Origin of the sequence: Sphingobium sp. IP1 (genome assembly GCF_002708645.1) — a bacterium.
GTDB lineage: Bacteria > Pseudomonadota > Alphaproteobacteria > Sphingomonadales > Sphingomonadaceae > Sphingobium > Sphingobium yanoikuyae.
In genome coordinates this window covers 56,177-108,637 of record NZ_NOIW01000005.1, presented here as the reverse complement: position 1 = coordinate 108,637, position 52,461 = coordinate 56,177, and the positions used below count along the sequence as shown (strand labels likewise).

The following is a 52,461-nucleotide window of genomic DNA, read 5'->3' as shown; positions in this document are numbered from 1 at the left end:
GACCGCCCTGCTCGAAGGCGGCACTGGCAGCGCCGCCCGCCAAAAGCTGATCGAGAAGCTCATTCGGTATGGCAGGTTCTTTGCGTCGTGACATAGTGGGACTCCTTGTTGCCCATTATGCCCGGCCACACACGGAAATCCTGACAGTCCCCTATCCCTCATTCGTTACAATGTGACTGCCCCGGTCGAACAGGAAGACATGCTTGTCACCCGCGCGCCCGACGCCATCGCGGGCGCTCGCGGATGACTTGCGACGCGCTCGACGAAGCATGGCTTCTACGGCACCCACTGCCGGCCATTGAGCATGGCGCCGATAAGAATGGCCGCGGCCGTGTTCTCGTGGTCGGAGGCGCTGAATTCGTGCCCGGCGCGCTTCGCCTTACTGGCGAAGCCGCCTTGCGCGCCGGCGCAGGAAAGCTCCAACTGGCAACGGTGCAATCCTCCGCACTCTCTCTGGGCGTGTTAGTTCCCGAGGCTGCCATGATTGCCCTGCCTGCCGACAAAAATGGGGAAATCGCGCCAGAGGCCGCAGAAATGCTCGTGACGCGAATGGCAAACTGCGACACTCTTGTTCTGGGACCAGGCATGAGCACCTCAGTAAGCACCCAGGCATTCATCGAAAATATGCTCGCTCGCCTCGACTTTCCTGTTTGTCTCATCCTGGATGCCGCCGCTCTCGTCGCGCTGCGCAAGCTCGATCAGTCTCGATTGCACGGGAAAAATGTCATTCTCACCCCGCATCATGGTGAAATGGCTGCTTTAAGCGGCTTGTCTATAGAAGCGGTTGAAGCGGACCCCGCTTCAGTTGCCATTGAAATGGCTGCTCGCTGGAATGCTGTTATTCTGCTCAAGGGCGGTAGAAGCCACTTGGCATCCCCTGAGGGAGAATGTCTCGCCTACACTGGCGGTTGTGTTGGGCTTGGCACAGGTGGCTCGGGAGATGTACTCGCCGGTCTTGTCGGTGGCCTTGCTGCGCGTGGCGCCTCTCCGCTCACGGCAGCCGCCTGGGGGGTGTGGATTCACGGTCGCGCTGGAACGATCCTGGCGAAGAAGGTTGGACAGATCGGTTTTCTTGCGCGGGAGCTTCTGCCGCTTATTCCTTCGATAATAGATGAACAGGTTGCTACGACGTCCGCAAGGTGATGCCATCCGGTTCGGCTATTCTGCTCCCCTCCTGGGGTGATCGCTCGTGAAAGCGTATGCACCGGCATAGGGGTTTTAGCTGAATAATCGCAGCAAAGGAAAAAGTTCTGGACTGCGGCCGATCCGCAGAAGGCTATTCTCCGGTTTGGTTATGGGGCGCCGCAACAGCCTTGGATTCGGGCGACTCTCGCTGCCGCAGGAAGATCGAGAGAAACACAAGGACGGCCGTCGAGAGAAATTCACTCTGCCAATTCTGGAAGGATTCAAACCATAGTTGTGCGTCGCCAAGATAGGCCAATGTCTCCAGTGGTTTTTCTCCGTGCGCGATGGCCTCTTGCGCCGCGACCTTGGCGCTTTGTGTCCAGTGGATGACGAACGAAGCAATAAAGAGGGCAGCCAGAGTCAAACCGAGCGACTGCGCGTAGAGAGCGCGCCAAATTGGTCCCCATCGCAAGATTCTAGGTGCGCCGGGCTTGCTGGCCTGGAGGTCAAGGTCTGCGTCTCGCGGCGGGCCGTCCGGGTCCTTGGACTCCGCCGAACCGCGCTGGATGAGAAAAGCGGTCAACACTACATAGGCTGACATCTGAAGGAACTCGCTCTCCCAATTTTCAAAGACGCTTGAGAGAAATTCGGGGCTTAAGCTGTAGGCGCTGAGTGCTAGCGCCTGCTCACCATGGCGGCGCGCATCCTCAATCTGAACATGCCAGCCGGCGATCCACTGTCCTATGATGCTTATACCAAACAACAACAGCAAGACGAGCGTCAGTCCGTTGTTTCGCAGCATGACCATTTTCCAATCGGACGAGTTGAGGACGCTCAAGCTAACGGCTCTTGCTAACGTCCGTTCCTAAAGCAGGTGACAGGTATTCGCGCCGGAAGCGCCTTACCAAGCCATTTATCGCGGACCCCGGCACCCGCTGCGGCACCAACACTGATCTCCATCAATAAGATTTATCCCGGCGCTATGGGTCTATTGCTGCGGCAGTCGCGTTGAGTAGCGGCGAGACCAAGGATCGCCCTTGCTGCGCCCTCATGCTGGCGCAGCCTATTTTCCTATGTCCAAGGAGCTATACCCATGAGCCGCGCGACAGACGATGCCCATGCGACCGCTGCAAAGTCGATCGAGCAGAAAAAGGAGGCCGCAACAGCTATCGAGGGGGCGGGCCATGAAAGCTTTAGCGGCAAGTCCGTCACCATCAACCGCCCTCGCGCCGACCTCTTTGCCTATTGGCGCGACTTCACCCAGCTGCCCAGCTTCATGGATAATGTGGAGCGCGTGGAAATTCTTGCCACTGACCGCTCCCACTGGGTCGTCAAGGCGCCGGCGGGAAAGGTCGTAGAATGGGACGCTATTATCACCGAAGAGATTGACGGTGAACTGATCGCCTGGGCTTCTGTCGAAGGCGCTGACGTCACCAATAGCGGTCGCATCGAATTTCGCGACGCGGGCGAACGCGGCACAATCGTCACGGCCACCATCGCCTATGATCCGCCCGCCGGGTTCATCGGCAAAATCGTCGCCAAGATGTTCCAGCGCGAACCGGCCATTCAGGCACGGCGCGATCTGCGGCGGTTCAAACAGCTCATGGAAACCGGCGAGGTCGCCACTGCCGCCCGTACTGCACAGCAATTTGCCGAGGAGAAGAACTGATGCGCGCGCTCACTTGGCACGGCAAGCATGATGTCCGCGTCGATACCGTCGACGACCCTGAAATCCTCAATCCGCGCGATGCCATCATCAAGATTAGTTCGACCGCAATATGCGGTTCGGACCTGCATCTATACGATGGCTACATCCCGACCATGAAAGCCGGCGACATACTCGGCCATGAGTTCATGGGCGAAGTGGTCGAGACCGGTGCAAAATCGACGTTGAAGAAGGGACAGCGGGTCGTGGTGCCTTTCACCATCGCCTGCGGGAACTGCTACCATTGCGGCAAGCATCAATATTCCGCCTGCGATAACGGCAATCCCGCCGACAATCAGGATATCGGCCAGGAAATGTATGGCCAACCAATGTCCGGACTGTTCGGCTACAGCCATCTGACCGGCGGCTATGCAGGTGGGCAGGCCGAATATGTCCGTGTGCCATTTTCCGACGTCGGGCCGATAGTTGTTCCCGATCGGCTGGAAGATGACCAGGTCCTGTTCCTCTCCGATATTCTCCCAACCGGGTGGCAGGCGGCCGAATATGCCGACATCGAGCCGGGCGACACCGTCGCGGTCTGGGGCTGCGGACCGGTCGGCCTTTTCGCGGTCCAGTCCGCCTTCCTGATGGGCGCGCATCGGGTGATCGCGATCGACCATTTTCCTCATCGCCTTGAGCTAGCGAAGCGCTTCGGCGCGGAAACCATCAACTATGAAGAAACGAAGACATATGAGGCGCTGATGGAGATGACTGGCGGCATCGGTCCCGACGCAGTCATCGACGCCGTTGGCCTCGAAGCGCACGGGTTCTTCCTCGACAATGTGGTCGATCAGATTAAGGCATCGATGTTCCTTGGCACCGACAGAACCCATTCGATCCGACAGGCGATCCAGGCCTGCCGCAAGGGTGGACGCGTCTCCATGCCAGCCGTTTATGGCGGCTTTGTCGATAAATTCCCTCTGGGCGCCTTCATGGAGAAGGGGCTGACGCTCAAGACCGGCCAGACCAGCGTCCAGCATTACATGCCCGCGCTTCTGAATGCGATCGTCGAAGGGAAGATCGATACGACCTTCCTCATCTCGCACCGCATGGGGCTGGAGGATGCTCCCAAAGGCTACAAGATGTTCCACGATCAGCAGAATGAGGTGACCAAGATCGTGCTGAAGCCCGCTTTTGATCGCGTTGCGGCGTGAGGAGAAAAGACATGGCTAGTAAATTCGCAATCATCTCCGGCGCGTCCAGCGGGATCGGCGCTGAATTGGCAAAACTGGCGGCCGCAGATGGCTATGATCTCCTCGTCGTTGCCGACACGCCGTTTGCCGGTGCCTCGGCTGGACTCGCAAGTTTTGGCGTCGCGGTCGATACACTCGAGGTCGATCTTTCCACTGTGCAAGGCGTCGATCAGTTGCTTGATCGAGCCGGCGGGCGACAGGTCGATGTGCTCTGCGCAAATGCCGGACATGGCCTGGGACATGCTTTTCTCGACCAAAAACTGCCCGATTGGCGCCATGTCATCGACACCAATATCACCGGCACCATCTACCTTCTGCAAAAGGTGCTCGGACAGATGGTAGCGCGCGATGAGGGGAAGGTCTTGGTCACCGGCTCGATCGCCGGTTTCATCCCCGGCAGTTTTAACGCGGTCTATAACGGCACCAAGGCCTTCATCGACAATTTTACCGAAGCCTTGCGCAACGAATTGAAGGAACATGAGGGCGTTACGCTGACGACGCTGATGCCCGGCGTGACCGACACGGAATTTTTCGACCGGGCTGGCCTGGGCGCCGACACTTCGGTGGGTGCCGACGACAACAAAGCCGATCCGGCCAAGGTTGCAAAGGATGGCTGGGACGCGCTCTTTGCGGGAAAGGGCCATATCGTTTCCGGATTCTCGAACAAGCTGCAGGTCGCGGCAGCGGGGATCATTCCTCAATCCATGTTGGCTGAGCAGCATCGCAAGATGGCTGAGCCCGACACTGCGCAATAGGAGGCTAAGATGTCTAAAGATACCCGCAAGGTAGCGCGAGGGCCGCTTGGCGATGCTCGTCCTGACCATGAGGCTGAGGATGATCGGCCCAAGGGGAAGCCGGTCGAAGAGGTCGAGGACAGACCCAATGTCGGAACGGTAAAGCCGGAGGACTATCCCGTCGAGGATCGCGATCGAGCGCGTCCAGACTGAAATCTTTCACAACCATCGCTGAAGGCCCGCAATCGCGCAACCCCTCTTACAACTGATGTCGAACGGATCGATCAACATGGGGTCGCTCTCCTAAGCGATGCAGACTCGGGCCAGGCATCAGGGGCATATTTTGCTGCTCGGCATTTTCGTTCTCGGCCAATGACAAAATTGTTCGTCGAAATCTTTTCAGTTTCTTGGTCTTTCCGTGCTCACGCTCCGAGAGCGTGCGGGGTACTGCGGGTCGGCTTGAGACGTTCGTCGCAGTTGCCGCCGACATCCTGACGCTGCTTGACCGCAGTCGTATTAGGCTTGGATCGCCCTGTATGAACGGATTCCTTCCGCACGTGACTGCTTGGCAGATGTTGATGCACGCGCCCCGCGGTAGTTCCTTTGGTCTGGAATTCCGGACGGGACGGTTCGGAGAATGTTAATTCCTTTGAGCGCCTGCTGGGCAAGTGGGCGCAGGGGCCGTTCGAAGTTGAGATCGATGGTTTCAGGCGGAAAGTGCAGAATGATGGGCTCAAAGACGTTGCAAGCGAGATCGAAAGTTTGACGGCTATCTTTGCTGTAAGCTCGTTAATTTCCCCGGCCAACACGATTGGAAGCGCAGCCCTTGATCGCTGGCCTCTCGGGAGGCGACCTCCCATATCCCGCCAATTGCAAACCAAGAATGCTGCGGCGCCAGTGGCCCCCCGCCGATGCACCTGCCCAAGCAAGATCCAACTGAGCAGAGCAAAATGCGATCTTATGATCTGTGGGGAGATGCGTTAGTAAATTTGTAGACGTTTTGATAAAAGATTTGACTTCGAGATCGAACCTAAATTATAGTTTTTCGATACTGGTAACATAACTGGTATAGATTAGTTGCTGTAGTGAAATTTGATCGGAAGATTGGAAAGGTTTGTCATGACAAATGCTCCGTCCCCGGGCACCATTTGTTCTTTTTTCCTCATCCAGCAGCATCCAGCACCGTCCAGAAAATGGCGGAAAACGTGGTTTTTTGACTAACCCACCGTCCCCGTACGTCCCCGGGGGTACACTGGCAGCCACCCCTCGGTGATGGTATTTTGATGGTATTCCGAAAAATATCATCACGGAGATACCATCATGACGCTCACCGTCACGGCAATAAATGCTGCAAAACCAAGGGATAAGCCTTATAAATTGGCCGATGGTCTGGGGTTGTATCTCCTCGTTGCGCCAACTGGCGGTCGCCTCTGGCGAATGAACTATCGGTTTCTCGGTCAGCAGAAGACGCTTTCCCTCGGCAGCTACCCAGAAGTGTCTCTCGCGAAGGCTCGCGAGAAGAGAACAACGGCGCGGGAAGCGCTGGCAGATGGACAAGACCCGATTGAAGTTCGGAAGGCCAAGGTTCGTGAGGCGAAGGCCAAATCGGAAGAGACGTTCAAGGCGACAGCCGATGAATGGCTTGCCCGCCTCGAAATCGAGGGGCGCGCGCCCAAGACGCTCCAGAAGATGCGCTGGCTGCTCGACCTCGCCTATCCGCTCATTGGCAGTCGGCCTATCGCAGACCTAACTGCACCCGAACTGCTGGAAGTCCTCCGCACTGTTGAGGTTCGCGGGCGGTATGAGACGGCAAACCGCCTCCGCAGCACCTTCGGCACGATCTTTCGCTACGCGATCGTCACCGGGCGGGCGCAGCGAGATGTAGCCGTGGATCTTCGCGGTGCGCTGATAACGCCGAAGCCGCGACACCGAGCGGCAATCCTAGAGCCCAAGGCGCTTGGTGGCCTCCTTCGCGCGGTCGATGCCCATGACGGCCAACCCACCGTGCGAATCGCGCTGAAGATGCTTCCGCACATGGTTCCTCGACCCGGCGAACTCCGGATGGCCGAATGGAAGGAATTCGATTTCGAGGCGGCCGTCTGGACTATTCCGGCGGCGAAGACGAAAATGCGTCGGCCACATAAGGTGCCGCTCACGCAGCAGGTCCTGGACATGCTGGCCGAACTGGAACCGATCACCGGCGGTGGTAAATTTCTCTGGCAGGCCAGGTGGCGCCAGGCCACAAGCTCTGCTTCAAGCGCGATCCACCGGAGGAACCCCCGTCCGAGGAAAGTTATGGCGCCGAAGGCAGGTCTCCTGGCTCACGGGTCGTCATGGTGGTCCGGCCTTCCCGAGCCTCGTGCAAAGGCTCAGTGACACAAAATGGAACCGCCACTCGCCGCTTACAGTTGCGGGGGCAGCGCCGGAATTTGCCCAGAAAGGCATCACCGGCTTCCCGTCTTAGCCCCGCTGTCATGCCTGAAGCGGGGAACCTCGACACGCTGCTTCAACACCAAGGCGAGCAGGATGTCAAGCTCTATATAAAGATATCTTTATATAGAGCTTATCGGCTGCCGGGAAATACATGTAGAACGAGGCTGTCTCGCGTCCAGCTCAATGGCCAGCAGAGCGATGTCGCCTTTAGTGAGCCCCCGTACGAGCCTCATTCCCCGAATATATGCTGGTGAACTTCAAAGTCGAAGTCAGGCCCAAGCAGGCTGGCTTCCTGTTCGACTGGATCGAGAATCTGGTCGACGAGGATTAGAAGGGGGCGCTTCGCAACACCGGCCGGGCGGCCATGGCGGCGTTCGTGTTCGTTTCTGGTGCGCCTTTGCACCATCCTCCAAGGGCTGTTCGTGGAAGACCTTGGCGGATCCATGCGTCCGCACTTCATCCACTGCGATGCTGAAATGGCAAGCTCATTTCGTGGATCGCGCCGAACTGCGCCCGCCTAGATTTGAAGTTCACCAACTAGCCATTCTTCGAACGCTCGAATGATGGGGCGGTCAGCATGGATCAGAGGATAGACCAGGGAGTGCAGCGTCTCGCGGATGCCGCTGTCAGGTAGCGGGACCGACAAGCGGCCTTGAGCGATTTCGCGTTGGGCGAGTCGGGTGGATTCCAGCGCCACGCCCAATCCATTGGCTGCCGTCGCTATGACCATGAAACTGCGGTCGAACCGCATGGCGTAACTTGGCGGCATCTTGACGCCGTTCTTCTCGCACCATCGCTTCCACGTGACCTGGTTCCTGTCGCCGATGATGATCGGCAGCTTGTACCCGACGGCCGATCGGCAATGAGACTTTCATCCCCGATGACCATTTAACGGACCGCATTTCCGGTTGGTGTTCAGGCTTGAGAAGCCCAGATCTCTGCTGATCAATCGAATGCACGTGCGCCCGAGCCTACCCCGGCTGCTACGTCGCCAGGGTTCCGCAAGGGACAGTCGGCGAGCGACAGGCATCCGCAGCCAATGCAGCTATCCAGTTGATCGCGAAGGCTCGACAACAGCGCAATCCTGCGATCCAGTTCCGCACGCCAGGATTTGGACAGGGCAGACCAGTCATTCATTGCCCGCACATGCCCCGACGGGAGTTGGGCGATGCTGTCCTTGATCTGGGCAAGTGGAATGCCGACGCGCTGGGCAACCTTGATCACCGCGATCAGGCGAAGCACCGAGCGATGATAGCGCCGCTGATTGCCACTGGTCCGCTGGCTCTCGATCAAACCCTGCGCCTCGTAGAAATGAAGCGTCGAGATCGGCACGCCGGCGCGCCGGGCGACTTCACCCACACCAAGACCAGTGGCTGCCAGCGGCATCGATATATCCATTTTTGCAGCGACATCGTCGCGGACGAGATATCGCTTTACCTCAACTATTGTTGAGGTTTTATAGAGGCACTCCCTGATTCGCAAGGGAGGCCAATTTGTTATTCCTGATCTCAATGGTTCGCGCGTCGCATTGGCGCGCTCACAAGCGATTCCTGTTGCAAGCCTCTCGCAACAAGAATAATCGATGTTAGCCGGAAATAGAGTTGCAGGGTGGTGTCTCCTGCGCTTGCCAGGTGGCAAGTTCTTCTCCGCCGCGGCGTCAACCCGAACCTGTTTCGGGGCATGGCGCGCGGTATTTGCGGCTCTTGCCGACGCACGTCCTGTCCCAGCGAAGGATAGCCCGTGCGCGCAGACGATTGTGACCCCTCCCCATTCTCCGATGAGCGACTGTCTTTGACGAAGTCCTGCGTGACTTCGCGGCAGCCATCTCGCCTATATTCCTCTTATCCAACTGGATTTTCGATGAGCATCGATCCTTTCGGCCTTGCGGTTCTCCTCTGGCCCCACTTCGTTCGCCCGAAGCGGGGGGAGGTGAAAGCATGAGCGATCATAATCTGTCCAAACCATCGCGCGTTGCCCCGCGATTGATCCGCCCGACACGCACCATGTTGCTGACGATCGTCCTGCTTTTCGTGCTTCTGGGGACCCTGTATCTTTGGCGTGGATGGCGCGCGAGCCAGGCGCAAGCCTGGCAGCCCCAAGCGGTACCGGTCGCTGCCATGGTCGTGCAGTCGCGCGACATTCCTGCCGCGCTGGAGGCTGTCGGTTCTCTGCGTGCTGTGCGCGAAGTCACTTTGTCGCCCGAAATTGCCGGCAGAGTTTCAGCGATTCATTTCGAAGCGGGGCAACCGGTCGGAGCCGGCGCGCTGCTGGTGCAATTGTTCGACGGGCCGGAACTTGCGGATCGTAGAGCGGCGCAGGCCAAGGCAGCCTTTGCCGGCCTTCAGGTCGCCCGATCACAGGAACTGGCACCAACCGGTGCGGAACCGCGCGAGACGTTGGAGCAGCGCCGTGCCGATCGCGACCAGGCCGCCGCCGCCGTGCAGCAGATCGACGCACGGCTGGTCCAGAAGCAGGTGCGCGCGCCTTTTGCCGGGATATTGGGCATCCGGCAGGTCAATCTCGGCCAATATCTCAATCCCGGCGATGCGGTGGCGACGCTGACCGCGCTTGACAGCCTGTTCGTGGATTTCGCCCTGCCGCAACAGGAACTGAGCCGATTGCAGCCGGGGGCAACGGTCATTGTTACCAGCGACGCCTGGCCCGGCCGTCGCTTCACGGCAAAGGTGAATGCGATCGAGCCGAAGATCGGCGCGGATACCCGCAACGTCACCGTCCAGGCGCTGCTGGGGAATGGCGATCGCGCATTGCGTCCGGGCATGTATGTCACCGCCGCGCTGGAACTGCCGGTGCAGCAGGGCGCGTTGCTCGTGCCCGCCACCGCGATCCAGACGTCCGCACAGGGGGACAGCATCATTGTCATTCGTGGCAGCAATGCGCGCCTTGGCGGCAAGGCGGAGATCGTGCCGGTCCAGACCGGGCGCCGGGTCGGCAATGATGTCGTCGTCACGAGCGGCCTGCGCGCCGGCGACGTGATCGTCACCGAGGGCCAGTTGCGGGTGCAGCCGGGCGCCGAGGTCAAGGTCGTCGGGGCCATCCCTGCCAAGCAGGGAGGACGCTGATATGACGGCCACCCGTTCCTTCACCGATCTCTTCATCCGCCGGCCGATCCTGTCGGTCGTCGTCAGCCTGCTGATCCTGCTGGTCGGCCTCGCCGCCCTGTTCAGCCTGCCGATCCGCCAATATCCCAAGATGGAAAGTGCGACGATCACGATCGACACGGCGCTGCCGGGCGCGACGCAGGACGTGATGCAGGGCTTCGTCACGACGCCGATCGCACAGGCGATCGCGACCGCCAACGGCATCGAATATCTCAGCTCCACCTCCAGCCAGGGCAAGAGCCATATCGCCGCCAAGCTGGTGCTGAACGCCAATGCCGACCGGTCGATGACCGAGATTCTCGCCAAGGTGCAGCAGGTCAAATATCGCCTGCCGACGGGCGTGACCGATCCGGTCATCGCCAAGATCACCGACGGCGCGTCGGCGATCCAATATGTCTCCTTTTCCAGCAAAACCCTCTCACCACCGCAGATCCAGGATTTCGCCACCCGCGTGGCGCAGCCGATGATCACCTCCGTCCCCGGCGTCGCCTCGGCGGAGATGACCGGCGGCGCGCCGCTCGCCATGCGCATCTGGGTCGATCCGGTGAAGCTGACCGCACGCGGCCTGACCGCCAGCGACGTCGCCAATGCGCTGCGCGCCAATAATGTGCAGGCCTCGCCTGGCCAGTTGAAGGGGGCCAGCACGGCGATCAACATCACCGCCGGCACTGACCTGCGCGATGTCGGCGCCTTTCGTGACATGGTCCTCAAGAGCGAGGCGGGCGGTATCGTTCGTCTGGCCGATGTCGCGACGGTGGAAATGGGCGGCCAGAATTATGATGCCGGCGCCCTGTCGTCGGGCGTGCCCGGCATTTCGATCGCCATTTCCCCGACGCCCGATGGCAATCCGCTGGAAATCGTAAAGGCCGTCCAGGCAATGATCCCAGAGATGCAGCGGGTCGCGCCGCCGGGGGTGAAGGTCCATAATGATTTCGACGTCGCCCATTTCGTCAACGCCTCGATCGAGGAGGTCGAACATACGCTGGTCGAGGCGATCCTGATCGTCGTGATCGTCATCTTCCTGTTCCTCGGTTCCTTCCGCGCGGTCATCATCCCGATCGTCACCATCCCGCTCTCGCTGCTCGGCACGGCGGCGCTGATGCTGGCCTTCGGCTTCTCGCTCAATCTCCTGACCCTGCTTGCGATGGTGCTGGCCATCGGTCTGGTGGTCGATGACGCCATCGTCGTGGTTGAAAATATCCACCGTCATATCGAGGAAGGCCTCTCTCCCTTCAACGCGGCCTTGGTCGGTGCGCGGGAAATTGTCGGTCCGGTCATCGCCATGACCATTACCCTGGCAGCAGTCTATGCGCCGATCGGCCTTATGGGTGGCCTCACCGGCGCGCTGTTCCGGGAGTTCGCCTTCACCCTGGCCGGATCAGTGATCGTTTCGGGGGTGATCGCGCTTACCCTGTCACCGATGATGAGCGGCAAGCTGCTCAACGCCAAGCTGGCCGAAGGCAGGCTGAGCCAGGCGATCGAGCATAATATGGCGCGGCTGACCCAGGGCTATGGCCGGCTGCTCGCTCGCACGCTGGCGGCGCGCGCGGCCGTACTGGTGGTCGGTGTGGCGATGCTGGGTACGATCGTCCTGCTCTTCACTGGAAGCCAGCGCGAACTCGCCCCGCAGGAGGATATGGGCTATGTCTTCGTCGCGACCAAGGCGCCGCAATATGCCAATATCGACTATATCTCGCGCTTCAACCGCCAGGTTGATGACATCTTCCGCACCTTCCCGGAATATCGCGGCAGTTGGTTCGACGCAGGCGGCGCCAATGGCACCAATAATGGGTTCGGCGGTATCATCCTGTCCGAATGGGGTGAGCGCAAACGCAATGCCGACGCCATTCAGGGTGAACTGGCCGGCCGCACCAGCGCCGTCACCGGCATCTATGCCATCGCCTTCCAGGACAGCCCCTTGCCGGCGGGCAGCGGCGGCCTGCCGGTGCAGATGGTCATCCGTTCCTCCGATGATTTCTCGCAAATCTACCAGACGCTGGAGGCAGTGAAGGGCGCGGCCTGGGGCAGTGGCCTCTTCGCCTTCGTCGACAGCGACCTCGCCTTCGACAGTCCCGAAGCGCATATCAGCGTCGATAGGGCCAAGGCCGGGCAACTGGGCGTCACCATGGCGGAGATTGCCGATACGCTGGCGGTGCTGGTGGGCGAAAATTACGTCAATCGCTTCAACTGGCATGATCGCAGCTATGACGTGATCGCGCAGGTGCCTCGCGACAAGCGCGTCACGCCTGACAATCTGGGCCAATATTATATCAAGGCCGGGTCGGGCGCGCTGATCCCGCTGTCCACCGTGGCAAAGGTCGAGATGCGCCCGCAGCCCAACAAGCTGCCGCAGTTCAACCAGATGAACTCCGCCACCCTGTCCGCGGTGCTGATGCCGGGTGTCACCATGGGCCAGGCGGTGGACTTCCTGAAGAAACAGCCGATGCCGGCCGGGACCAGCATCGACTGGCTGTCCAACAGCCGCCAATATGTGACCGAGGGCGACCGGCTGACCGTCTCCTTCGCCTTCGCCCTGATCGTCATCTTCCTGGTGCTGGCGGCGCAGTTCGAAAGCTTCCGCGATCCGCTCGTGATCCTGGTGACGGTGCCGCTGGCGGTGTGCGGTGCGCTGGTGCCGCTCTATCTCGGCTTCACCACGCTCAACATCTATACCCAGATCGGGCTGGTGACGCTAATCGGCCTCATCTCCAAGCACGGTATTCTCATGGTGTCCTTCGCCAACGAGATGCAGGAAAAGGAAGGGCTGAGCCGCATGGAGGCGATCCGCCATGCCGCCGCCGTCCGGATGCGGCCGGTGCTGATGACCACGGCGGCGATGGTAGCGGGGCTGGTTCCGCTGCTCTTCGCTGGCGGCGCCGGCGCAGCCAGCCGCTTCGCCATCGGCATCGTCGTCGTCATGGGCATGCTGATCGGCACGCTCTTCACCCTGTTCGTCCTGCCCACTTTCTACACGCTGCTGGCCGGCGACCATCGCAAGGCGGCGCCGGGCGATGAAGGCGCCCAGCCGGCGGGAGATCTTGCCCATGCATAAGAGCCTGTTGCCGCTGGTCGCGGCGCTGCTGGCCGGCGGATGCGCCGCCGGCCCCGATTATCACCGTCCCGAACCAAAGGCCGCCGCCAATGGCGCTTTCGTGACGCAGGCCAATGCCTTCGATCCGACCGCGCCACTGCCGGACCAATGGTGGAAACTCTATAATGATCCGGCGCTCGATGCGCTGGTGGCGCAGGCGCTGGTCGCCAACACCGACCTGCGCGTCGCCGCCGCCAATCTCGCCAAGGCCCGCGCCACGCTGAGCGAGGCCAAGGCGGGACGCCTGCCGGCCACCGACATCAATGGCGGGGTCAGCTATGGCGACGGAATGCAGGGCGCGGGCGGCGCCTTCACCCAGGATCAGGCGCAATGGTCGCAAAATGGCAGCCTGGCGCTGAGCTGGGAGGTTGACCTGTTCGGCCGCGTCAGCCGCGCGGTCGAGGCGGCCCGTGCCGATGCGCAGGCTGTGGAGGCTGCCCGTGACGCCGTGCGCGTGACGGTCGCGGCGGAAACGACACGGGCCTATCTCGATGCCTGTTCCTATGCTCATGCGCTTGGCGTGGCGCAGGATAGCTGGCGGGTCAGCACCGACAGTCTGCGGCTGGTGACCGCGCAGGAAAAAGCCGGATCGGTCGGCAAGTTCGATGTCGAGCGTGCCGCCGCCGCTGCCGCAAGCGCGCGTGCAGCGATCCCGGCGCTGGAAGCGCAGCATCAGGTCGCCCTGTTCGAGCTTGCGGCCCTGCTGGGCGCCACGCCCGCCGACATTCCCCCTGCTGCCCGGCAATGCACGACGCCGCCTGCCCCCGTGGCGGCATTGCCGGTGGGCGACGGCGCATCCCTGTTGCGCCGTCGCCCCGATCTGCGCCAGGCGGAACGGCAACTGGCGGCCGACACCGCACGGATCGGCGTCGCGACCGCCGCGCTCTATCCGAAGATCAGCCTGGGCGGGTCGGGCAATGTCTTCCGCAACGACAGCGTCCGCGGCAATGACAGTCTCAGCTTTTCGGTGGGACCGCTGCTCAGTTGGAGTTTCCCCAATATCAGCGTCGCGCGTGCCCGCATCCGTCAGGCCGAAGCGCAGGGGGACGCCTCTCTGGCAGCCTTCGAAGGTACCGTCATCACGGCGCTCAAGCAGGTCGAACAGGCACTGACCAATGTCGGGCGTGAACAGGAAAGGCTGGCCGCTCTTGACGAGGCTGAGATTCGCTCGGCCCGCGCTTTTGATTTCGCCAGCCAGCGCTATCGGGCCGGGTCTGTCAGCCTGCTGGATGTGCTTGTTGCACAATCGGCCTTGCTGGACGCCCGAACGGCGCAGGCGACGGCGCTCCAGCGCCTATCCACCGCGCGCGTCGATCTGTTCAAGGCGCTTGGCGGTGGCTGGCAATCGGCCAACGCAAGCGCGCCCATTACTGGCGTCAGATAGAAGGACAAGCTGCAGCCGGCCTCCTGGAACAAATGCTCATCCACGGGAGGTCGGCTGCAGGGGGAGCGCCGCTGACGTCGCTTTCACCGTTGATGGTCAGTTCCGATCCAACATCCAGGAGCGTTGCGATGGCGATCCCCTTGAGCCGGGACCAATTGTGGAAATCGACCTTGTCGGCCAGCCCGGCATATCCAGCCGTATCCGTCGCTGGAAAATTGTCGAGCCGCAGCGAACTGCCGTCCGTGAGAAGGAGGCGCTGCCAGATAACCAGCGCGCGCCGCTGGCCGAAAGCATCGATGCGTTGACTTCACAGTAATTCAGCATCCTGATGCTCCAATTCGATGTCGTCTCCGCACCATTTCTCGAAGTATCGCAAATTCCGTTCCTTCAAGAGAGCAACGTTAATTCTGTCATCAATCGCTACAGGACTCCCTTCCCCCCAATCAATCCAGCAATCAGAAACTGAAGCTGAGCGAAAGCGAGGCGACATTGTCGTTGCTGTCATCGGCATCGGGCCGGAAGCCATGCTGGTGGAGATAGCCGATCTCCGCATTCACATTCTTGGCCAGCGGCGTGGTGATCGCGATCAGGTTGCGCATCCGCTCCTCGCCCTGGACACGCTGGAAATTGGTCTTGTTGAGATCGATGAAGCTTTCATGGCTGAGGATCAGCGCGGTCTTGCCGCCTTCCTTGAAGGGCATGGTCAGCTTCACATAGGGCCGCAGGCGCCAGGCGGTGCCGTCAATCCCTTCGCGCCAGCGCTGCTCCATCCGCATCCGCGCGCTCACCGACACCGGGCCGAGCTTGAGGATATTGTCGACCGTCACCTGTTCGCGGACGCGATGCTCCATCACGGTGAAATCGCCGCTATTATATTGCGGGTCATGGGTATAGCCCGCCCAGACCGTCACCTGCTTGTCGAGCTTGTAGCCGACCAGCGTGTTGCTCTCGATCTCGTACAGGCCATTCCGATCATTGCTGAAGCGGGCGACGATCTCCTGCTGGAGGCGCCAATGGTCGGACAGCTTCACCGTCGCGCTGGTGGTGGTCCAGAGTTGCTCATCCTCGCTGGCATGGGCGGTCGCGGGCAGCGCCATCAGGGCGAAAAGACAGAGGGACAGGCGGCGCATCGGGCATTGCTCTCCAACAGGGTTGGCGGGCCTCTATGACGATTCGATTACATCCCAGCGTCAGTTTGATTGCCATTTTGTGACAATGGCAGTCCGGATGATTGCTGATACGCGCATCCTCCGTCAGGCATTCGGCAGGCCGGAACATGTCGCGCCAAATCAGCCCGTTACATATTGCAATATAGTCGCAATATCATTAGCCGAGCGACATTGGGGAGAGGCCAGAAGGAGCGAACCGGCTCCATTCCTTATCCATTTCAACGGGATCGCCGCCTTGCCCAGCCTCCGCCTCGCGCGCCTTTGCGCCCTCCCCTTCCTGTTTGCACCGCTGCCCGTGCTGGCGCAGGCCCCGCTCGATGCGGCCGCCGGCGACAGCGACATCCTGGTCACCGCCCGCGCACAGAAACTCTATCGCGTCGAGGATAGCGAGATCGGCAAGATCCCGGCTGATCCTATGGACATTCCCCAGTCGGTGCAGGTCATCACCAGCGAGTTGATCCGTGACCAGGGCGCACGCGACATCACCGACCTTTATCGCAATGTCGCCGGCGTCAGCGCCAACCAATATGCCACCGTTACCTATCGCGGTTTCCGGCAGGAATCGATGTTCTATGACGGGCTGCGCGGCGACCCGTTCCAGGGCTTCGCCGTGCCGAACCTGTTCAGCATCGACCGGGTCGAGTTTCTCAAAGGACCGGTCGGCATGCTCTATGGCGCCAGTTCGCCGGGCGGTATGGTCAATTATGTCACCAAGAAGCCGCAGGACAAGTTCGCCGCATCGGTGCGCGCGGTGGTCGGCAATTATGACCGCTATGGCGCATCGGGCGAAGTGACCGGGCCGATCGACGCCAATGGCGTGGTCGCCGGGCGGGCCGGCCTGTTCTACGAAAGCTTCGACACGGTGCAGCGCTTTTCCGGCAGTCGCAGCCTGGTCGCGGACGGCGGGCTGAAGTTCAAGCTGGCGCCCGACACCAGCCTGACGGTGCAGGCGACCCGTTATGACCAGGATCTGCCGGGCAACCGGCTGCGCGGCGTGGCGATCGATGCGGACGGGCATTTCCTGGCCGACCGGAGCTGGACCCATAATGAAAAGAACGACAAGCTGGACCTGAAGGGCACGGTGCTGCAGGTACGGCTCGACAGCCGGCTGTCGGATGCGGTCAGCATCAATGCATCGGGTCGCTGGTTCCGTTATACCGAATATCAGCGCTATCATGAACCGCTGGGGCCGATCGACACCGACGGCGATGGCGTGGTCGATACCCAGCCGCGCGAATTCCGCTCTCAACATCGCACGATCGAGGGCGCGAGCCTGGCGAGCAACATGATCGCCAGGCTGGAAACCGGCGGGATCAAGCACACATTGCTGGTGGGCGCCGACTGGTATCGCGAAACGCAGCATTTCAGCGGCGTGACGATCAAGGGCGTGCCGCGCCTGTCGCTGAGCAATCCCGTCTATGGCTTGAGCAATCCGACCGAGGCGGACCTGGCCGGCCTGACCCCGGAAGTGAATGCGCCGCGCGCCCATCGCTATGGCGTCTATGCGCAGGAACAGGCCGATATCGGCGAGCATGTCATCCTGGTCGGCGGCGTGCGCCATGACTGGTTCGACGACAAGGACGAGATTGGCGGCGCCTATGCCGATGGCGGTCGCTGGAGCTGGCGTGTCGGCGGCATCTACAAACCGGTGCAGTCGGTGTCCCTCTATGGCAGCTATGCCCAGAGTTTCGAGCCGCAAAACCCCGGCAACCAGAATCCGGCCGTTGGCGGCCCCTTCGCCCCGATCGCCAGCCGCCAGTTCGAGGTCGGCGCCAAGGGCGAACTGATGCAGGGCAAGCTGCAACCGACCATCGCGCTCTATCATATCGTGCGCAACGGCATCGTGCAGGTCGATCCCGATCTGGAACCGGTCAATGGCCTGGATCAGCTGTCGCCGGTCGGCGAAGTCACCAGCAAGGGGATCGAGCTGACGCTGGCGGCCGACATCAGCAAGAACTGGGTGCTGACCGCCAATTACGCCTATAATGATGCGCGCATCACCGACAGTGCGGAAGGCGCCACGATCGACAATGCGGTCGGCGGCCGCTTCCCCAACGCCCCGCATCATCAGGCCGGGCTATGGTCCCGCTATCAGATCTCCGCCTGGGGCACGGCGCTGGCGCTGGGCGGCCAATATGTGTCGGGGCAGATCGACCGGCGCGGCGCGCATATCCCCGGCTTTACCGTGTTCGACGGCAGCATCACCCAGGATCTGGGCTTTGCCGAAGCGATGATCCGGGTCGAGAATATCTTCGACAAGACCTATGCCGTCGCCACCTTCGACGCGCGCAAGGGCGCATTTGTCGGCCGGCCGCGCACCGTCTTCCTGGAATTGCGGCGCGACTTCTGACGGTCGCGCCGCGCCTCGCTCAGGCGGGGTTATGCGCTTTCAGAAAGGCTTCGAGCTGCTGGAGGAATTCCAGCCGGTCGGCCTGGCGCGAGAAGAAATGGTCGGCCAGCGGCTGTTCGACATAGATATAGTCGCGGCCATCCACCTTGCCGGCAGCCTTGAGCTTTTCCGCCATCTCGCGGGACTGGCCGACCGGCACGCGCCGATCCTTCTTGCCATGCATCAGCAGGATCGGCGTCGAGAAGCCGGCGGCATAGTTGATCGGCGATACGACAGCGAAATCCGGCGCCTGCTCCTTCAGCCAGTCGCCACTGGCACCGGAATTCAGGAAGCGCGGTCATAGCGCATCATCGCGCCCAGATCCGACACGCCGGCATAGGAGACGGCGCAGCGATATTTGCCGCCGTCGCGCTGGGCCGCGCGCATCGCGGCATAGCCGCCATAGGAGGCGCCGACGACGCAGACCCGCTTGGCGTCGGCAATGCCCTGCTTCACCGCCCAATCGACCGCATCATTTAGGTCATCCTGCATGGCAAGGCCCCATTGCCCCTCGCCCTTGGCCGCGAATTCCGTGCCATAGCCCGACGAACCACGATAATTGGGCTGGATCACCGCATAGCCGCGATTGGCCAGGAACTGCACCCACCAATCCCAGGTCTCCGCATCGCGCGCGAAGGGCCCGCCATGGGGCATGAGGATGAGCGGGAGATCCTTCGCCTCCTTGCCATAAGGCAGGGTCAGCACCGCCGCGATTTCCAGACCGTCACGCGCCTTGTAGCGGATCGTCTTGACCGGCGAGAGTTGAGGCCGGACGCCCAGCGTCTCGCTGACCTTCGACAGCAGCGACATGGCGCCATAGTCGGTGTCGTAATAATAATAGGCGCCCGGCTGACTGGCCGCGCCGACATGGACGATCAGTTTCTTCAAGTCCTGGCTGGTCGAGATGATGCGCGCGCGGCGATCACCCACGGCCATGTCGGTGCCGGCAGCGTCGACTTCCAGCCCGCCAAGGTCGAAGCCAGGTGCTTCATAGAGCTTCTTGCCCAGTTCCAGCGTGCCGAGGTCCAGTTCATAGAAGGCATCGGTGCCGTCGCGATCGTCACTGGCGATCGCCTTGCCCGGATCGGCCGTGAACAGCATCGGCACGATCAGCGATTCATGGCGACGCCGATTGGCCTTGTCGACCACGCGAAAACTGCCGCGACCATCGGGGCGGTAGAGCAGTTTCGAGGAACGGGCCGTGTCATTATAGCCGACCCCCATGCGCACCGCGCCAGTCGCATCGGCATACCAGCTGCGCACATATTGGCGCGAGGGCACGACGGTGCGCATCTTGCCGGTGCTGACGTCCACCTCGCTGACCTGCGGCCAGAAACCAAGATCATCATAATAAATGGAAGTCTGGTAAGAGAGCAGGATGCGCGGACTGCCATCTCGCGCAACCCAGATGACATCGTCGCCATTTTGCGCGGCGACAGCCTTGGCAAGGATGCTGGCCTTGGTGCCGTCCGCCTTGATGCTGGCGACGCGGCTGATCGACCAGGTATCGCCCTGCACATTGGTTTCCGCGCCGATGCCGACGATCAGCCAGTCATTATTGACCCAGCGCCACCAGTTGAGGTCATTTTCGCCCAAACCCATGGTGCGAACATTGCCGCCCTTCACTTCGGCGATCACCAATTGCTGCACGCCCTTGATCGCGATCCGCGCGGCGACGCGCGCGCCATCGGGCGAGAGTTCGGGTGAATCCATTGCCGGCAGTTCGGCAAAGGCCTCGACCGGCCAGGTCTTGGCGGCGGTCGCCGGCACCTTGGCAGCGTCGGCCTTGGTCGCATAGGCTTGCGCAGAGACAGCAGGTGCGAAAGCCGCGAGCGCGCAGGCTGCGGCGGACAGAAACAGTTTCAAACATACCCCCCAGTCAAACATGACCCCGCCCGTTGCCGGGCGGGGTCATCGTCAGTCCGGCGATTTAAAACCGGGTTAAGTGCCGTGCGCAAGCGCCGCGAGCAACAAGAGCGCCACGATATTGGTGATCTTGATCATCGGATTGACCGCCGGGCCGGCGGTGTCCTTGTAGGGATCCCCCACCGTGTCGCCGGTCACCGCGGCCTTGTGCGCCTCGCTGCCCTTGCCGCCATGATGGCCGTCCTCGATATATTTCTTCGCATTGTCCCAGGCGCCACCACCCGACGTCATCGACAGGGCGACGAACAAGCCCGAGACGATGACGCCCAGCAGCAACGCGCCCAGCGCGGCAAAGCCGTTGGGCACGCCCGCGACCGCCGCGATGATGAAATAGACCGCAATGGGCGCCAGCACCGGCAGCAGCGAGGGGATGATCATCTCCTTGATCGCGGCGCGGGTGACGAGGTCGACGGTGCGGGCATAATTGGGGCGCGACGTCCCTTCCATGATGCCCTTATTGGTGGCGAACTGGTCACGCACATCCTTGACCACGTCGCCGGCCGCCCGGCCGACCGCCGTCATCCCCATCGCACCGAACAAATAGGGCAGCAGCGCGCCCAGCAGCAGGCCGACGATGACATAGGGGTTGGACAGGCTGAAATCGACCGGCTCGGTAAGGCCGAGCGCGGAATTGTAGAATTTGAGATCCTCCGTATAGGCACCGAACAGCACCAGCGCCGCCAGGCCGGCCGAGCCGATGGCATAGCCCTTGGTCACCGCCTTGGTGGTGTTGCCGACCGCGTCGAGCGCATCGGTCTTCACCCGAACGCTGTCGTCGAGATGGGCCATTTCGGCGATGCCGCCGGCATTGTCGGTGACCGGCCCATAGGCGTCCAATGCGACGACCATGCCGGCCAGCGCCAGCATGGCGGTGGCGGCAAAGGCGATGCCGATCAGGCCCGCCAGCTGATAGGCGACGATGATGCCGATCACGATCACGATCGTCGGCAGCGCGGTCGATTCCAGGCTGATGGCGAGGCCCTGAATGACATTGGTGCCATGGCCGGTTTCCGATGCCTTGGCGATCGAGCGGACCGGGCGGTAATTGGTGCCGGTGTAATATTCAGTGATGACGACCAGCAGGCCGGTGACGGCAAGCCCCACCATCATCGACCAGAAGAGCGCCATGCCGGTATAGCCGCCGACGCCATCCAGATCGGTGCCGAACGGGGTATTGAGATCACCCAGCGTATAATGGGTGACGAACCAGAGCGCCGGGATCGACAGGATCGCGGTGGTCCAGAAGCCCTTGTAAAGCGCGCCCATGATCGACTGGCTGGCGCCGAGGCGGACCATATAGGTGCCGATGATCGAGGTGATGATGCACACCCCGCCGACAATCAGCGGCAAGGCCATCAAGCGCATCAGGAAGGTGTTGTCGACGCCGGTTACCAGCAATGCGGTCAGCACCATGGTGGCGCCGACGGTAACGACATAGGTTTCGAACAGGTCGGCCGCCATGCCGGCGCAGTCGCCGACATTGTCGCCGACATTGTCCGCGATCACGGCCGGGTTGCGCGGGTCATCCTCCGGGATGCCGGCCTCCACCTTGCCGACCAGATCGGCACCGACATCGGCCGCCTTGGTGAAGATGCCGCCGCCCAGCCGGGCGAAAATCGAAATGAGGCTGGCACCGAAGGCCAGCGCGACCAGGCTGTCGATCACCAGACGGTCATCGGGGGCATGGCCGGCCGGGCCGGTCAGATACCAGAAGAAAACACTGATCGCGAGCAGGGCAAGGCCCGCCACCAGCATGCCGGTGATCGCGCCGGCGCGGAAGGCGACGGTAAGGCCGCTCTGCAGCGTGCCGCGCGAGGCTTCCGCCGTACGCACATTGGCGCGGACCGAAATGTTCATGCCGATGAAGCCGGCCGCGCCCGACAGGATCGCGCCGATCAGGAAGCCGACGGCAGAAGTTATCCCCAAGAAAAGGAAGACAAGGACGGCGACGACGATGCCGACTACCGCGATGGTGGTATATTGACGGCCAAGATAGGCCTTCGCCCCCTCCTGGATCGCCCCCGCGATCGCCTGCATCGTATCGTTGCCCGCCGGTGCGGCAAGCACCTGGCGACTGGTGAAAAGCCCGTAGAGCACGGCCAGCAGGCCGCACCCTATGGCAATATGGACTATCTGCATGCTTGTTCCTCTCCCGCTATTGTTGCTGTCATCGATCGCTCCGCAGGGAATGACGGGCGGGCGAAGGGCGCAACAGCGGGCGGCCGGACGGGGGAACGCCGGCATCGGGCACCGCGTCAATCAGCAAGAGGACGATGCGCATCGGGCGCTCCAACCGGCTGAGAATAGGGTGATAGGAAGCTACAGGTCAGGCAGCGCGCGTCAAGCCGGTAGCGCAATGATCGAGATCAGCCATGTTCCCAGCCAAGCCGGTCGGGCAGCGGCATGACCGCGCCGTCGATCAGCAGGGTCAGGCCCGCCCCTTCTGCGAAACGGCCGATCGGGATTGCGCGCACCGGCGGCGACACACCGGGCGGCAGCGCGAAGAGCAGTTCATAATCGTCGCCGGCGCGCGCCGCGGCGAGCTGGATCGCGGTGCTGGCGCCGCGCACGCTTTCGAGCGCCGGGGATAGCGGGATATGGTCGATGGTGACGGCGAGGTTGCTGGCCGCGCCCATGCGCGCCGCATCGATCAACAGACCGTCGGACAGGTCCATCATCGCGGTTACGAGGCGGGCGAGCAAGGTGCCCTCAGCCAGCCGCGGGCGCGGTCGGCGATAGGCGGCGACCAGCGGGCCTGATGCGGCGGGATCGGCGCGGGCAAGGTCGAGACCGATGCCGGCATCGCCGACCGGCCCGGTGACATAGAGGCGATCGCCCGCCTGCGCGCCGGCGCGGCTGGGGACCGACGTGCTGGTCGCCTCACCAATCGCAGTCAGGCTGTAGCTGCGCGGTGCGCCGGCCGGCATGCTGACCGTGTCGCCACCGAGCAGCGGCATGGCGTGGCGTTCCAGCGCCTCGCCCAGACCTTCGAGGAAGGCCGCGTCCCAGCCGTCGTCGCCCGACAGGCTGTAGTTGAGCAGGCAGCCCACCGGTTTCGCGCCCTTGGCGGCAAGGTCGGACAGATTCACCGCCGCCAGTTTCCAGCCGATATCGGCCGGCGGATCGGTAGGGAGATAATGGACGCCCTCCACCATCGTATCGCTGGTGAGGATGAGACGCGTGTCGCCGACCGGCAGCACCGCGACATCGTCCTGCAAGCCCTGCGCGGCAGGATCATGGGCGAGCAGGCGCAGCAGGGTCAGGAAGCGGGATTCGGCGGACATGATGTAATCTCTATCCCAGCACCCGCTTCTACAGAAATCATCCGTCATCCCCGCGGACGCAGGCATCCATTGCGCGCTATGTTGGCGAGGAAGCGCTGAATGGATCCCGGATCAAGTCCGGGATGACGTCCATTACAGAACGCGTCCGTGCAACCTTATTTCCGCACGTCCTTCGACACGCCGTCGAGCAGGCCGTTGACGAAGCCGGCTTCGCGCTTGTCGTAGAAGGCGTGGGCGACGTCGACATATTCGCTGATGACGGTGCCGGTCGCGACATCCTGGCGGGCGAGCAGTTCATAGGTGCCCGCGCGCAGGATCTGGCGCATCGGCTTGTCGAGACGGTCGAGGGTCCAGCCGCTCGACAGGCGGGCAGTGATCAGCCCGTCAATCTCGGCGCGGCGGCGATCGACGCCCGACACGACGTCATCGAAGAAATTCTGTTCTGCCTCGGCATAGGTCACGTCCTCGATCGTCGCGCCCAGGCGATGTTCGTGGAATTCGTGCAGCAGCAGATGGAGCGGCGTGCCCTCCATTTCGAGCTGGTAGAGCGCCTGGACCGCGGCGAGGCGCGCGGCGGAGCGGGATTTGGAGCGGTCGTTCATGCGGCTTTCTAATCCGTGAATATCATGCCTGTCGAGAAGCCCGCATAACCGGTTCTCGACAGGCTCGAACCGAACGGGAAGAAATCAGAGCCGCAGCGCGACCGATGCGGCGTGAGCGGGCAGCCCTTCCGCCTCCGCAAGGGCGACGGCCGCGGGGCCGATCGCCTGGATCGCGTCAGGGGTAAGGCCAAGAAAACTGGTGCGCTTCATGAAATCGAGCACCGAAAGGCCCGAGGAGAAGCGCGCCCGGCGGCCGGTCGGCAGCACATGGTTGGGGCCAGCGACATAATCGCCCACCGCCTCGGGCGTCATACGGCCAAGGAAGACCGAGCCGGCGTGGCGGACCTGCGCGAAATAGCGGTCGGGATCGTCGACAGCGAGTTCAAGATGCTCGGGCGCGAGTCGATCGACCAGCGGCATCGCTTCATCCAGGTCGCGGACCAGGATGATCGCGCCATTGGCGGCCCAGCTGGTGGTGGCGACGGCCTGCGTCGAAAGCAGCGGCAGGCGGCGCATGACGGCTTGTTCGACGGCATCGGCGAAGACGGCATCGTCAGTGAAGAGGATCGACTGGCTGGTCGGGTCATGTTCCGACTGGCTCAGGAGATCGGCGGCGATCCAGTCGGCATCGTTCTGGCCATCCGCGACGACGACGATTTCGGACGGGCCGGCGACCATGTCAATGCCGACCACGCCATAAAGCTGGCGCTTGGCTTCGGCGACCCAGGCATTGCCGGGGCCGGTGATGACGTCGACCGGCTTGATGCGATCGGTGCCATAGGCCAGCGCGGCGACGGCCTGCGCCCCGCCGACGCGCCAGATTTCCTCGATCCCCGCGATCTGGGCAGCGGCCAGCACCAGCGGGTTGATTTCCCCTTTCGGCGTTGGCGTGACCATGGCGATGCGCTGCACGCCCGCGACCTTGGCCGGGATGACGTTCATCAGCAGCGAGCTGGGATAGGCGGCGCGCCCACCCGGCACATAGAGGCCGGCAGCATCCACCGCGGTCCAGCGCGCGCCGAGGCGCGCACCGGCGGCGTCGATACCGTCGCTGTCCACCGGCCGTTGCTTTTCATGATAGGCGGTGATGCGCGCGGCCGCGAGTTCGAGCGCGTCGCGCAGTTCGGTAGACAGGCCATCGAGCGCGGCGCGGCAGTCGGCCGGTTCGACCGCCCAGCCGCTGACGTCCAGATCATGATGGTCGAAGCGGCTGGTATAATCGGCCAGCGCCGTGTCGCCATGGGCGCGCACGGCCTTCAGGATGGCGCCGACGTCGCGGGACACATCCTCATCCGCTTCGCGCCGGGCATCGACCAGGGCAGTGAAATCGGCCGCGAAACCGGCGGTCTTGCTGTCGAGCCTAAGCGGCATCGCGCACCTCCACGGCCTTGCGGAACGCCTCCACCAGCGTGGTGAGATCGGCCGAACGCATCTTGTAGGCGGCGCGATTGACGATCAGCCGCGCCGAGACCGGCATGATGATCGCGGTTTCAACCAGGCCATTGGCCTTGAGCGTGGCGCCCGAGGACACAAGATCGACGATGCGACGCGACAGGCCGAGCGAGGGCGCCAGTTCCATCGCGCCATTCAATTTCACGCATTCGGCCTGAAGCCCGCGCGCCTCATAATATTTGCGGGTGAGATGGGGATATTTGGTGGCGACGCGGACATGGCTCATCGCCGCCTGATCCTCGTCCCCGGCATCCGCCGGTTCGGCGACCGACAGGCGACAATGGCCGATATTGAGGTCCACCGGGGCGTAAAGTTCGGAATAGTCGAACTCATCGACCACGTCGGAACCGACGATGCCGATCTGGGCTGCGCCATGGGCGACGAAGGTCGCCACGTCGAAGGCGCGCACGCGGATGATCGACACATCGGGCCGGTTGGTGGCGAAGCGCAGCGCCCGGCTCTTCTTGTCATGAAATTCCGCCTCCGGTTCGATACCGGCTTTGGCGAGCAGGGGCAGCGCCTCTTCGAGGATGCGGCCCTTGGGGATGGCGAAGGTGATCGGGCGAGTCATGACCGGCGGGCCTTAGCCATCGACGCGCCAAAGCACAAGATTTTCGGGGCAGGAAGGACGGAAGCTCAGCCCCAGAAGCGTCTTGTGTCGAGCAGAGAGGCATAGGCCTTTTCGGCGCGGCGCAGCAGACGGCGCTGCGCCTTGTCATCCGGCGCGGGCAAATCGAAGCCGATACCGGCCGCCGCGAGGGTGGCGGGCGCGGTCGCCAAATCGTTGAGCGCGCCCAGATCATCCTGCAGCTTTTCCAGCATGGCGGAAAAGGCCGCATGGCGCCGCTGCTGCTTGTTCTTGAGGAAAAGCGGCGCAAAGAATTCGCTGGCGTAGCGCAGCTTCTTGGCGGCGATGCGGGTCTGGTGGCGCCGCTCGTCGCTGCGCCTGGCAAGATTCTTCCCCTTGCGCTTCAGCCGCTTGCGTCGATCCGACAGGATTTCTGCAGCAAAGGGCCTGGCAGGCGCATGCAGCAACGCGGCATCGGCCGGCTGGCTACACCAGTCGCCCAGCGCTAGCCATTCGGCGAGGTCCAGCATCAGGATTCGGGTCTCGCGTGCCTGCAGGCGGAGTTCGGCGTCGGCCAGCGCTTCCGCCCGGACAAGCGCGAGGCGCGCAGCGGCATCGTCAGGCAGGCTGGGTAGCAGCACGTCGATATTGCGGACCCGGCCAAGCGTGGCAGCCAGTGCGCGCAGGCCATCCTTGAGCGGCGCGAGTGCCGGATCGCCCGCCAGCACCGGCGCAAAGATCGACAGCGCTGAGCGCAGTCGGCGCAGCCCTACCCGCGCCTGATGCAGCGCGCCGGGCGCGCCGGTGGTGAACAGCAGATCCTCGTTCAGGCGGAATTGGCGGATGCAGCCCTGGGCGATGGCACGAAAGGCCTGCTCGACGGTTGCGTCGGGCGCGATCGCAATGGGTTCGGCCTTAACCGGCTTGCGCCGTTCCTTCGCGAGCAGGGCATAGCCGCGATCCGACTTGGAGCGCATGCCCAGGCGCAACGGCACCAGGTCGTTGAGCTGGCGGGCCATCGAAAAAAGCAGAGCCGGTTCACCCGACAATAATTCCAGTTCCACCTCTGCCAGCGGGGTGGCACGACGACCGACCCGAACCCGGCCAATGTCGATCGCGCATTCGACCCCCTGGCCGTCCCGATCGAGCCGATGCACGGTGCGTTCGATATCGGTGACGAAAATCTTGTCGGCGGTCGCAACGGTCGCGGCGCCGACAGCCTGATCGAGCGGATCGGGAATCGCATCGAACAGCGGGACATTGCCCTCGACCGGCTTTTCCCATTCCGAGCGAGCAAAGAGGCCAGCCGCCCTGCCGCCATCGGCCTTGATCGTCTGGACATGGGCACGCCCCTTGCGCCGGACGCGCAGGGAAAAACCGGCACGGTGCAGATCGAGCGCGGGGGTGTCGAAATAGGTCGCGACCAGGTGGGCCGCCTGCCCCTTCTGCCCCGCGAACAGCGGTGCATCGGCCAGCAGGGCGCGATCGGCCGGGTCAAATTCCAGCTTCAGCTCGACTTCGCGGTTGTCCATCCGTGCGCCCCTTGTTGCGAGCGGTGCCCCCCGGGGCCGGGACGCTAGATCGAATCGGGCACGAAAGGAAATATAATTGTCACAATTGGCCGTGCAGCCGGCTCAAGCCACCTCCGCCAGCGCCGCTTCAGTCGCAGCGATCCAGCCGCCGCCCAGCACCTGATCGCCGGCATAGAGAACCGCCGCCTGCCCCGGCGCGACACCATATTCGGGCGCGTCGAAGAACAGCCGATCGCCTTCGAGGCGTGCCGAAACCGGCTTGGCCATGGAGCGGACCTTGGCGGTCAGAGGCCCGGTAAAATCGCGACCGAGCCAGTTGATATCGCTGAGGCGCGCGCCCGACACGGCCAGCGCGACCTTCGGCCCGACGATCACCCGCCGTCCTTCGGCATCGAGCCGCACGACATAGAGCGGCTCGGCCTGGCCACCAATTTCCAGCCCCTTGCGCTGACCGACCGTATAATGGATCAGCCCCTTGTGCCGGCCCAGCACCCGGCCATCGACATGGACGATGTCGCCGCCCTCGTCCGCATCCGGGCGCAGCTTGCGCACGATCTTGGCATAGTCACCATCGGGCACGAAGCAGATGTCCTGGCTGTCGGGCTTCAATGCCACAGACAGGCCGAGTTCGGCGGCGATCTCGCGCACCTGTGGCTTGGGCAGGCCGCCCAGCGGGAAACGCAGATAGTCGAGCTGCGCCTGAGTCGTGGCGAACAGGAAATAGCTCTGGTCGCGCGCCGGATCGGCGGCGCGGTGCAGTTCGGCGCCCTGCGGCCCTTCGACCCGGCGGACATAATGGCCGGTCGCCAGGCAGTCGGCACCCAGGTCGCGCGCGATCTGGAACAGGTCGGTGAACTTCACCCCCATATTGCATTTGACGCACGGAATGGGGGTGCGCCCGGCCATATATTCATCGGCGAAGTCTGCGATCACCGAATCGCGAAACTGGCTTTCATAATCAAAGACATAATGCGCAATACCAATGCGGTCGGCGACGGCGCGCGCATCGCGGATATCCTGCCCCGCGCAGCAGCTGCCGGTGCGGCCGACGGCGGCGCCATGATCATAGAGCTGGAGCGTCACGCCGATCACTTCCGCTCCGGTCTTGGCGGCCAGCGCAGCGACGACGCTGCTGTCCACGCCTCCGGACATGGCAACGACAATGCGCCGCTGCGAGAGCGGCTCTGGGAGCTGAAATTCGGGCTGCATGGCCGCCCATATAGTCGCAGGCGGCGCTGCGTTCCAGCATCTTCCCCCACAAGCGTATCGTTTCGATGACGAAAATGTGTCCGGCATTTACCGGACCTTATCGATTAGCCCGGTAGAAGCTTGGTCATGGATCTGAGTTTTCTCCGGACAGGCGGGCTGAAACCCGCTCTGACAAGGCCGACAGGCCGGGCACGCGTCCCGGCCTGGCCTTTCCTGCGGGCAGCTTCGGCTGCGGCGCAGGCGGCCAGTCCCACGGCCCTGGCGGTCGCGGGCGTCCTGCGGGGGCAGGATGGGATGGAGGACTGGATTCAGGAACTGGCCGAGCTTTTCGCGCCACGTTCCGACGGCAAGATCGAAGCCGTTCGTCTCGCAGGAAGCTTTAACCCGCTGATCGCGAGCCATTTAGGGGTGGGGCAAGGATGATGAAGCCTGTGTTTACCTTGGGGCTTTAGCCGATCTTCAGGGCTGATGTGACAACGAGGTTTCGCTGCTGAATTCGGCAACGCCAATGCCGCTAATTGAGGGTAAAGATGATAGAGAACCAGAAAATCAGGCCTGCACAGGTCGTAGGACCGCTCGGCGAACCCCTGACGCTGGAAAATCTGCCGCCCGTGAACACCACCCGTTGGGTCGTGCGTCGCAAGGCGGAGGTCGTCGCTGCCGTCAATGGAGGTCTGCTGACGGTGGACGAGGCCTGCGCCCGCTACAGCCTGACGCTGGAAGAATTTGCCAGCTGGCAGCGGGCGGTGGACCGTTCGGGCATGCATGGCCTGCGCGTCACGCGCATCCAATATTATAAGTCGCTCTACGAGCGGCAGCAGAAATATTGAAGGATCGGGTGCCGCCGACGGGCGGACACCGTAGAAAATGATGCGGGGGCCGCCGGACAGACCGTCCGGCGGCCCCTTTCGCGTTGCGGGTCGGGGATGGTTTCCAAGGCGGAATCATTTTGTGCGGGAACGCGAAGCCATGTTCCGGGTTGAATAGCCAGCAAACCCGTTGGGGGTGTGGTCAAGGAGAGTAACATGGGCATCATCTTGTGGCTTATCGTCGGCGGCATCATTGGCTGGCTCGCCAGCATGATCATGCGCACGGACGCGCAGCAGGGCATCTTGCTGAACATCGTCGTCGGCATCGTCGGCGCCTTCATCGGCGGCCTGATCTTCAGTGGCGGCTCGATCAACAATGCCGGACTGACGCTCTACAGCTTCCTCGTTTCGCTGCTGGGTGCTGTCATCCTGCTGGCGATCGTCAACCTGGTACGGCGCGGATCGGTTCGCTAACGACCGGACATGCAATATCAAAGGCCGTGCCCTTCCCAGGAAGGACGCGGCCTTTTTGCGTCAGCGCCGGACGCTGAACCAGCGATAGAGCGCCAGCACCGCAATCGCGCCCAGCACGGCGGCGATGAAGCTGGCACGCTGACCCGGTGCATAAAAGCCCATGATCTGACCGACGAAGGCCGCCAGCAAGGCGCCTGCCATGCCCAGCAGGATGGTCACGACACACCCCCCCGGATCGCGCCCCGGCATGACCAGACGCGCCAATGCCCCCGCGAGCAGGCCCGTGATGATCCATCCCAGCAATTCCATGGCGCGTATCCTCTTGCACTGTCCAACCCGCCCCAAGGCGCGGCATAGCGACATAGTCCGGTCCCTTTGGCAAGAGACGCACGAGGCGCAAGAGCCCGCCAAGCCCTTCGCAAGGGCACAATTGGCTTTGCGAAGCCCCGTCCAAGCGTGATATTGGGGCTTGAGGGCGGTGATATATTCATATAACACAGTTCCGAGTTTGGGCGGAACCCGCCGGAGAGATGGAAACGGCATGAATTACGAAACTACGCTGACGGGCGAATCGTCCGCGATCCTGGTCGATGACGAAGACCGGACTCGCCGTCGCCGGCGTCTGCTGATCATCGGTGGCGTTGTTGCGGTTGCGCTGGTGGCGGCAGCGGCCGCGCTGTCGATGCGTGGCAAGGATGCCGCCGCGCCCGACGCGGCACCGCAGGCGCCGGTCGTGACCGTGCTGACCCCCGGCCAGACGATGGTCGCCCGCACCGTGAGCAGCACCGGATCGCTGGCCGCCCGTGTCGACATGCCGGTCGGCGTGGTCGGCGAAGGCGGCATGGTGACGCGCGTGCTGGTGCAGCCGGGCGACTGGGTCCGTGCCGGCCAGGTGCTGGCCACCGTCGAACGGTCGGTCCAGAGCGAGCAGGTCAATTCGCTGGCCGCCCAGGTCGAGGTTCAGCGCGCCAATGCCAAGCTGGCCCAGGCCCAGTTGGAACGCGCCAAGGCGCTGGTCGGCCGCGGCTTCATCAGCGCCGCCGACATCGACCAGCGCACCGCCACCCGCGATCAGGCCGTCGCCCAGGTCCGCGTGGCCGAAGCGCAACTGGCCGAACAGCGCGCTCGTACCGGCCGCCTGGACATCCGCGCGCCGGCATCCGGCCTGGTGCTGACCCGCACGGTCGAGCCTGGCCAGATCGTCCAGGCCGGTGGCGGCACATTGTTCCGCATGGCCAAGGATGGCGAGATGGAAATGCAGGCGCAGGTGGCCGAAGCCGATCTGGCGACGCTGCGCGCGGGCAATAGTGCGACCGTGACCCCGGTCGGCAGCAACCAGCATTTCAGCGGTCGCGTCTGGCAGGTATCGCCAGTCGTCGATCCGCAGACCCGTCAGGGCATCGCCCGCATCGCGGTCGCCTATAATGACGCTATCCGCCCCGGCGGCTTCGCGTCGGCGACGATCACCAGCGGCTCGGGCAATGCCCCGCTGCTACCGGAATCGGCGGTGCAGAGCGATGCCAAGGGCAGCTATGTCTATATCGTCAACGGCAAGAACCAGGTCGAACGGCGCGACGTGAAGGTGGGCCAGGTGTCCGACAATGGCGTCGCCATCACCAGCGGCATCACCGGCGCCGAACGCATCGTGACGTCGGCCGGCGCCTTCCTGACCGTGGGGCAGAAGGTGAAGCCGGAAGCGCTCAAGGCGCGATGACGCAATGGTCCCGGCCGGGTCATCGTGCCCGGACCGGCAGGACTGACAATATTGGAAGCGGGCGCGGTGGCGTCCGGTGAGGGAAGCCCGTCATGAGTTTTCGCAATATCTCCGCATGGGCGATCCGCAATCCGGTGCCGCCGCTGGTCCTGTTCGCCGCGCTGATGCTGGCCGGTGTCGTCAGCTTCCTGCGGATGGACATCAACCAGAATCCCGACATCAGCTTCCCCATGGTCAGCGTCACCGTGTCCCAGCCGGGCGCCGCGCCGACCGAACTGGAAACCCAGGTGACCCAGCGGGTCGAGGCCGCCGTGCGCGGCATCAGCGGGGTCGAGGACATCACCTCCTTCGCGTCCGAAGGCCAGTCGCTGACCAATGTCCAGTTCAAGATCGGCACGCCGGTCGATCGTGCGGTCAATGACGTCAAGAATGCCGTCGACCAGATTCGCAGCGACCTGCCCGACGGCATCCTGGAACCTCAGGTCCAGCGCATCGACGTGGATGGCGGACCGATCGCCTATTTCAGCGCCGAAGCGACCGACATGACGCTGGAGGAACTGTCCTGGTATGTCGACAATACGGTCGCCAAGCGATTGCTGTCGGTCAGCGGCATGGCAGCGGTCCGGCGCGGCGGCGGCGTCAGCCGCGAAATCCGCGTCATCCTCGATCCCGCCCGCCTGCAGGCCTATGGCGTCACCGCCGCGCAGGTGAATGCACAGTTGAGCCAGGTCAATATCAACGCGGCCGGCGGTCGCACCGAAATTGCCGGTGCCGAACAGTCGATCCGCGTGCTGGGCAATGCGCGCAACGCCCATGATCTGGGCCAGACCCAGATCGCCATTTCCGGCGGTCGCACGGTCAAGCTGGCCGATATTGCCGATGTTCGCGACATGTATGCCGAACAGCGCAGCCTGGCGCTGATGAACGGCCGGCAGGTGACCAGCTTCAGCCTGGAAAAGGCCAAGGGATCGTCCGACGTCACCGTCTATGACGATGCCATGAAGGTGCTGGACAAGCTGAAGAAGGAAAATCCCAAGGTCCAGTTCAAGCAGCTCTATTCAAGCGTCGAATATACACGCGGCCAGTATCACAGTGCCATGTCGGCGATGATCGAGGGCGCGGTGCTGGCGGTCGTCATCGTCTTCCTGTTCCTGCGCGACTGGCGCGCGACGATGATCTCCGCCCTCGCCATCCCGCTGTCGGCGATCCCGTCCTTCTGGTTCATGGACATGCTGGGCTTTACGCTGAACGGCATTTCGCTGCTGGCATTGAGCCTGGTGGCGGGCGTGCTGGTCGATGACGCGATCGTGGAGATCGAGAATATTGTGCGCCACATGCGCATGGGCAAATCGGCCTATCAGGCGTCGATCGACGCAGCCGACGAAATCGGCCTGGCCGTGCTGGCGACCACCATGGCGATCGTCGCGGTGTTCCTGCCGGTCGCGCTGATGCCGGGCATTTCGGGTCAGTTCTTCATCCAGTTCGGCATGACCGTCGTCGTGTCGGTGCTGATGAGCCTGGCCGTGGCGCGCCTCATCACGCCGATGATCGCAGCCTATTTCCTGAAGGCCCATGGCGAGGCGAGCCATGGCGAAGGCTGGCTGATGGACCGCTATATGAGCGTGCTCCACTGGTCGCTGGACCAGCGCAAGGCGAAGGCGCGGCGGGCGCGCGGCGGATTCCGCAATCGCTTCGTCGCCTTCTTCGTCGACCATCGCGTGTGGACGCTGGGCATCGGCATGCTGGCCTTCGTGGCGACCCTGTTCGCCTTCGGCACTTTGCCCATGACCTTCCAGCCGACGATCAACACCGATTTCAGCCAGGTGAAGATTGAGACCGTGCCGGGCAGCACGCTGGAGCAGACCACCGCCATCACCCGCAAGGTCGCCGACATGCTGGCCGCCGACACGGATGTGGTCGAGGCGGCATTTGCCGATATCGAGCCGACCAGCGCCGACATCTTCCTGACGCTCAAGAAGACCCGGCCGATGTCGTCGGTGGATTGGGAACGCAAGATCGCACCCAAGTTCCAGACGATCGCCGACGCACGGGTCAATTTCCAGTCCCAGTCGGGTGGTGGCTTCGGCCGCGACATCATCATGATGTATGGTTCGGACGATCCGGAGCTGCTGGAAAAGACCGCCAATCAGCTGGTGCATGAAATGGCCGGCATCCGCGAACTGCGTGCGCCGCGCGTGCAGGGCGACATGCAGCGGCCCGAAATCATCATCAAGCCGCGCCTGGACCTAGCCGCCAGCATGGGCGTGACGACCGCTGCACTCAGCCAGTCGATCCGCATCGCGACGATCGGCGACATCGACCAGAATGTCGCCAAATTCTCGCTGTCCGATCGTCAGATCCCGATCCGTGTCGCGCTGGCCGAGGATAGCCGCAAGGATATCGCCACGATCGAGAATATGCCGGTGCCGACCGTGTCGGGTGGTTCGGTCCCGCTCAAGGTGGTCGCCGACATCAGCTTTGGCGCAGGTCCAACGCAGATTCGCCGCTATAACCAGATCCGCCGCGTCGTCGTCGGCGCGGATCTGGCGCCCGGCATCGTCACCAGCCAGGCCAACCAGAAGATCAACGAACTGCCGACGATGAAGGCCATCAAGGAAGGCCGCATCCAGGGCGTGCAGAAGATCGAGGCAGGCGACAGCAAGTTCCAGGCGGAAATGCTGACCAACTTCGTGATCGCCGTCTTCTCCGGCATCATGCTGGTGCTGGCGGTGCTGGTGCTGCTCTACAAGCGGATCATGCCGCCCTTCGTGAACCTGGGGTCGCTGCTGCTGGCGCCGCTGGGCGGGGCGATCGCGCTGCACATTGCCGGCCAGCCCATGTCGCTGCCGGTGTTCATCGGCCTGCTGATGCTGCTGGGCATCGTCGCCAAGAACTCGATCCTGGTGATCGACTTCGCGCTGGAGGAGATGGAGAAGGGCGTGCCCAAGCAGAAGGCGATCCTCGATGCCGGGCACAAGCGCGCGCAGCCGATCGTGATGACCACGGTCGCGATGGTCGCGGGCATGGTACCGACCGCCCTGTCGCTGTCGGGTGACGCTGCCTGGCGCGCGCCGATGGGCATCACGGTGATCGGCGGCCTGCTGCTATCGACGGTGTTGACGCTGGTGATCGTGCCGGCCGTGTTCAGCCTGGCGCTGGGTGTCGAGCAATGGGCCGGGCCGCGGCTGAGCCGCCGCTTCCTGACCCACAAGTCGCATGACGGCCATTCGGGCAGCCATGCCCAGCCGGCGGAATAAGGAATCGGGTTCGCGCGGGCAGCCCCATGGCAAAATATGGGGCTTGCCTGAACGAAACGGGCGCGTAACCGTTTCACCGCCATGAAGCTGCTGCGCATGCCCCGCTCGCCCCTCGACGCCGCCGCCTATCCCGCGCGGCGCATGCGGCTGGTGGCGACGGGGATGTTGCTGGCGATGGCGGCGATCTTCATCGCGGCGCGCGCCACCGTCCATCTCCATCCCGCGATCGGCTTCGTCCAGGCCTTTGCCGAGGCGGCGATGGTCGGCGGCCTGGCCGACTGGTTCGCGGTCACCGCCCTGTTCCGCCATCCGCTCGGCCTGCCGATCCCGCATACGGCGATCATTCCGCGCAACAAGGACCGGATCGGCGATACGCTGGCAATATTCCTGCGCGACAATTTCCTGACCCCGGCCGTCGTCGCGCGGCGGATGCGCGGCATGGACGTGGCCGGTGCGGCCGGCCGCTTCCTCGCCAGCCCGTCCGCCGGCGACGGGCGACTGCGCGTCGGCGCATCCCGGTTGCTCGCCGACATGCTGGAGGCGCTGGATCAGGAGCGGTTGGGCGGGATGGTGAAGGGCGCGATCGGCCAGCGGCTGCGCGCGATCAATGTCGGCCCGCTGGTGGGGCAAGCAATTGAGGCGGCGATGCGCGACGGCCGCCATGCGCCGGTGATGGATGGCATCATCCAGTGGGCCGACAGGGCGCTGGAGGCGAACGACCATCTGATCCGACAGATGGTGCATGAGCGCGCGGGCACGGTGCTGCGCTGGACTGGGCTGGACGAAAATCTGGCCAATGCCATCGTCAACGGTCTGCGCAAGTTGCTGGCGGACATGGCCGCCGATCCCGGCCACAGCCTGCGCCTCAAGGCCGAGGAAGGCATGGCCAAGCTCGCCTTCGACCTGCAGTTCGACATCGAGATGCAGGCGAAGGCCGCGAAGATTCGAGACGAGATACTCGACAATCCGGCGATGCAGCGCTGGATCGAGGGGATGTGGGAACAGGCCCGCACCGGCCTGCTGCGTGCGGTACGCGATCCCGGCAAGGCGATGGCCGGGCGACTGGGCGAGGCGTTGCAGCAACTGGGCGGCACGTTGCAAGAGGATGCCCGGCTGAAACTGGTGATCAATCGCTTCGTGCGGCGCGGCGCGGTCGGGGCCACGGCGACCTATGGCGATTCGATCGTCAAGCTGGTGAGCGAGACGGTGCGCGGATGGGATGCCGGCACGGTCACCAGCCGGCTGGAGAATGCGGTCGGCCGCGACCTGCAATATATCCGCATCAACGGCACGCTGGTCGGCGGGCTGGTTGGCCTGGCGATCCACGCGATCGACACATTCTTCTGAGAAATGGTCGGGGCGCATCGGGCCAAAAACGACGCGCCCCGACCGGAACCGGTCGCACAGAGGAGAAGGCCCCCGGTTCCTAGCTGAACATCAGTCTTCGAGACCGCCCTCTCTGCCGGGCGGCGGCGGCGATGGCGGCAGTTCGTCGGCGCTCAGCACGCCGTCGCCATTGCGGTCGAGATCATGGAACATGGCGAGCGACGGCGCGGAAAATTCGGCGCGATCGATCACGCCATCCTCATTGCCATCCTCGGGATAGGGCATGGCGCGGCCCGGAGGTGGGGGTGGAGCGGTGTCGCCACTCTGGCCGCCCGGTCGCGGGCCGGGTGGCGGACCGCCGGGCGGAGGGCCGCCAGCGCCACCGGGGCCGCCGCCAGGACCACCACGGCCATGCCGACGTTCGCCCTGCCCTTCCTGCCGCGGGGTGCGCTGATGCCCCAGAATCTGCTGCATGGCTTCGGCCGAAATCGCGCCATCGCCGTCCGAATCCATCGCCGAGAAACGGCGGTCAAGCCAGGCCTGCATCTCGTCCCGCGTGATCCGGCCATCACCGTCGGCATCGGCAGCCCAGGGGCCCTCGGGTCGTGCCCCGCTGTCATGCGGACCTTCCGTCCGCGCAGACAGGTCGGCTGGCTGCTGGGCGAACAGCGGCACCGGCAGCAACAGGGTCGACAATAGCAGCATCGTGGGAAGGCGCATCGGGGTTCCTGGATTTGCGTTGCCCCAATGTCTCGCATTGCCGCATTGCCCCGATATGTCCCGAGGCAACGCGAATATTTCAGGCGCACCGCATCCCTGAAAATTGATGTTGCAACATATCATGTTTTGATGTTGTATCATTTCATGGCCGCCGGAGAGACGGCGCCGCGAGAGGAGGGTGCAGTCCATGTATATGACGATGCAACCGACACAGGATGCGACCCGGTCGGGCTATGCCGCGCGGCGCAAATCACCGATCGGGATCGGCGGGGCAATTGCGGGCCATGCCCTGGGGGTCGGCGCCCTCCTGCTGGTGCCCCAAAAGGGCATCGACCGGGGCCCCCCCACCCCCCCCACCCCCCGCCTTCCGGTGCCGCCGCCCCCCCCCCCCCAACCCGCCGCCGCCGGACCCGCCCCCCCAGACGGTCCAGACCAATCCGCTGCCGCAAAAGCCGACCACCACCGATCCGATCGTACCGATGCCCGTTCCGGCTGGCCCGACGATCGAAACCGGCCCATCCTCGCCCTTTGACGGCTCTGGAACCGGGACGGTCATCGATCCCCCCCTGCCCCCGCCACATATTCCGGTGCCTGTCGAAGCCAGCATAGCGCCCAATGCGCTGGGGTCTTTCCAGCCCGATTATCCCGGCGCGATGATCCGCCAGGGGCTGGAAGGCAACGTCACCGTGCGCGTCACCATCAGTCCGGAAGGCCGCGTCAGCGACATCGTCAAGATTTCGGCGACCGACGAGAGTTTCTGGCTCGCGACCCAGAAGCATGCGCTGCGCAAATGGCGCTTCCGGCCGGCAACGCGCGACGGCGTCGCGGTGAGCAGCGTCAAGACGCTGACCGTGCGCTTCACCCTGACCGATCGCTGAGCAAAGGACGGGCGGGCAAGCCCCGCCCGTTCCTTCATGGAGGGATGTTCGATGGATCATTTTGCATCCGCGCCCGCCCTGCCCTATAAGCGCGGCATGGCGATATTTCCCCGTCCCGTTTCTCCCAAGAGCGCCTTTGGTGATTTCTGGAGCTATTTCCGGCAGCAGCGCCAGCATAAATGGCCGCTGCTCGGCGTGTCCGCGGCCTTCACCTATGTGATCGTCTGGGCCTTCATCGTCGACGCGAACACCAACACGATGCCGACCCGCAACAAGATCATTTATGTCCAGAGCTGGGATGCGAACCGGTCCGACGCGGCGGTGATCCTGCAGCAGAAGATCGACTTCGCCAAGCGCGAGGCGGCCCTCGTCAAGCAGCAGAAGAAGATGCAGGGCTATGCTGACGCCTTCGGCATCGAATGGCGCGACGAAGAGGCCCGCAACACCGCGCGGCGCAAGGAAGCCGTCCGCCAGATCAATGGCTTGCTGGACCAGCGGCTGGCCAAGGCGGAGGCCGAACAGAAGGTCGACGCGGCGACCGCCAAACCCTGACCATGATCACCGACGTCGCCGCTGACCGTCGCTATATGGCGGCGGCGATTGCCCTGTCGGAACGTGGCCGGGGCCTGTCCACGCCCAATCCCAATGTCGGCTGCCTGATCGTGCGCGGTGGCCATGTCGTCGGCCGCGGCTGGACCCAGAAGGGCGGCCGCCCCCATGCCGAGGCGCAAGCGCTGGACGAGGCGATGGACCGGGCCGAGGGGGCCACCGCCTATGTCACGCTCGAGCCCTGTTTTCACCTGAGCCCGCGCGGGCCGCGCTGCGCCGACCTGATGGCGCGCGCCGGGGTCGCCCGAGTCGTGATTGCTCTGCGTGATCCCGATCCGCGCACCGATGGCCAGGGCGCGGCCTGGCTGCGCGAGCGTGGCGTGATGGTCGAGATGGGGCTGATGGCGGGCGAAGCGGCCGAGGCGATGCGCGGCTTCGTGCTGCGCCAGACTCTGGGGCGCCCGGCAGTGACGCTGAAGCTGGGCCTCTCGCTCGACGGGCGGATCGCGCTGGCTGACGGGTCGAGTCGCTGGATCACCGGGCCGGATGCCCGTGCCCATGCCCATCTGGAGCGGGCACGGCATGACGCCATATTGGTCGGCGGCGGCACGCTGCGCGCCGATGCGCCCAGTCTGGACGTGCGCCTGCCGGGGCTGAAGGAGCGATCGCCCCGCCGGCTGCTGCTGAGCCGGAGCGCCGCGCCCGAAGGCTGGAGCGCGATTGCCGATCCGGAGGATATCGCGACGCTCGACCGGGTCGATCATCTGATGATCGAGGGCGGGGCCGAGACCGCCGCCGCCTTCCTGCGCGCCGATCTGGTCGACCGGCTGCTGCTCTATCGCGCGCCGATCCTGATCGGGTCGGGCCGGGCCGGGATCGGCGACATCGGCCTGACCGACCTGGCTGATGCCCATGGGCGCTGGCGCCAGACCGACCAGCGTCAGTTCGGCCCGGACCGGCTGGAGGTTTACGCGCGGACGCGCAGCGCCTAGATCAGCGCAAATTTCTTTCCCAAGGATCTGGGCACCATGTTCACCGGCATCATCACCGACATCGGCACCATCCGCACCCATGAGCAGCGCGGCGACCTGCGCCTGGTCATCGAAAGCGGCTATGACATGGAGACGGTCGCGATCGGCGCATCGATCGCCTGTTCGGGCGCCTGCCTGACGGTGGTGGAAAAGGGGCCAGGCTGGTTCGCGGTCGACCTGTCGGCCGAGACCGTCGCCCGCACCGCGCCGGGCCTGTGGGCACAGGGCGGCAAGCTCAACCTGGAACGCGCGCTGAAGGTCGGCGACGAACTGGGCGGCCATATCGTCACCGGCCATGTCGACGGCATCGGCCATCTGGTGTCGGCCAGCCGCGAGGGCGATTCGATCCGCCTGGTCATCAGCGCACCGGCGGAACTGGCCGCCGCGCTGGCCGCCAAGGGGTCGATCACATTGGACGGCATCTCGCTGACCGTGAACAGCGTCGAGGACCAGCCCGATGGCAGCGTGCATTTCGGCCTCAACATCATCCCGCACACCGCGATCGCGACCACGCTGGATAGCCTGCCCGATGGCCGGTCGTTCAATCTGGAGATCGATGTGCTGGCCCGCTATCTCGACCGGATGCAGAGCCTCCGCAGCAAATGATGTGATTTCACCCTTGAAGAAATCACATTGTAGTGTGATATAACGCTCATCCCCGATCCGGGAAGGAGTGTTTATGTCGTCATCGCTTATCGATTCCGTCCGCGCCCTCGTCACCGATGGCGGCATGTCCCGATCGGGCCTGGCGCGCGCCGCCGGCCTGCACGCCAACAGCTTGCGCAAGTTGGGCGAAGGCGACTGGAACCCGACCGCCGAGACGCTGGGCAAGCTGGAAGCCTATCTGCTCAAGCGCGAGGGCGGCACCGCACTTGCCAGCCCCGAGGAAATCATCAACGAGGCCCGCAACGGCCGCATGTTCATCCTGGTCGATGACGAGGATCGCGAGAATGAGGGCGATCTGGTCATCCCCGCCCAGATGGCGACCCCCGACGCGATCAACTTCATGGCCACCCATGGCCGCGGCCTCATCTGCCTGGCACTGACCAAGGATCGCGTCGACCAGCTCGGGCTCGACCTGATGAGCCGCAACAATGGTACCCGCCACGAAACGGCGTTCACCGTGTCGATCGAGGCGCGTGAAGGCGTCGACACCGGCATCAGCGCCGCCGACCGCGCCCGCACCGTATCCGTCGCCATCGACGCATCCAAGACGCGCGCCGACATCGTGACGCCCGGCCATGTCTTCCCGCTGATCGCCCGTGACGGCGGTGTGCTTGTGCGGACCGGCCATACCGAGGCGGCGGTGGACGTCGCCCGCCTGGCCGGCCTCAATCCGTCCGGCGTCATTTGCGAAGTGATGAAAGACGACGGCACGATGGCGCGCCTCGACGACCTGATCGTCTTTGCCCAGAAGCACAAGATGAAGATCGGCACGATTCGCGACCTGATCGCCTATCGCCGCCGCCACGACCATGTGGTCGAGCGTCGCGCCGAAACCAGCTTCGAAAGCAAATGGGGCGGCGAGTGGAAGGCAATCACCTTCTTCAACCGCGCCACCCAGTCCGAGCAGCTGGTTTTGCAGAAGGGTCGCATCAGCCCCGACCAGCCGACCCTGGTGCGCATGCACCAGCTGGCTCCGCTGAGCGACATTTTCGGTGCCGAAGGCCCGCGTGGCGACATGTTGGCCCGATCGATGGAAATCATCGACAAGGAAGGCGCCGGCGTGGTCGTGCTGCTGCGTGACGGCGAACCCGACATGCTGACCCGCATGATCCAGGCCCATGCCGGCAAGCAGCCCGGTGGCATGGACGAACTGCGCGACTATGGCGTGGGCGCGCAGATCCTGGCGGAACTGGGCGTGCATGACATGATCCTGCTCAGCAACACCCAGCACAGCCTGATCGCCCTTGACGGCTATGACCTGGCCGTGGTTGGGCAGCGTCCGATCGAGCTCTGAAGGATATTCGCATGGCCAAGTTTCTCATTGTCGAAGCCCGCTTCTACGACCATCTCAACGACCTGCTGATCGAAGGCGCGAAGGCCGCGCTGGACGAAGCTGGCCACAAATATGAGGTGGTGACCGTTCCGGGCGCGCTGGAAATCCCCGGCGCGATCGCGCTGGCAGCCGAGACTGGCCGCTTTGACGGCTTCGTCGCGATCGGCGTGGTGATCCGCGGCGAAACCTATCATTTCGAAGTGGTGTCGAACGAAAGCGCGCGCGGCCTGATGGCACTGAGCATGGATGCGATCGCCATCGGCAACGGCATCCTGACCGTCGAGAATGAGGAGCAGGCCCTGGTCCGCGCCCGTCCCGACCAGAAGGACAAGGGCGGCGAAGCGGCCAAGGCAGCGATCGCCATGTTGGGCCTGCGCGAGCGTTTCGCGATCTGATCCCCGGCCTTTTGGCAGACACAAGGAAGGGCGCGCTCCGCGAGGAACGCGCCCTTCTTCATGGGTGACGAGGGATCAGGCGGCCGCCTTTTCCTCGGCCAGGGTCGGATAGTCGGTATAGCCCTCCGCGCCCTGGCTGTAGAAGGTCGCCATCTGCGCCTGGGTCAGCGGCGCGCCTTCGCGCAGACGATCGACCAGATCGGGATTGGCGAGGAAGGGGCGACCGAAGCTGATCGCGTCGGCCAGGCCAGAGGCGAGATCGGCCTGCGCACGATCCAGCCCATAATCGCTGTTGAGGACCAGCGGCCCCTTGAAATGCTGGCGGATCAGCGGCGACAGGCGCGGCACGTCGGTGGCGCCGAAGGTGCCGTCCGGACCGGGTTCGCGCAGTTCGAGGAAGGCGATGCCGATCTGGTTCAGCACATCGGCGGCGGCGGCGAACAGCGGCTCGGGATTGCTGTCATTGACGCCTTGGGTATCGCCATTGGGCGACAGGCGCACGGACACGCGATCGGCACCGATCGCATCGACCACCGCCTGAGTCACTTCGCGCAGCAGGCGGACGCGATTCTCGATGCTGCCGCCATAGATGTCATCGCGAAAATTGCTGTTGTCGCGCAGGAACTGGTCGATCAGATAGCCATTCGCGGCGTGGATCTGGACCCCGTCGAAGCCGGCGGCGATCGCGTTTTTGGCTGCCTTCACATAGTCTGCGATAATACCGGGAATTTCGTCGATCGCGAGCGGACGAGCGACCTCATAGGGCTTCTTGCCCTCATAGGTGTGAGCATCGCCAGGCGTCGCGGTAGCGCTGGACGAAACCGGCTGCTCGCCGGTGACGGCCGAATGAACGGCGCGGCCCATATGCCAGAGCTGGGCGACGATCAGCCCGCCCTTGTCATGCACGGCCTGGGTGATCGGCTTCCAGGCCGCGACCTGTTCGTCGGTCCAGAGGCCGGGTGCATAGGGCCAGCCCAGGCCCTGGTGCGAAATGCCGGTCGCCTCGCTAATGATGAGGCCGGCCGAGGCGCGCTGCGCATAATAATCGACCATGATCGGGGTCGGGACATGATCGCGAGTGGCGCGGCCACGGGTGAGCGGCGCCATGATGGCGCGGTTCGCGGCGGTATCGGCGCCGAGCTTTATCGGATCGAAGATTGTGGTCATGAAACCTCCCTCATTAACGTTGCAATTTGCAACGGGACTTGATGCGGAAAGCCAGCTAGGGAGCCGCCATGGCCGCTTCAACCCCCATGGCGCATATCGCGACGCCCAGACTCGCTTTTCCGGCGCTGATCCTGGCCAATATCATTCTGGCGCTCGGACCGGTGCTGGTAAGGCTGGCCGATGTCGGGCCGGTGGCCGCCGCCTTCTGGCGATTGGCGATCGCCATGCCCTTCCTGTTCATCCTGGCATTGCCGAAGCTGCGCAAGAGCCGCTTGTCGCGCGGCCAGTGGACGATCGTGATTCTGGCCGGCGTCTGCTTTGCCGCCGATCTGGCTGCCTGGCATCTGGGCATCGGTCATACCAAGGTCGCCAACGCAACGCTGTTCGGCAATATGAGCGCACTGATGCTGCCGCTCTGGGGCCTCATCGTGCTGCGCGAACATGTATCGAAGCTGCAGATCGGCGCGCTGATCCTGGCCGCGATCGGCGCGGCCATATTGATGGGCAGCAGCTATGAGCTGTCGCCTGTCAACTTGAAGGGCGACCTGTTCTGCCTGCTCGCCGGGCTGCTCTACACCACCTATCTTCTGCTGATCCAGGGCGCACGCAAGCGGCTGGACAGCTGGTCGGTGCTGGCGGTCGTCAGCGCGGCCGGGGCCTTGCCGCTGCTGCTCGCCGCCAATGCGATGGGCGAAACGGTGATGCCGCAAGACTGGACGCCGCTCATCATCCTTGCCCTGTCCAGCCAGATCGTTGGCCAGGGGTTGCTCACCTATGCGCTTGGCTGCTTTTCCCCGCTGGTGCTGGGGCTCAGCCTGTTGCTGCAACCCGCCGTCGCCGCGCTGGCCGGGTGGCTGCTGTTCGGCGAGACATTGAGCGCGACCGACATTGTCGGCGGCGTGGCCGTGGCGATCGCACTGGTGCTTGTGCGCCTGCCGCGACGGGCCTAGGTTACGACCATGACCGACCAGACCCAAGAGCTGACCCTGGACGAAATCCGCGCATTGCTGGCGCCGATCCTGCCGCGCCACGCCGCCTTTGACGGCTGGCGGCCCGAAGCGGTGGCGATGGCGGCGGCGGAAAAGGGCATCGATGCCGATGTCGCCGTGCTGGCCTTCGACAATGGTGCCATGGGCATGATCGAGGCCTGGTTCGCCAGCATCGACACGCGGATGCTGGAGGCGTTGCCCCACGAAAAGCTGGCCGCCATGTCGATCCGCAAGAAGATCAGCGCGCTGATCGAGACCCGCCTGGCCCTGCTGGCGCCCGACCGCGAAGCGCTGCGCCGGGCGCAGGCGATCCTGGCGATGCCGACCAATGCCGTGCGCGCCGCCAAGCTGGGCTGGCACGCCGCCGATATCATGTGGCGCGCGGCGGGCGACACCGCCACCGACCTCAACCATTATAGCAAGCGGGCGACGCTCGGCAGCATCTATGCCGCGACGCTGCTGACCTTCGTCAATGACGAGAGCGAGGATCATGCCGACAGCCGCGCATTCCTGACGCGACGGATCGAGGGAATCATGCGCTTCGAGAAGATGAAGGCCCGGTTCAAGGGCGTGGGCGATGGCGAGCATCTCAGCCTGTCGCGCTTCATCGGCCGGCTGCGCTACCCGGCGGTGTGAAGTTCGGGCTGGCCTTCACCAGACGTAATTGATAGTCAGTCGCAAATCTGATTTCTGGTTAAGAGTCCATCCTCCTTGCGCCTGACCGATCTGCCCCTGCGCCAACCCGCTTTTGTTGAAACCATCGACTGGGAGTCGCTGTCGTCCGTGGAAGGACAGCGCCTGCGCGAGTTCGGCCTGTGCGAAGGCGCCAGCGTCGAGGCACTGCATCATGGCGGCCTGCTGGGTCGTGGACCGCTGGCGGTGAAGATCGGGCGCATGACGGTGGCGATGCGGCGCAGTCATGCCGCCGCCGTGGAGGTCAGCACCGGCCCGCAGGAGGCGCAGGCATGAGCGGCCTTCCCCTCGTCGCGCTGGTCGGCAATCCCAATGCGGGCAAGAGCGCCCTGTTCAACGCGCTGACCGGCGCGCGGCAGAAGCTGGGCAATTATCCGGGCGTCACGGTGGAGCGCAAGGCGGGCCGGCTGTCGCTGGCCGACGGCCGGCCGGTCGAACTGGTCGATCTGCCCGGCACCTACAGCCTGTCGCCTGCCAGCCCCGACGAACAGGTGACGCGCGACTTCGTGCTGGGCAAGCAGGCTGGCGAGAAGCTGCCCGATGCACTGGTGATCGTGGTCGACGCGTCAAACCTCGACAATCATCTGCGCTTCGCGTTGGAACTGATCGCGCTGGGCCTGCCCACTGTGGTCGCGCTCAACATGGTCGATCTGGCCACCCGCGACGGGCTGGAACTGGACGCCAATGTGCTGGCGCGCGAACTGGGCGTGCCAGTGGTGTCCACCGTGGCGGTGCGCAAGCGCGGCCTGGATCATCTCAAGACCGAGCTGGAAACGCTGCTCGGCGCCCAGACGGGCATGCTGCGCGCCTCCGCCGGTGAACCGGATTTCGACGCCGTGCGCCGCGAGGCTCGCCGCATCGCCCGCGCCGCGATCGTGCGCGAGACGCCATCGCGCCGGCTGACGGCGGCGGTCGACCGGGTCGCGCTGCACCCGGTATTGGGCCTCGCCCTGCTGCTGGGCCTGTTGTTCGTGATGTTCCAGGCGGTCTTCTCCTGGGCATCGGTGCCCGCCGACATGCTGGAAGGTTGGGTCACGGCGCTGGGCGAGGCGGTGACCAACACTTTGCCGCCCGGCATCATCCACGACTTCCTGCTGCAGGGCGTGGTCGGCGGCGTCGGCGCGGTGATCGTGTTCTTGCCGCAGATCCTGATCCTCTTCTTCTTCATCCTGATGCTGGAGGCGACCGGCTATATGGCCCGTGCCGCCTTCCTGATGGATGGCATCATGGCCAAGGTCGGCCTGTCGGGCCGGGCCTTCATCCCGCTGCTCTCCTCCTTCGCCTGCGCGGTGCCGGGGATCATGGCGACGCGCACGATCAGCGATCCCAAGGACCGGCTGACCACGATCCTGATCGCGCCGCTGATGACCTGTTCGGCGCGGCTGCCGGTCTATGGCCTGATTATCGCCGCCTTCATTCCGGCGCGCAGCGTCGGGCCGGGCATCGGCCTGCAGGGGCTGGTGCTGTTCCTGCTCTATGTCGCCGGCATCGTCGGTGCCATGCTGGCCGCCTGGGCACTGCGCCTGACCGTGGCCAAGGGCCGCAGCGGCGGGTTCCTGATGGAAATGCCGAAATATCAGTGGCCCCGGCCCCAGGATATCTTGATCGGCCTGTGGCAGCGCGGCGTCATCTTCCTCAAGCGCGCCGGCACCATCATCCTGGCCACCAATATCGTGCTGTGGGTGCTGGCCAGCTTCCCCCATGCGCCCGAGGGCGTGAAGCAGAGCGAATATTCGATCGCCGGGCGGATCGCGGGCGGCATCAACGTGCTGGTCGAGCCGATCGGCTTTAACCGCGACATTTCGCTCGCCCTGCTGCCCAGCATGGCGGCGCGCGAAGTCGCCGTGTCCGCCATCGCCACCGTCTATGCGATCGATGCCGAGGATGATGCAGAGGCGCTGGAACAAGGGCTGGGTGATCGGCTGGCCGGCCGTTGGAGCCTGGCTACCGCGCTCGCCTTCCTGGCCTGGTTCGTGTTCGCGCCGCAGTGCATTTCGACCATTGCCGTTACCCGGCGCGAGACCAATGGCTGGAAATGGCCGCTGTTCATGATCGGTTATCTGTTCGTGCTGGCCTATGCCGCGGCGGGCGTGACATATTGGGCGGCGGTCGCGATGGGACTCGGCTGATCCCAAGCCCCAGACATTTGGCCTAGCTTTGTTCTTTACCGCCAAGGCGAGGCTTCTATAACGGCGCCTTTAGTGCTTTCGGAGGAATCATGGCAGGCTCGGTCAACAAGGTCATTCTCATCGGGAATCTGGGGGCCGACCCGGAAGTGAAGAGCTTCCAGAATGGCGGCAAGATCTGCAACCTGCGGATCGCGACCTCGGAAAGCTGGAAGGACCGCATGTCGGGGGAGCGCAAGGAGCGCACCGAATGGCATAGCGTCGTCATCAATTCCGAAGGCCTGGTCGGCGTCGCCGAGCGCTTCCTGCGCAAGGGATCGAAGATCTACATCGAAGGCCAGCTGCGCACCCGCAAGTGGCAGGACAATAATGGCAATGACCGCTACACCACCGAGGTCGCCCTGTCCGGCCCCGGCGCGGTGCTGACCATGCTGGACGGTGCGCCGGGTGGCGGTGGCGGCCAGGGCGGCGGCTATGGCGGTGGTCGCTCGTCGGGCGGCGGCAACCAGGGCGTCAGCGACTGGGGCGCAAGCAGCGGCGGCTTTGGCGGCGGCGATTATGACGATTTCGGCGGCGGCAACAGCGGCGGCGGCTTTGGTGGCGGACGCTCTTCGGGCGGCGGCAACCAGGGTGGCGGCTTCGGCGGCGGACGCTCCTCGGGCGGCGGTCAGGGCGGCCCGAACTTCGACAACGACCTGGACGACGAAGTGCCGTTCTGATCGGTCCTTTCCACAGGGATTGACCTGACATGCATGTCCTGCTGACCGGATCGTCGGGCTGGCTGGGCCGTTTCCTGGCGCCGATGCTGCGCGCGGCGGGACATGCTGTGACCGGCCTGGACGTCGCGCCGGGCCGGGACACCGACATCATCGGGTCGGTCGCCGACCGGACGCTGGTCGACCGGATCTTTGCCGAGCGCGGCATCGAGGCGGTGATCCATGGCGGCGCGTTGCACAAGCCGGACATCGCCCGCTACACCGCCCAGGCCTTCATCGACGTCAATGTCACCGGCACGCGCAACCTGCTGGAGGCTGCGGTCGCGGCGGGACATGACCGCTTCGTCATGACATCCACCACGTCGCTGATGATCAGCCAGGCGGTGCGGGACGAGGCCGGCGACGCGGCGGTGTGGCTGGACGAGCAGAGCGGGCCGCTGGAGCCGCGCAACATCTATGGCGTGACCAAGCTGGCGGCCGAGGGGCTGTGCCGGGTGCAGCAACTGGAGTGCGGCATCGGCTGCACCATCTTGCGCACTGCCCGCTTCTTCCCGGAGGATGACGACACGGACGCCAGCCTGTCGGGGCAGAATCTGAAGGCCAATGAATTTCTCCATCGCCGGCTGACGGTCGAGGATGCGGCGCGGGCGCATCTGGTCGCGCTGGAACGGACGCCGCCGGCGCGCTGCGAAACCTATCTGGTTTCCGCGCCAACGCCGTTCGTTCGGGCGGAATCCGAGGAACTGAAACGCGATGCGGCAGCGGTGATCGCGCGCCATTTTCCCGAAGCTGCAGAGCTATATGCCCGGCGTGGCTGGCAACTGCCGGCGTCAATCGGCCGGGTCTATGACGCGGGGTTGGCGCAGCGCCAGATGGGGTTTCGCTGCGCGACGGACTTTGCCGCGATCCTGACGGCGCTGGCGAATGATGCGGCGATGCCGTTCATCCACGACGCCGATTATGTGTCGCCGGCGGTGCAAAGTTGACAGCGAAGCTGACAGTTTGAGCCCATTGTTGCGTTACTGATTTGAAAGCAGCCATTCCGATCATTCGTTACTTTTAATCACGAATGATGATCGATCCGCTGCATCAGTGTGAGTGGAGAGATGGATGTGACTCTCCGCTCGCATTATGCGATAATGATTTGCATGAGCAAGATTGAAGCTGCCATCGGTGTGCCAATCCGGCAGATAGTCCGCCCGCTGCAACTGGCAATCGGTGGCGCCATCACCCTGTCGGGCATCGGGATTTTGCTGGCACAGGCCGTCCGCCTGCTCTGACGGTCAGCAGGGGCGACCAGCGGCCACCCCTGCAGATCGAAGCTTAGTTGGCCAGTTCGGCCTTCGCGAAGTCGCGGATATGGGCGCCGATATCCTCGCGCTCCAGCGCCAGGGCGAGGTTCGCCTCGATATAGCCGGCCTTGGAGCCGCAGTCGAAACGGCGACCGTCGAAGGTGACACCGTGGAAGGGCTGCTTGCCGATCAGCGAGGCCATGGCATCGGTCAGCTGGATCTCGCCGCCCGCGCCCTTTTCCTGGGTTTCCAGGATCTTCATGACGTCGGGCTGCAGGATATAGCGGCCGGGCAGGATGAGGTTGGAGGGGGCCGTGCCGAGCTTGGGCTTTTCCACAAGGCCCTTCACTTCGGTCAGGGCGCCGTCGCGCGCGCCCGGATCGATCACGCCATAGCTGGGCGTCTGGTCCATCGGGATTTCGAGCGCACAGACCAGATTGCCGCCGACCTTTTCATAGGCCTCTACCATCTGCTTCATGCAGCCATTGCCGGGCGCGCCCTTCATGAACTCGTCGGGCAGGATGATGGCGAACGGTTCGTCGCCGACGATGTCGCGGGCACACCAGATGGCGTGGCCAAGGCCCAGCGGCTCCTGCTGGCGCAGGAACACTGCATCACCGGGCGCCAGGCGCGTCCCTTCGAGTGCCGACAGATCCTTGCCGCGCTCGCGCTGGGTGATCTCGCATTCGAAGGCGATGTCGAAATAATCCTCGATCGCGCCCTTGCCGCGTCCGGTGACGAAGATCATCTGCTCGATCCCCGCCTCGCGCGCTTCATCCACCGCATATTGGATCAGCGGACGATCGACCACGGGCAGCAATTCCTTGGGCACCGACTTGGTGGCGGGCAGGAAACGCGTGCCAAGACCGGCGACAGGAAAGACGGCTTTGCGAATCGGTTTGTTCGACATGGGACTCCGTTCTCGATGAGTGCCGGCTCGCTTGGGGGGATCGCGAACCGGGAGAAAAAGGTCAAGCGCTACGGCAACTTGTCTTTATGGGTCAGATCGTCAGAAGACGCTGTGCAACCTGTTCCAGCGCCGCAATTTCATTATCCAAATGCTCCAGGCTTACATATTGAGCATTGTTACGTAAGTCGCGGCACAGAAAGCCTTCAGGTGACGGCTGCTGAAAGCCGCCGATGATGAGGGTACGGAAACGGTCGATCCGCTGGAGATCGCGCTCGACCTCCGCAATTTCGGTCAGCCCGGCTGCGTTGCGCCGATCCCGCATGGCGACGGTCGTGCGCAATTCGGTCATCAGCTTGGTCATGGTCGGCCGCGTGCGGGCCCCCACGGTGCGGACGTCGCCCATGGTTTCCCGCAGTTCGGCCAGCCGCGCCTCCAGGCTCTGTTCCAGCATCGTCCAGGCGCAGACCAGCCGACCGATACCGCACAATAATGCCGCATCTTCCGGCGCATAGGCCGCAACCGGCTTCGTCACCTTGTCGTCCTGCGCCAATTCCGCGCTCACGCCCCGCATACTCCTCATGCCCCTGAATCTGCGCAGACCCGGCCGGAAAGGCCAGAGCAACGGGTCGCGCTCGCCCGCTAGCCGGGCACGGGCCAGCGGAATATGTGCTGAAACGTCGGCAAGCCGAACAAGTTGCGTTCAGCGGTGGCCGATCGGAAGGCGCCAGATCAGAAGTCGATGGCGATGCCCTTGCGCTCCCAGTCGCCATAGCGGACCGGGCTCAGCTCCTCGTCCAGCACCAGCTGCTGGTCGACCGGGTCAGGCTGGGGCACGGGCGGGCTCTTGGAGAGATGCTCGGGCGCCTTCACATGCGCTGGGCGCTTGCCGTTGAAATGTCCCATGTCGGGCCTTTCGATTGCGGAGCGCGCGCGGCAACCCCATATTCAGTGTCAGGCCCGCTATCTGGGCCGCAAAGGAGCGATGTGCAAGTGAGTGGTTTTCGCACGGTGATGCTGTTGTCGGCGCTGACGGCGCTGTTCATGGCACTGGGCTATACGCTGGGCGGCAGTGGCGGCGCGGTGATCGCCCTGCTGGTGGCGGCGGGGATGAACCTGTTCACCTTCTGGAATGCCGACAAGATCGTGCTGTCCATGCACAATGCGCGCGAGGTGGATGCCCAGAGCGCGCCCGAATTTTACGGCCTGGTCCAGGCGCTGAGCCAGCGCGCCGGCCTGCCGATGCCGCGCGTCTATGTGATCGACCAGGATGCGCCCAACGCCTTTGCCACTGGCCGCAACCCCGAAAATGCTGCCGTGGCGGCGACCACCGGCCTGCTCAACATGCTGACCCGCGACGAGGTGGCGGGCGTGATGGCGCATGAACTGGGCCATGTGAAGAATCGCGATACCCTGATCATGACGATGGTCGCGACCATCGCCGGCGCCATTTCGATGCTGGCCAATTTCGGGCTATTCTTCCGTGGCGGCGGCAATGAGGAAAATGGCCATGGCAACATGATCGCGACCTTGCTGGCGGTGATCGTGGCCCCCTTTGCCGCGATGATCGTCCAGATGGCGATCAGCCGCACCCGCGAATATGGCGCCGACCAGGCCGGGGCGGAGATCAGCGGCAATCCGCGCGCGCTCGCATCCGCCCTCGCCAAGATTTCCGGCCGGGCCGAGCTGATCCCCAACCCGGTGGCCGAGCGCAATCCCGCCGCTGCGCAGCTCTATATCGTGCCGGTGCATGTGAGCGAGTTGTTCTCGACCCATCCGGCGACCGAGAAACGCATCGCCGCGCTCGAGGAAATCGCGCAGGATATGGGGCAGAGCGGTAGCCCACCGTCCGTGAGTATGGTGAGGCAAGAACGAGCGACGCAGGCATCGGCCCTGTCGCCAGTGGCAGCGCCCAAGCGTCGGCGCAGTGCCCTCGATCCGCACGGGCGCTGATGCCGGTCGACGAGATTGGCGAGATCGCCTTCCGCGCTGCCGGGTTCGTGGCGCGCGAGGCGGCCGGCCTGGTTGTTGACATTGCCGTCGACTATATATTCTCACGCCATACGCCGCGCCTGTTTCACGCCATCGGCCGGCGGACGATCGCGATCGCCACGCTGGGCCGCAAACGCATCCCCTCTTCCTTGCGGGTGGTGCCAAAGGGGATGGCGCCGCGCCCGCGCCGGTCGGACTGGTTGGCGCTGTGGGTCGGCGTTACCACCAGCATCGGCCTGGTTGCGGCAGCGATCTACACGGCCGTCTGCTTCGTTTGAAGATGACCCCAAGGGCAAAAGCGCGTAGGGGCCGCTGATGTCCCGTCGTCCCAACGCCCGTTCCGGTGCCCCGCGCGCCGATGATGTCCCCGGCCTGCCCGCGCGCCGCGCGGCCCTGAAGCTGCTGGACGCCGTCTTGCGTCGGGGCGATCCGCTGGAAATCGCGCTGCATGGCGCGACCCAGGGGCTGGCCGACCGGGCCGACCGCGCACTGGTCCATGCCATCGTCGCCGA

Annotated in this window: 48 protein-coding genes, 3 pseudogenes and 1 riboswitch (1 of these 52 running past the window's edge); of the genes and pseudogenes, 32 read left to right on the top strand and 19 right to left on the bottom strand. The window is 63.9% G+C overall.

The genetic code is table 11. The features are described 5' to 3' along the window. Nucleotides 1-243 precede the first annotated feature (243 nt). Nucleotides 244-1,143, top strand: a complete 900-nt coding sequence (locus CG471_RS03005) for an NAD(P)H-hydrate dehydratase (RefSeq protein WP_072895164.1) — start codon at nucleotides 244-246, stop codon at nucleotides 1,141-1,143. 133 nt (nucleotides 1,144-1,276) lie between these two features. Here CG471_RS03005 and CG471_RS03000 read toward each other — a convergent pair whose 3' ends face one another. Continuing rightward, complete coding sequence (locus CG471_RS03000; protein WP_235654598.1) at nucleotides 1,277-1,963, bottom strand: DUF6766 family protein; 687 nt, start codon at nucleotides 1,961-1,963, stop codon at nucleotides 1,277-1,279. Between the two features lie 255 nt (nucleotides 1,964-2,218). Between CG471_RS03000 and CG471_RS02995 the strand changes: the two genes are divergently transcribed. The 5 genes and pseudogenes from CG471_RS02995 to CG471_RS31730 all read left to right on the top strand — a co-directional run. Further along, nucleotides 2,219-2,794 carry an SRPBCC family protein gene (locus tag CG471_RS02995; RefSeq protein WP_099230519.1) on the top strand — a complete coding sequence of 192 codons (576 nt, stop codon included), beginning with the start codon at nucleotides 2,219-2,221 and terminating at the stop codon, nucleotides 2,792-2,794. Beyond that, nucleotides 2,794-3,984: a zinc-dependent alcohol dehydrogenase gene (locus tag CG471_RS02990; protein WP_072895161.1), complete on the top strand. Its 1,191-nt coding sequence runs from the start codon at nucleotides 2,794-2,796 to the stop codon at nucleotides 3,982-3,984. The genes CG471_RS02995 and CG471_RS02990 overlap by 1 nt, the downstream gene beginning before the upstream one ends. An 11-nt stretch (nucleotides 3,985-3,995) precedes the next feature. Then, complete coding sequence (locus CG471_RS02985; protein ID WP_072895158.1) at nucleotides 3,996-4,778, top strand: SDR family oxidoreductase; 783 nt, start codon at nucleotides 3,996-3,998, stop codon at nucleotides 4,776-4,778. A gap of 9 nt (nucleotides 4,779-4,787) precedes the next feature. Next, complete coding sequence (locus CG471_RS02980) at nucleotides 4,788-4,970, top strand: hypothetical protein (protein ID WP_072895155.1); 183 nt, start codon at nucleotides 4,788-4,790, stop codon at nucleotides 4,968-4,970. Between the two features lie 1,107 nt (nucleotides 4,971-6,077). Beyond that, a pseudogene (locus tag CG471_RS31730) lies at nucleotides 6,078-6,602 on the top strand (tyrosine-type recombinase/integrase); the annotation flags it as partial. 443 nt (nucleotides 6,603-7,045) lie between these two features. Then, nucleotides 7,046-7,268: riboswitch (cobalamin riboswitch) on the bottom strand. A 439-nt stretch (nucleotides 7,269-7,707) separates the two neighbouring features. Here CG471_RS31730 and CG471_RS02970 read toward each other — a convergent pair. Together CG471_RS02970 and soxR are read right to left on the bottom strand one after the other, a co-directional pair. After that, a complete protein-coding gene (locus CG471_RS02970) occupies nucleotides 7,708-8,016 on the bottom strand; it encodes a LysR substrate-binding domain-containing protein (RefSeq protein WP_257211406.1) in 309 nt (102 codons plus the stop codon). A 119-nt stretch (nucleotides 8,017-8,135) separates the two neighbouring features. Then, nucleotides 8,136-8,576, bottom strand: a complete 441-nt coding sequence (gene soxR, locus CG471_RS02965) for a redox-sensitive transcriptional activator SoxR (protein ID WP_257211405.1) — start codon at nucleotides 8,574-8,576, stop codon at nucleotides 8,136-8,138. 551 nt (nucleotides 8,577-9,127) lie between these two features. On the opposite strand from soxR, the gene CG471_RS02960 reads away from it, so the two are divergent. From CG471_RS02960 to CG471_RS02950, 3 genes are read left to right on the top strand one after another with little or no spacing between them, the layout of a single operon-like run. Then, entirely contained in the window at nucleotides 9,128-10,270 is a 1,143-nt protein-coding gene (locus tag CG471_RS02960) for an efflux RND transporter periplasmic adaptor subunit (RefSeq protein ID WP_099230513.1), read from the top strand. A 1-nt stretch (nucleotide 10,271) separates the two neighbouring features. Next, nucleotides 10,272-13,361 carry an efflux RND transporter permease subunit gene (locus CG471_RS02955; RefSeq protein ID WP_099230511.1) on the top strand — a complete coding sequence of 1,030 codons (3,090 nt, stop codon included), beginning with the start codon at nucleotides 10,272-10,274 and terminating at the stop codon, nucleotides 13,359-13,361. Further along, nucleotides 13,354-14,784, top strand: a complete 1,431-nt coding sequence (locus CG471_RS02950) for an efflux transporter outer membrane subunit (RefSeq protein ID WP_099230527.1) — start codon at nucleotides 13,354-13,356, stop codon at nucleotides 14,782-14,784. The genes CG471_RS02955 and CG471_RS02950 overlap by 8 nt, the downstream gene beginning before the upstream one ends. A 73-nt stretch (nucleotides 14,785-14,857) precedes the next feature. On the opposite strand, the pseudogene CG471_RS02945 reads toward CG471_RS02950, so the two are convergent. After that, nucleotides 14,858-15,076, bottom strand: a pseudogene (locus CG471_RS02945) (TrbI/VirB10 family protein); the annotation flags it as partial. Nucleotides 15,077-15,239: 163 nt separating this feature from the next. Then, a complete protein-coding gene (locus tag CG471_RS02940; RefSeq protein WP_099230509.1) occupies nucleotides 15,240-15,914 on the bottom strand; it encodes a DUF2490 domain-containing protein in 675 nt (224 codons plus the stop codon). A 274-nt stretch (nucleotides 15,915-16,188) separates the two neighbouring features. Here CG471_RS02940 and CG471_RS02935 point away from each other — a divergent pair, with 274 nt between their 5' ends. Continuing rightward, nucleotides 16,189-18,303, top strand: a complete 2,115-nt coding sequence (locus CG471_RS02935) for a TonB-dependent siderophore receptor (RefSeq protein ID WP_099230507.1) — start codon at nucleotides 16,189-16,191, stop codon at nucleotides 18,301-18,303. A 19-nt stretch (nucleotides 18,304-18,322) separates the two neighbouring features. On the opposite strand, the pseudogene CG471_RS02930 reads toward CG471_RS02935, so the two are convergent. From CG471_RS02930 to mnmA, 8 genes and pseudogenes are all read right to left on the bottom strand, one after another. Beyond that, nucleotides 18,323-20,229 (bottom strand): annotated as a pseudogene (locus CG471_RS02930) (alpha/beta hydrolase family protein). Between the two features lie 54 nt (nucleotides 20,230-20,283). Then, complete coding sequence (locus CG471_RS02925) at nucleotides 20,284-22,407, bottom strand: sodium-translocating pyrophosphatase (RefSeq protein ID WP_099230505.1); 2,124 nt, start codon at nucleotides 22,405-22,407, stop codon at nucleotides 20,284-20,286. A gap of 227 nt (nucleotides 22,408-22,634) precedes the next feature. Then, nucleotides 22,635-23,552 (bottom strand): thiamine-phosphate kinase, encoded by a 918-nt coding sequence (gene thiL / locus CG471_RS02920; protein ID WP_099230503.1) that lies wholly within the window; start codon nucleotides 23,550-23,552, stop codon nucleotides 22,635-22,637. A gap of 155 nt (nucleotides 23,553-23,707) precedes the next feature. Beyond that, nucleotides 23,708-24,154, bottom strand: a complete 447-nt coding sequence (gene nusB / locus CG471_RS02915) for a transcription antitermination factor NusB (RefSeq protein WP_099230501.1) — start codon at nucleotides 24,152-24,154, stop codon at nucleotides 23,708-23,710. Nucleotides 24,155-24,238: 84 nt separating this feature from the next. Next, nucleotides 24,239-25,525, bottom strand: a complete 1,287-nt coding sequence (gene hisD / locus CG471_RS02910; protein ID WP_099230499.1) for a histidinol dehydrogenase — start codon at nucleotides 25,523-25,525, stop codon at nucleotides 24,239-24,241. After that, nucleotides 25,515-26,177 carry an ATP phosphoribosyltransferase gene (gene hisG / locus CG471_RS02905; protein ID WP_004208839.1) on the bottom strand — a complete coding sequence of 221 codons (663 nt, stop codon included), beginning with the start codon at nucleotides 26,175-26,177 and terminating at the stop codon, nucleotides 25,515-25,517. Before hisG ends, hisD begins: the two co-directional genes overlap by 11 nt. 65 nt (nucleotides 26,178-26,242) lie before the next feature. Then, a complete protein-coding gene (locus CG471_RS02900) occupies nucleotides 26,243-27,706 on the bottom strand; it encodes a CYTH and CHAD domain-containing protein (protein WP_099230497.1) in 1,464 nt (487 codons plus the stop codon). A gap of 102 nt (nucleotides 27,707-27,808) precedes the next feature. After that, nucleotides 27,809-28,915 (bottom strand): tRNA 2-thiouridine(34) synthase MnmA, encoded by a 1,107-nt coding sequence (mnmA, locus tag CG471_RS02895; RefSeq protein WP_099230495.1) that lies wholly within the window; start codon nucleotides 28,913-28,915, stop codon nucleotides 27,809-27,811. 294 nt (nucleotides 28,916-29,209) lie between these two features. On the opposite strand from mnmA, the gene CG471_RS31105 reads away from it, so the two are divergent. The 3 genes from CG471_RS31105 to CG471_RS02880 all read left to right on the top strand — a co-directional run bounded on the left by CG471_RS31105 (nucleotide 29,210) and on the right by CG471_RS02880 (nucleotide 30,198). Further along, nucleotides 29,210-29,338, top strand: a complete 129-nt coding sequence (locus tag CG471_RS31105) for a hypothetical protein (RefSeq protein ID WP_257211404.1) — start codon at nucleotides 29,210-29,212, stop codon at nucleotides 29,336-29,338. 107 nt (nucleotides 29,339-29,445) lie between these two features. Further along, nucleotides 29,446-29,745 carry a DUF1153 domain-containing protein gene (locus tag CG471_RS02885; RefSeq protein WP_004208844.1) on the top strand — a complete coding sequence of 100 codons (300 nt, stop codon included), beginning with the start codon at nucleotides 29,446-29,448 and terminating at the stop codon, nucleotides 29,743-29,745. Nucleotides 29,746-29,940: 195 nt separating this feature from the next. Next, entirely contained in the window at nucleotides 29,941-30,198 is a 258-nt protein-coding gene (locus CG471_RS02880; protein ID WP_004208845.1) for a GlsB/YeaQ/YmgE family stress response membrane protein, read from the top strand. A 60-nt stretch (nucleotides 30,199-30,258) separates the two neighbouring features. Here CG471_RS02880 and CG471_RS02875 read toward each other — a convergent pair whose 3' ends face one another. Then, nucleotides 30,259-30,507, bottom strand: a complete 249-nt coding sequence (locus CG471_RS02875) for a GlsB/YeaQ/YmgE family stress response membrane protein (protein ID WP_099230493.1) — start codon at nucleotides 30,505-30,507, stop codon at nucleotides 30,259-30,261. A gap of 232 nt (nucleotides 30,508-30,739) precedes the next feature. Here CG471_RS02875 and CG471_RS02870 point away from each other — a divergent pair, with 232 nt between their 5' ends. The 3 genes from CG471_RS02870 to CG471_RS02860 all read left to right on the top strand — a co-directional run bounded on the left by CG471_RS02870 (nucleotide 30,740) and on the right by CG471_RS02860 (nucleotide 36,516). After that, complete coding sequence (locus CG471_RS02870; protein WP_099230491.1) at nucleotides 30,740-31,912, top strand: efflux RND transporter periplasmic adaptor subunit; 1,173 nt, start codon at nucleotides 30,740-30,742, stop codon at nucleotides 31,910-31,912. 92 nt (nucleotides 31,913-32,004) lie between these two features. Then, a complete protein-coding gene (locus CG471_RS02865) occupies nucleotides 32,005-35,169 on the top strand; it encodes an efflux RND transporter permease subunit (protein ID WP_099230489.1) in 3,165 nt (1,054 codons plus the stop codon). A gap of 81 nt (nucleotides 35,170-35,250) precedes the next feature. Next, on the top strand, nucleotides 35,251-36,516 hold the full coding sequence (locus CG471_RS02860) for a DUF445 domain-containing protein (RefSeq protein ID WP_099230487.1): 1,266 nt from the start codon (nucleotides 35,251-35,253) through the stop codon (nucleotides 36,514-36,516). A gap of 90 nt (nucleotides 36,517-36,606) precedes the next feature. On the opposite strand, the gene CG471_RS02855 is transcribed toward CG471_RS02860, so the two are convergent. Further along, nucleotides 36,607-37,215: a hypothetical protein gene (locus CG471_RS02855; RefSeq protein WP_099230485.1), complete on the bottom strand. Its 609-nt coding sequence runs from the start codon at nucleotides 37,213-37,215 to the stop codon at nucleotides 36,607-36,609. Nucleotides 37,216-37,694: 479 nt separating this feature from the next. Between CG471_RS02855 and CG471_RS31100 the strand changes: the two genes are divergently transcribed. The 6 genes from CG471_RS31100 to ribH all read left to right on the top strand — a co-directional run bounded on the left by CG471_RS31100 (nucleotide 37,695) and on the right by ribH (nucleotide 42,067). After that, nucleotides 37,695-38,093, top strand: a complete 399-nt coding sequence (locus CG471_RS31100) for an energy transducer TonB (RefSeq protein ID WP_257211403.1) — start codon at nucleotides 37,695-37,697, stop codon at nucleotides 38,091-38,093. 51 nt (nucleotides 38,094-38,144) lie between these two features. Then, nucleotides 38,145-38,645 carry a hypothetical protein gene (locus CG471_RS02845; RefSeq protein WP_048938113.1) on the top strand — a complete coding sequence of 167 codons (501 nt, stop codon included), beginning with the start codon at nucleotides 38,145-38,147 and terminating at the stop codon, nucleotides 38,643-38,645. 35 nt (nucleotides 38,646-38,680) lie between these two features. Beyond that, nucleotides 38,681-39,634 carry a bifunctional diaminohydroxyphosphoribosylaminopyrimidine deaminase/5-amino-6-(5-phosphoribosylamino)uracil reductase RibD gene (gene ribD, locus CG471_RS02840; RefSeq protein WP_099230523.1) on the top strand — a complete coding sequence of 318 codons (954 nt, stop codon included), beginning with the start codon at nucleotides 38,681-38,683 and terminating at the stop codon, nucleotides 39,632-39,634. 36 nt (nucleotides 39,635-39,670) lie between these two features. Next, on the top strand, nucleotides 39,671-40,279 hold the full coding sequence (locus tag CG471_RS02835; protein ID WP_099230483.1) for a riboflavin synthase: 609 nt from the start codon (nucleotides 39,671-39,673) through the stop codon (nucleotides 40,277-40,279). 73 nt (nucleotides 40,280-40,352) lie between these two features. Continuing rightward, nucleotides 40,353-41,633: a 3,4-dihydroxy-2-butanone-4-phosphate synthase gene (ribB, locus tag CG471_RS02830; protein WP_017501106.1), complete on the top strand. Its 1,281-nt coding sequence runs from the start codon at nucleotides 40,353-40,355 to the stop codon at nucleotides 41,631-41,633. An 11-nt stretch (nucleotides 41,634-41,644) separates the two neighbouring features. Continuing rightward, entirely contained in the window at nucleotides 41,645-42,067 is a 423-nt protein-coding gene (gene ribH / locus CG471_RS02825; RefSeq protein WP_004208857.1) for a 6,7-dimethyl-8-ribityllumazine synthase, read from the top strand. A gap of 75 nt (nucleotides 42,068-42,142) precedes the next feature. On the opposite strand, the gene CG471_RS02820 is transcribed toward ribH, so the two are convergent. Further along, nucleotides 42,143-43,234, bottom strand: a complete 1,092-nt coding sequence (locus CG471_RS02820; RefSeq protein ID WP_099230481.1) for an alkene reductase — start codon at nucleotides 43,232-43,234, stop codon at nucleotides 42,143-42,145. A 68-nt stretch (nucleotides 43,235-43,302) separates the two neighbouring features. Between CG471_RS02820 and CG471_RS02815 the strand changes: the two genes are divergently transcribed. From CG471_RS02815 to CG471_RS31095, 7 genes are all read left to right on the top strand, one after another. Beyond that, nucleotides 43,303-44,184 carry a DMT family transporter gene (locus CG471_RS02815; RefSeq protein ID WP_099230479.1) on the top strand — a complete coding sequence of 294 codons (882 nt, stop codon included), beginning with the start codon at nucleotides 43,303-43,305 and terminating at the stop codon, nucleotides 44,182-44,184. A 9-nt stretch (nucleotides 44,185-44,193) separates the two neighbouring features. Next, nucleotides 44,194-44,859 (top strand): COQ9 family protein, encoded by a 666-nt coding sequence (locus CG471_RS02810; RefSeq protein WP_099230477.1) that lies wholly within the window; start codon nucleotides 44,194-44,196, stop codon nucleotides 44,857-44,859. Nucleotides 44,860-44,934: 75 nt separating this feature from the next. After that, a complete protein-coding gene (locus tag CG471_RS02805; protein ID WP_010339864.1) occupies nucleotides 44,935-45,192 on the top strand; it encodes a FeoA domain-containing protein in 258 nt (85 codons plus the stop codon). Then, the gene (locus CG471_RS02800) at nucleotides 45,189-47,045 is read left to right on the top strand and encodes a ferrous iron transporter B (RefSeq protein ID WP_048938121.1); all 1,857 of its coding nucleotides are present in this window, start codon (nucleotides 45,189-45,191) and stop codon (nucleotides 47,043-47,045) included. The genes CG471_RS02805 and CG471_RS02800 overlap by 4 nt, the downstream gene beginning before the upstream one ends. Nucleotides 47,046-47,134: 89 nt before the next feature. Beyond that, nucleotides 47,135-47,761, top strand: coding sequence for a single-stranded DNA-binding protein (gene ssb, locus CG471_RS02795; protein WP_004208863.1), 627 nt, complete (start codon nucleotides 47,135-47,137; stop codon nucleotides 47,759-47,761). A gap of 29 nt (nucleotides 47,762-47,790) precedes the next feature. After that, the gene (locus tag CG471_RS02790) at nucleotides 47,791-48,744 is read left to right on the top strand and encodes an NAD(P)-dependent oxidoreductase (protein WP_099230475.1); all 954 of its coding nucleotides are present in this window, start codon (nucleotides 47,791-47,793) and stop codon (nucleotides 48,742-48,744) included. Between the two features lie 162 nt (nucleotides 48,745-48,906). Then, nucleotides 48,907-49,038 (top strand): hypothetical protein, encoded by a 132-nt coding sequence (locus CG471_RS31095; protein WP_257211402.1) that lies wholly within the window; start codon nucleotides 48,907-48,909, stop codon nucleotides 49,036-49,038. 43 nt (nucleotides 49,039-49,081) lie between these two features. Here the strand turns inward: CG471_RS31095 and CG471_RS02785 are convergent, their stop codons facing one another. The 3 genes from CG471_RS02785 to CG471_RS02775 form a co-directional block, all read right to left on the bottom strand. Beyond that, nucleotides 49,082-49,960: a UTP--glucose-1-phosphate uridylyltransferase gene (locus tag CG471_RS02785; protein WP_010338699.1), complete on the bottom strand. Its 879-nt coding sequence runs from the start codon at nucleotides 49,958-49,960 to the stop codon at nucleotides 49,082-49,084. 91 nt (nucleotides 49,961-50,051) lie between these two features. Beyond that, a complete protein-coding gene (locus CG471_RS02780) occupies nucleotides 50,052-50,531 on the bottom strand; it encodes a hypothetical protein (protein WP_069336381.1) in 480 nt (159 codons plus the stop codon). A gap of 158 nt (nucleotides 50,532-50,689) precedes the next feature. Then, nucleotides 50,690-50,863 (bottom strand): DUF1674 domain-containing protein, encoded by a 174-nt coding sequence (locus CG471_RS02775; protein WP_004208868.1) that lies wholly within the window; start codon nucleotides 50,861-50,863, stop codon nucleotides 50,690-50,692. 108 nt (nucleotides 50,864-50,971) lie between these two features. Here CG471_RS02775 and htpX point away from each other — a divergent pair, with 108 nt between their 5' ends. The 3 genes in view from htpX to CG471_RS02760 are tightly spaced (at most 37 nt apart) and all read left to right on the top strand, a layout consistent with a single transcriptional unit that may run on beyond the window. Beyond that, nucleotides 50,972-51,910, top strand: coding sequence for a zinc metalloprotease HtpX (gene htpX, locus CG471_RS02770; protein ID WP_099230473.1), 939 nt, complete (start codon nucleotides 50,972-50,974; stop codon nucleotides 51,908-51,910). Next, nucleotides 51,910-52,227 carry a hypothetical protein gene (locus CG471_RS02765; protein WP_099230471.1) on the top strand — a complete coding sequence of 106 codons (318 nt, stop codon included), beginning with the start codon at nucleotides 51,910-51,912 and terminating at the stop codon, nucleotides 52,225-52,227. Before htpX ends, CG471_RS02765 begins: the two co-directional genes overlap by 1 nt. Before the next feature lie 37 nt (nucleotides 52,228-52,264). Further along, nucleotides 52,265-52,461: the start of an RsmB/NOP family class I SAM-dependent RNA methyltransferase gene (locus CG471_RS02760; protein WP_099230469.1), read on the top strand. 1,114 nt of this gene lie beyond the right edge of the window; only the first 197 of its 1,311 coding nucleotides appear in the window; its start codon is at nucleotides 52,265-52,267; the stop codon falls past the right edge of the window.

What these genes read in the sequence shown, in the direction of transcription:
- CG471_RS03005 (WP_072895164.1), top strand. Translation starts at nt 244, where the DNA reads ATGACTTGCGACGCGCTCGACGAAGCATGGCTTCTACGGCACCCACTG.
- CG471_RS02995 (WP_099230519.1), top strand. Translation starts at nt 2,219, where the DNA reads ATGAGCCGCGCGACAGACGATGCCCATGCGACCGCTGCAAAGTCGATC.
- CG471_RS02990 (WP_072895161.1), top strand. Translation starts at nt 2,794, where the DNA reads ATGCGCGCGCTCACTTGGCACGGCAAGCATGATGTCCGCGTCGATACC.
- CG471_RS02985 (WP_072895158.1), top strand. Translation starts at nt 3,996, where the DNA reads ATGGCTAGTAAATTCGCAATCATCTCCGGCGCGTCCAGCGGGATCGGC.
- CG471_RS02980 (WP_072895155.1), top strand. Translation starts at nt 4,788, where the DNA reads ATGTCTAAAGATACCCGCAAGGTAGCGCGAGGGCCGCTTGGCGATGCT.
- soxR (WP_257211405.1), bottom strand. Translation starts at nt 8,576, where the DNA reads ATGCCGCTGGCAGCCACTGGTCTTGGTGTGGGTGAAGTCGCCCGGCGC.
- CG471_RS02960 (WP_099230513.1), top strand. Translation starts at nt 9,128, where the DNA reads ATGAGCGATCATAATCTGTCCAAACCATCGCGCGTTGCCCCGCGATTG.
- CG471_RS02955 (WP_099230511.1), top strand. Translation starts at nt 10,272, where the DNA reads ATGACGGCCACCCGTTCCTTCACCGATCTCTTCATCCGCCGGCCGATC.
- CG471_RS02950 (WP_099230527.1), top strand. Translation starts at nt 13,354, where the DNA reads ATGCATAAGAGCCTGTTGCCGCTGGTCGCGGCGCTGCTGGCCGGCGGA.
- CG471_RS02940 (WP_099230509.1), bottom strand. Translation starts at nt 15,914, where the DNA reads ATGCGCCGCCTGTCCCTCTGTCTTTTCGCCCTGATGGCGCTGCCCGCG.
- CG471_RS02925 (WP_099230505.1), bottom strand. Translation starts at nt 22,407, where the DNA reads ATGCAGATAGTCCATATTGCCATAGGGTGCGGCCTGCTGGCCGTGCTC.
- thiL (WP_099230503.1), bottom strand. Translation starts at nt 23,552, where the DNA reads ATGTCCGCCGAATCCCGCTTCCTGACCCTGCTGCGCCTGCTCGCCCAT.
- nusB (WP_099230501.1), bottom strand. Translation starts at nt 24,154, where the DNA reads ATGAACGACCGCTCCAAATCCCGCTCCGCCGCGCGCCTCGCCGCGGTC.
- hisD (WP_099230499.1), bottom strand. Translation starts at nt 25,525, where the DNA reads ATGCCGCTTAGGCTCGACAGCAAGACCGCCGGTTTCGCGGCCGATTTC.
- hisG (WP_004208839.1), bottom strand. Translation starts at nt 26,177, where the DNA reads ATGACTCGCCCGATCACCTTCGCCATCCCCAAGGGCCGCATCCTCGAA.
- CG471_RS02900 (WP_099230497.1), bottom strand. Translation starts at nt 27,706, where the DNA reads ATGGACAACCGCGAAGTCGAGCTGAAGCTGGAATTTGACCCGGCCGAT.
- mnmA (WP_099230495.1), bottom strand. Translation starts at nt 28,915, where the DNA reads ATGCAGCCCGAATTTCAGCTCCCAGAGCCGCTCTCGCAGCGGCGCATT.
- CG471_RS31105 (WP_257211404.1), top strand. Translation starts at nt 29,210, where the DNA reads ATGGAGGACTGGATTCAGGAACTGGCCGAGCTTTTCGCGCCACGTTCC.
- CG471_RS02885 (WP_004208844.1), top strand. Translation starts at nt 29,446, where the DNA reads ATGATAGAGAACCAGAAAATCAGGCCTGCACAGGTCGTAGGACCGCTC.
- CG471_RS02880 (WP_004208845.1), top strand. Translation starts at nt 29,941, where the DNA reads ATGGGCATCATCTTGTGGCTTATCGTCGGCGGCATCATTGGCTGGCTC.
- CG471_RS02875 (WP_099230493.1), bottom strand. Translation starts at nt 30,507, where the DNA reads ATGGAATTGCTGGGATGGATCATCACGGGCCTGCTCGCGGGGGCATTG.
- CG471_RS02870 (WP_099230491.1), top strand. Translation starts at nt 30,740, where the DNA reads ATGAATTACGAAACTACGCTGACGGGCGAATCGTCCGCGATCCTGGTC.
- CG471_RS02865 (WP_099230489.1), top strand. Translation starts at nt 32,005, where the DNA reads ATGAGTTTTCGCAATATCTCCGCATGGGCGATCCGCAATCCGGTGCCG.
- CG471_RS02860 (WP_099230487.1), top strand. Translation starts at nt 35,251, where the DNA reads ATGAAGCTGCTGCGCATGCCCCGCTCGCCCCTCGACGCCGCCGCCTAT.
- CG471_RS02855 (WP_099230485.1), bottom strand. Translation starts at nt 37,215, where the DNA reads ATGCGCCTTCCCACGATGCTGCTATTGTCGACCCTGTTGCTGCCGGTG.
- CG471_RS31100 (WP_257211403.1), top strand. Translation starts at nt 37,695, where the DNA reads ATGCCCGTTCCGGCTGGCCCGACGATCGAAACCGGCCCATCCTCGCCC.
- CG471_RS02845 (WP_048938113.1), top strand. Translation starts at nt 38,145, where the DNA reads ATGGATCATTTTGCATCCGCGCCCGCCCTGCCCTATAAGCGCGGCATG.
- ribD (WP_099230523.1), top strand. Translation starts at nt 38,681, where the DNA reads ATGGCGGCGGCGATTGCCCTGTCGGAACGTGGCCGGGGCCTGTCCACG.
- CG471_RS02835 (WP_099230483.1), top strand. Translation starts at nt 39,671, where the DNA reads ATGTTCACCGGCATCATCACCGACATCGGCACCATCCGCACCCATGAG.
- ribB (WP_017501106.1), top strand. Translation starts at nt 40,353, where the DNA reads ATGTCGTCATCGCTTATCGATTCCGTCCGCGCCCTCGTCACCGATGGC.
- ribH (WP_004208857.1), top strand. Translation starts at nt 41,645, where the DNA reads ATGGCCAAGTTTCTCATTGTCGAAGCCCGCTTCTACGACCATCTCAAC.
- CG471_RS02820 (WP_099230481.1), bottom strand. Translation starts at nt 43,234, where the DNA reads ATGACCACAATCTTCGATCCGATAAAGCTCGGCGCCGATACCGCCGCG.
- CG471_RS02815 (WP_099230479.1), top strand. Translation starts at nt 43,303, where the DNA reads ATGGCCGCTTCAACCCCCATGGCGCATATCGCGACGCCCAGACTCGCT.
- CG471_RS02810 (WP_099230477.1), top strand. Translation starts at nt 44,194, where the DNA reads ATGACCGACCAGACCCAAGAGCTGACCCTGGACGAAATCCGCGCATTG.
- CG471_RS02800 (WP_048938121.1), top strand. Translation starts at nt 45,189, where the DNA reads ATGAGCGGCCTTCCCCTCGTCGCGCTGGTCGGCAATCCCAATGCGGGC.
- ssb (WP_004208863.1), top strand. Translation starts at nt 47,135, where the DNA reads ATGGCAGGCTCGGTCAACAAGGTCATTCTCATCGGGAATCTGGGGGCC.
- CG471_RS02790 (WP_099230475.1), top strand. Translation starts at nt 47,791, where the DNA reads ATGCATGTCCTGCTGACCGGATCGTCGGGCTGGCTGGGCCGTTTCCTG.
- CG471_RS31095 (WP_257211402.1), top strand. Translation starts at nt 48,907, where the DNA reads ATGAGCAAGATTGAAGCTGCCATCGGTGTGCCAATCCGGCAGATAGTC.
- CG471_RS02785 (WP_010338699.1), bottom strand. Translation starts at nt 49,960, where the DNA reads ATGTCGAACAAACCGATTCGCAAAGCCGTCTTTCCTGTCGCCGGTCTT.
- CG471_RS02780 (WP_069336381.1), bottom strand. Translation starts at nt 50,531, where the DNA reads ATGCGGGGCGTGAGCGCGGAATTGGCGCAGGACGACAAGGTGACGAAG.
- CG471_RS02775 (WP_004208868.1), bottom strand. Translation starts at nt 50,863, where the DNA reads ATGGGACATTTCAACGGCAAGCGCCCAGCGCATGTGAAGGCGCCCGAG.
- htpX (WP_099230473.1), top strand. Translation starts at nt 50,972, where the DNA reads ATGCTGTTGTCGGCGCTGACGGCGCTGTTCATGGCACTGGGCTATACG.
- CG471_RS02765 (WP_099230471.1), top strand. Translation starts at nt 51,910, where the DNA reads ATGCCGGTCGACGAGATTGGCGAGATCGCCTTCCGCGCTGCCGGGTTC.